The sequence below is a fragment of the Microbacterium sp. LB12 genome (assembly GCF_037150835.1).
Classification (GTDB): domain Bacteria; phylum Actinomycetota; class Actinomycetes; order Actinomycetales; family Microbacteriaceae; genus Microbacterium.
This window is the reverse complement of the sequence record NZ_JBBCPF010000002.1, coordinates 224,695-282,365: the sequence shown is the minus strand read 5'-3', so window position 1 is coordinate 282,365 and position 57,671 is coordinate 224,695. Positions and strand designations below refer to the sequence as shown.

General features: G+C 69.9%; 44 protein-coding genes (2 of these 44 only partly in view). 13 read left to right on the top strand and 31 right to left on the bottom strand.

Going from position 1 to position 57,671, the window contains the following annotated elements; genetic code table 11:
• From WFM69_RS05830 to WFM69_RS05815, 4 genes are all read left to right on the top strand, one after another.
• A protein-coding gene (locus tag WFM69_RS05830; RefSeq protein WP_337002612.1) for a hypothetical protein crosses the window boundary here: on the top strand, positions 1-1,935 show its 3' portion. The gene continues 354 nt to the left of window position 1, outside the view; 1,935 of the gene's 2,289 nt are visible here — the last part of the coding sequence; its start codon lies off the left edge, out of view; it ends in the stop codon at positions 1,933-1,935.
• 2 nt (positions 1,936-1,937) lie between these two features.
• Complete coding sequence (locus WFM69_RS05825; protein WP_337002610.1) at positions 1,938-2,531, top strand: hypothetical protein; 594 nt, start codon at positions 1,938-1,940, stop codon at positions 2,529-2,531.
• On the top strand, positions 2,531-2,812 hold the full coding sequence (locus WFM69_RS05820; protein ID WP_337002608.1) for a hypothetical protein: 282 nt from the start codon (positions 2,531-2,533) through the stop codon (positions 2,810-2,812). The genes WFM69_RS05825 and WFM69_RS05820 overlap by 1 nt, the downstream gene beginning before the upstream one ends.
• A gap of 67 nt (positions 2,813-2,879) precedes the next feature.
• The gene (locus tag WFM69_RS05815; protein WP_337002606.1) at positions 2,880-3,350 is read left to right on the top strand and encodes a recombinase family protein; all 471 of its coding nucleotides are present in this window, start codon (positions 2,880-2,882) and stop codon (positions 3,348-3,350) included.
• Positions 3,351-3,377: 27 nt separating this feature from the next.
• On the opposite strand, the gene WFM69_RS05810 is transcribed toward WFM69_RS05815, so the two are convergent.
• From WFM69_RS05810 to WFM69_RS05740, 15 genes are all read right to left on the bottom strand, one after another.
• Positions 3,378-4,184 (bottom strand): hypothetical protein, encoded by an 807-nt coding sequence (locus WFM69_RS05810; protein ID WP_337002604.1) that lies wholly within the window; start codon positions 4,182-4,184, stop codon positions 3,378-3,380.
• Positions 4,185-4,266: 82 nt separating this feature from the next.
• Entirely contained in the window at positions 4,267-4,563 is a 297-nt protein-coding gene (locus WFM69_RS05805; RefSeq protein WP_337002602.1) for a WXG100 family type VII secretion target, read from the bottom strand.
• 115 nt (positions 4,564-4,678) lie between these two features.
• The gene (locus tag WFM69_RS05800) at positions 4,679-9,154 is read right to left on the bottom strand and encodes an FtsK/SpoIIIE domain-containing protein (protein ID WP_337002600.1); all 4,476 of its coding nucleotides are present in this window, start codon (positions 9,152-9,154) and stop codon (positions 4,679-4,681) included.
• Positions 9,151-9,885: a hypothetical protein gene (locus WFM69_RS05795; RefSeq protein ID WP_442928407.1), complete on the bottom strand. Its 735-nt coding sequence runs from the start codon at positions 9,883-9,885 to the stop codon at positions 9,151-9,153. Before WFM69_RS05795 ends, WFM69_RS05800 begins: the two co-directional genes overlap by 4 nt.
• Positions 9,873-11,546 (bottom strand): serine/threonine-protein kinase, encoded by a 1,674-nt coding sequence (locus WFM69_RS05790; protein WP_337002597.1) that lies wholly within the window; start codon positions 11,544-11,546, stop codon positions 9,873-9,875. Before WFM69_RS05790 ends, WFM69_RS05795 begins: the two co-directional genes overlap by 13 nt.
• Positions 11,543-12,820, bottom strand: coding sequence for an FHA domain-containing protein (locus WFM69_RS05785; RefSeq protein ID WP_337002595.1), 1,278 nt, complete (start codon positions 12,818-12,820; stop codon positions 11,543-11,545). The genes WFM69_RS05790 and WFM69_RS05785 overlap by 4 nt, the downstream gene beginning before the upstream one ends.
• Entirely contained in the window at positions 12,820-13,632 is an 813-nt protein-coding gene (locus WFM69_RS05780) for a PP2C family protein-serine/threonine phosphatase (protein WP_337002593.1), read from the bottom strand. Before WFM69_RS05780 ends, WFM69_RS05785 begins: the two co-directional genes overlap by 1 nt.
• Positions 13,629-14,846 (bottom strand): RDD family protein, encoded by a 1,218-nt coding sequence (locus WFM69_RS05775; RefSeq protein WP_337002591.1) that lies wholly within the window; start codon positions 14,844-14,846, stop codon positions 13,629-13,631. The genes WFM69_RS05780 and WFM69_RS05775 overlap by 4 nt, the downstream gene beginning before the upstream one ends.
• Positions 14,843-17,245 (bottom strand): transglutaminase family protein, encoded by a 2,403-nt coding sequence (locus WFM69_RS05770; protein ID WP_337002589.1) that lies wholly within the window; start codon positions 17,243-17,245, stop codon positions 14,843-14,845. Before WFM69_RS05770 ends, WFM69_RS05775 begins: the two co-directional genes overlap by 4 nt.
• Positions 17,242-18,504: a DUF58 domain-containing protein gene (locus WFM69_RS05765; protein WP_337002587.1), complete on the bottom strand. Its 1,263-nt coding sequence runs from the start codon at positions 18,502-18,504 to the stop codon at positions 17,242-17,244. Before WFM69_RS05765 ends, WFM69_RS05770 begins: the two co-directional genes overlap by 4 nt.
• Positions 18,504-19,475, bottom strand: coding sequence for an AAA family ATPase (locus WFM69_RS05760; protein WP_337002585.1), 972 nt, complete (start codon positions 19,473-19,475; stop codon positions 18,504-18,506). The genes WFM69_RS05765 and WFM69_RS05760 overlap by 1 nt, the downstream gene beginning before the upstream one ends.
• 37 nt (positions 19,476-19,512) lie before the next feature.
• A complete protein-coding gene (locus tag WFM69_RS05755; RefSeq protein WP_337002584.1) occupies positions 19,513-25,563 on the bottom strand; it encodes an Ig-like domain-containing protein in 6,051 nt (2,016 codons plus the stop codon).
• A 147-nt stretch (positions 25,564-25,710) separates the two neighbouring features.
• Positions 25,711-26,280, bottom strand: coding sequence for a DNA-3-methyladenine glycosylase I (locus WFM69_RS05750; protein ID WP_337002582.1), 570 nt, complete (start codon positions 26,278-26,280; stop codon positions 25,711-25,713).
• A 41-nt stretch (positions 26,281-26,321) separates the two neighbouring features.
• Positions 26,322-27,161, bottom strand: a complete 840-nt coding sequence (locus WFM69_RS05745; protein ID WP_337002580.1) for a PfkB family carbohydrate kinase — start codon at positions 27,159-27,161, stop codon at positions 26,322-26,324.
• Between the two features lie 12 nt (positions 27,162-27,173).
• Positions 27,174-27,959 carry a GntR family transcriptional regulator gene (locus tag WFM69_RS05740; RefSeq protein WP_337002578.1) on the bottom strand — a complete coding sequence of 262 codons (786 nt, stop codon included), beginning with the start codon at positions 27,957-27,959 and terminating at the stop codon, positions 27,174-27,176.
• A 140-nt stretch (positions 27,960-28,099) separates the two neighbouring features.
• On the opposite strand from WFM69_RS05740, the gene WFM69_RS05735 reads away from it, so the two are divergent.
• Both WFM69_RS05735 and WFM69_RS05730 read left to right on the top strand, forming a co-directional pair.
• On the top strand, positions 28,100-29,512 hold the full coding sequence (locus tag WFM69_RS05735) for an MFS transporter (RefSeq protein WP_337002576.1): 1,413 nt from the start codon (positions 28,100-28,102) through the stop codon (positions 29,510-29,512).
• 52 nt (positions 29,513-29,564) lie between these two features.
• On the top strand, positions 29,565-30,542 hold the full coding sequence (locus WFM69_RS05730) for a nucleoside hydrolase (RefSeq protein WP_337002574.1): 978 nt from the start codon (positions 29,565-29,567) through the stop codon (positions 30,540-30,542).
• Between the two features lie 112 nt (positions 30,543-30,654).
• Here WFM69_RS05730 and WFM69_RS05725 read toward each other — a convergent pair whose 3' ends face one another.
• The 5 genes from WFM69_RS05725 to recQ all read right to left on the bottom strand — a co-directional run bounded on the left by WFM69_RS05725 (position 30,655) and on the right by recQ (position 41,342).
• A complete protein-coding gene (locus WFM69_RS05725) occupies positions 30,655-32,712 on the bottom strand; it encodes an acyl-CoA dehydrogenase family protein (RefSeq protein WP_337002572.1) in 2,058 nt (685 codons plus the stop codon).
• A 31-nt stretch (positions 32,713-32,743) separates the two neighbouring features.
• The gene (locus tag WFM69_RS05720) at positions 32,744-33,832 is read right to left on the bottom strand and encodes an HTTM domain-containing protein (RefSeq protein WP_337002570.1); all 1,089 of its coding nucleotides are present in this window, start codon (positions 33,830-33,832) and stop codon (positions 32,744-32,746) included.
• Complete coding sequence (locus tag WFM69_RS05715) at positions 33,829-34,638, bottom strand: DUF5819 family protein (protein WP_337002568.1); 810 nt, start codon at positions 34,636-34,638, stop codon at positions 33,829-33,831. Before WFM69_RS05715 ends, WFM69_RS05720 begins: the two co-directional genes overlap by 4 nt.
• An 80-nt stretch (positions 34,639-34,718) precedes the next feature.
• On the bottom strand, positions 34,719-39,056 hold the full coding sequence (locus WFM69_RS05710; RefSeq protein WP_337002566.1) for a choice-of-anchor G family protein: 4,338 nt from the start codon (positions 39,054-39,056) through the stop codon (positions 34,719-34,721).
• Positions 39,057-39,305: 249 nt separating this feature from the next.
• Positions 39,306-41,342 carry a DNA helicase RecQ gene (gene recQ, locus WFM69_RS05705; RefSeq protein ID WP_337002564.1) on the bottom strand — a complete coding sequence of 679 codons (2,037 nt, stop codon included), beginning with the start codon at positions 41,340-41,342 and terminating at the stop codon, positions 39,306-39,308.
• Positions 41,343-41,477: 135 nt separating this feature from the next.
• Here recQ and WFM69_RS05700 point away from each other — a divergent pair, with 135 nt between their 5' ends.
• Entirely contained in the window at positions 41,478-41,822 is a 345-nt protein-coding gene (locus WFM69_RS05700) for a GNAT family N-acetyltransferase (RefSeq protein ID WP_337002562.1), read from the top strand.
• Entirely contained in the window at positions 41,819-42,736 is a 918-nt protein-coding gene (locus tag WFM69_RS05695; protein ID WP_337002560.1) for a pirin family protein, read from the top strand. Before WFM69_RS05700 ends, WFM69_RS05695 begins: the two co-directional genes overlap by 4 nt.
• 11 nt (positions 42,737-42,747) lie before the next feature.
• On the opposite strand, the gene WFM69_RS05690 is transcribed toward WFM69_RS05695, so the two are convergent.
• The 6 genes from WFM69_RS05690 to WFM69_RS05665 are packed head-to-tail and all read right to left on the bottom strand — an operon-like array spanning position 42,748 to position 49,048.
• Entirely contained in the window at positions 42,748-44,205 is a 1,458-nt protein-coding gene (locus WFM69_RS05690) for a sodium/solute symporter (protein WP_337002558.1), read from the bottom strand.
• Positions 44,202-44,576, bottom strand: a complete 375-nt coding sequence (locus WFM69_RS05685; RefSeq protein WP_337002556.1) for a heavy metal transporter — start codon at positions 44,574-44,576, stop codon at positions 44,202-44,204. The genes WFM69_RS05690 and WFM69_RS05685 overlap by 4 nt, the downstream gene beginning before the upstream one ends.
• Positions 44,573-45,292, bottom strand: coding sequence for a LytR/AlgR family response regulator transcription factor (locus WFM69_RS05680; RefSeq protein ID WP_337002554.1), 720 nt, complete (start codon positions 45,290-45,292; stop codon positions 44,573-44,575). Before WFM69_RS05680 ends, WFM69_RS05685 begins: the two co-directional genes overlap by 4 nt.
• A 9-nt stretch (positions 45,293-45,301) precedes the next feature.
• Entirely contained in the window at positions 45,302-46,483 is a 1,182-nt protein-coding gene (locus WFM69_RS05675) for a sensor histidine kinase (RefSeq protein ID WP_337002552.1), read from the bottom strand.
• A 32-nt stretch (positions 46,484-46,515) separates the two neighbouring features.
• A complete protein-coding gene (locus WFM69_RS05670) occupies positions 46,516-46,761 on the bottom strand; it encodes a YbdD/YjiX family protein (protein WP_337002550.1) in 246 nt (81 codons plus the stop codon).
• Position 46,762: 1 nt separating this feature from the next.
• Positions 46,763-49,048, bottom strand: a complete 2,286-nt coding sequence (locus tag WFM69_RS05665) for a carbon starvation CstA family protein (RefSeq protein WP_337002548.1) — start codon at positions 49,046-49,048, stop codon at positions 46,763-46,765.
• Positions 49,049-49,241: 193 nt separating this feature from the next.
• On the opposite strand from WFM69_RS05665, the gene WFM69_RS05660 reads away from it, so the two are divergent.
• From WFM69_RS05660 to WFM69_RS05640, 5 genes are all read left to right on the top strand, one after another.
• Complete coding sequence (locus WFM69_RS05660; protein ID WP_337002547.1) at positions 49,242-49,787, top strand: ECF transporter S component; 546 nt, start codon at positions 49,242-49,244, stop codon at positions 49,785-49,787.
• A gap of 169 nt (positions 49,788-49,956) precedes the next feature.
• Positions 49,957-51,654, top strand: coding sequence for an ABC transporter ATP-binding protein (locus tag WFM69_RS05655; RefSeq protein ID WP_337002545.1), 1,698 nt, complete (start codon positions 49,957-49,959; stop codon positions 51,652-51,654).
• A complete protein-coding gene (locus tag WFM69_RS05650; RefSeq protein WP_442928406.1) occupies positions 51,651-52,469 on the top strand; it encodes an energy-coupling factor transporter transmembrane component T in 819 nt (272 codons plus the stop codon). Before WFM69_RS05655 ends, WFM69_RS05650 begins: the two co-directional genes overlap by 4 nt.
• A 10-nt stretch (positions 52,470-52,479) precedes the next feature.
• Complete coding sequence (locus WFM69_RS05645; RefSeq protein WP_337002543.1) at positions 52,480-53,355, top strand: siderophore-interacting protein; 876 nt, start codon at positions 52,480-52,482, stop codon at positions 53,353-53,355.
• Complete coding sequence (locus WFM69_RS05640; RefSeq protein ID WP_337002541.1) at positions 53,352-53,930, top strand: ECF transporter S component; 579 nt, start codon at positions 53,352-53,354, stop codon at positions 53,928-53,930. Before WFM69_RS05645 ends, WFM69_RS05640 begins: the two co-directional genes overlap by 4 nt.
• A gap of 125 nt (positions 53,931-54,055) precedes the next feature.
• Here the strand turns inward: WFM69_RS05640 and WFM69_RS05635 are convergent, their stop codons facing one another.
• The 5 genes in view from WFM69_RS05635 to WFM69_RS05615 are tightly spaced (at most 47 nt apart) and all read right to left on the bottom strand, a layout consistent with a single transcriptional unit that may run on beyond the window.
• The gene (locus tag WFM69_RS05635; protein WP_337002539.1) at positions 54,056-54,427 is read right to left on the bottom strand and encodes a type II toxin-antitoxin system PemK/MazF family toxin; all 372 of its coding nucleotides are present in this window, start codon (positions 54,425-54,427) and stop codon (positions 54,056-54,058) included.
• Positions 54,424-54,645 carry a ribbon-helix-helix domain-containing protein gene (locus tag WFM69_RS05630; protein ID WP_337002537.1) on the bottom strand — a complete coding sequence of 74 codons (222 nt, stop codon included), beginning with the start codon at positions 54,643-54,645 and terminating at the stop codon, positions 54,424-54,426. Before WFM69_RS05630 ends, WFM69_RS05635 begins: the two co-directional genes overlap by 4 nt.
• A 47-nt stretch (positions 54,646-54,692) precedes the next feature.
• Positions 54,693-55,631, bottom strand: coding sequence for a carbohydrate ABC transporter permease (locus tag WFM69_RS05625; protein WP_337002536.1), 939 nt, complete (start codon positions 55,629-55,631; stop codon positions 54,693-54,695).
• 2 nt (positions 55,632-55,633) lie between these two features.
• Positions 55,634-56,539 (bottom strand): carbohydrate ABC transporter permease, encoded by a 906-nt coding sequence (locus tag WFM69_RS05620; protein ID WP_337002535.1) that lies wholly within the window; start codon positions 56,537-56,539, stop codon positions 55,634-55,636.
• A 29-nt stretch (positions 56,540-56,568) separates the two neighbouring features.
• Positions 56,569-57,671: the 3' portion of an ABC transporter substrate-binding protein gene (locus tag WFM69_RS05615; RefSeq protein WP_337002534.1), read on the bottom strand. 223 nt of this gene lie beyond the right edge of the window; only the last 1,103 of its 1,326 coding nucleotides appear in the window; its start codon lies off the right edge, out of view; it ends in the stop codon at positions 56,569-56,571.

The following is a 57,671-nucleotide window of genomic DNA, read 5'->3' as shown; positions in this document are numbered from 1 at the left end:
AGCCCGTTCCTGCCGTCGACGTTCACCTTCAACGCTCCGAACCCGACCCTGCAGTCGGGCCTCTGGGTGCCGAGCGGCACCGAACCGGGACTCTCCGACATGCGCGCCGCCGCGCAGACGCTGCGCACCCTCGCCACTCAGCGCGAAGCAGCCGACAACGCGCTCGTCGCCGCCCTGCAGCCGCCCGCATCGGCGCGCTGGGACCAGATGCAGTCGGCACTCCGAGCGGCGGGCATCGACGACATCGACGACCTCACCTACGACAACCTGGGCGACGCGTTCGCCAATCTCGCCGATGCGATCGCCGAGGGCGACATCACCGACGAGAACGTGCAGGCCCTGCAGGACTTCTTCGACGTCTGGGGCGACGACACCTTCGTGATGTCGCAGTTCTTCCTCGAAGTCGGCGGCGAGAACACCGTCTCCATGATCGACAACCTCGGCGATGCCGTGATGACGAACGGCTTCGACGGGGCCGCGGCGCTCGCTCTGGCGACCGCGATCCGCGGCGGCCTGTCGACCGGATCCCAGATCTGGCAGCCGTCGACCTCCCGCGACTTCGCGGACAGCATGCTCACGGGTGCCTCGTCGAGCGTGGGCGGCGCGGTCGCCGCGATCGGCTTCCTCTTCTCCGATGAGAAGAACAACCCGCTGGGCGTGAACCTCACGGTCGCGATGGCCGACGAGATCGACCGCATCGAGCGCGACCCGTCGAGCATGCAGTACGGCAACTGGACCGACTTCTCCCCGAACGCGGGCGGCCGCATCCTCGCCTTCCTCGAGGGCGAGACGACCGGCCTCGACGGCAACCGCGTCGACGACCTCGCCGGCCGCATCTTCTCCACGCTCGGCACCTACCCCGACGCGGCACTCGACTGGCTCACCTCGACGGAGAGCGACCCGTTCGGCGATGGCGACCTCGGCGCAGGACGCGTCGAGTACTGGTTCGGCGAGCGCGACTGGAGCGCGAACACCACCGGCGACGGCTTCGAGGGCCCCGGCGCGCTGTGGGCGGGCGCGCAGCAGGCCGCGGGCGGGCCGGCCGACGCGACGCACACCTACAACCCCGAGACGTGGGAGCGCGTGGCGACTCTCACGACGCAGATCGTCGGGGCGCTCACCGGCAACGACTCCTTCCTGCCCGAGAATCTGACGAGCATCGGCCAGGTGCGCGTCGCCGAGGGCATCTCGCTCTCGATGCCGTACTTCTCGGAGGCCATTAGCGAGAGCGACCCTGCTGCCGGCACCCGACCGTTCTTCGAGAACCTGCTAATCGGCACCGACGACCCGCGCGCAATCCCCGACGTCACCCAGCAGCAGCTCGCGCAGCTGCTGGGCACCGCGACCTGGAGCGACGGCGAGACGCCGTCGGCCGGGGCGGAGGTCATCGCACAGTCGGTGCGTCAGTACCAGGACGCGCTCATCGCCGTCGCCGATCTCGCTCCCGACGGCAGCGCTTTCAAGGCCGATGCCCTCGAGCGAGTGGTGGAGCTGCAAGGCTGGCTCGACGGCTCGCCCGCGGGCGCCGCCCTCGGCGCGGCCACGCGTCACGACGAGGCCGTCCAGGCGGCGATCGACGGTGTGAGCACGGTCGTCGGACTCATCCCGATCCCCGCCGTCGGAGACGTGCTGGTGGCGGGCGGCAGCGTCGTGATCGACGTGGCGCAGAGCGCCGTGATCGGCGGGGTCAGCGACTGGGGCTCCGGGCAGGCGACCGCCGCATGGGGCAACTCGCACGAGGCCCTGCTGCAGGAGCAGGCCAACAGTACGAACGGCCGCGAGACCGCGACGATGGAGACGATCGAGCAGATGCTCCAGGATCTCGGCATGACCGAGGGTCTGACTGCGGGCCAGATCGACGACCTGGCCCGCGAGATGTTCGCGGACTACCAGCGCGGCGTCGAAGCCAACACGTCGTGGGCGGAGGGCCACTGATCATGAAGCGCACCGGTGCATCGATTGTCCTGCTTGTCGTCGGAGTGGCTCTCGCGGGCTGCACACCCGCCGCCGTCGCCGCACCCGAGGTGTCGTGGCAGGGAGGGAAGCCCTCGGGCACTCTCGAGTCCGATCCCTGGGTCGAAGCCGTACGGGCATCCGACCTGGCGCTGAACTCGGCCATCGTCACGCGCGACTACACCGGAGATGACCTGCAGACGACGACGTCGACGACCACCATCAAGCGCGTCGCCGCCGCGCAGCGGAGCTCCGCGGAGGGCGACCGCTTCTTCACCTCGCCCGGCCCCACGCCGATGATCCCGCTGTCGGTCGACGAGGAGGGAGACGAGGCCATGGTGACCGTGTGCCAGGCGCAGGACTGGTACCTCGATGCCGACCAGACGTCCGTGCCCGAAGACCTGAAGGGCCAGGTCGCCGAGTTCCGTGTGGTGCTTCGCGACGGCGACCAGCGCCGGTCCGAGGGTGGCGCCGTCCGCGCTGAGGAGTGCGACCTGGCCGGCGTCAGCATCGGCCTGTTCGACCCGCAGCCCGATCCCACCGAGACGTACTCTCCCGACGATGTGAAGGTGCCGTGATGACCGATCTCCAGTTCGACTCCGCCGCCGTCGGTGCGACCGGCAGCACGCTGCAGAGCACCGCGTGGGGCCTCAGCCTCGACGTCGACCTCGTGCTCGGCGCCTGCGGCAGCTCCGCGGTATCCGCCGCCGCCGACACCTGGGCGATGTGGGCCAAGGCATCCCTGCTGCAGCTGCAGAGCATGACGGCGGGTGCGGGCGTCGTCGCCCGAGACTCCGCCACCGCCTTCGAGACGCAGGAAGCCGAGATCACGTCCGCCGCGAACAGCGGCACCCCCTGATCCACATCGACGGGAAGCGCGCTCCATCGTCGCCGGGAACAGGGCACAATGGAGGCGGAGGTGCGCGATGAGCGAAGCGAACGAGACGACGACGGCGGCATCCGTCGATGATGCCCTGACGAGCCCACTGCATCTTCCGCACGCGGCGGCGGAATGCCCCAAGTGCTTCACGGAACTGCAGGAGAACCGCAACTTCTGGCTCGCCCGCCCCGACGGCTCCCGCCTGGTCGGGCTGGTCGTGTCCAGGGACGACATGCCCTCGGTGGTCGAGCAGCGCGCCGACCTCACCCGGTTCGGCGTGCCGATCGAAGGCTTCCGCCACCCCGCACCCGACATCCTGGAGAGCTGGAGTGAGCGACTCACCCGCCTCATCGGCACGCTGCACGCCGGTGACGTGCTGGTCGTGGCGACCATCGCCGCGCTCGGCCGTGACAGCGACGAGGGCGCTCGCACCGTCGCCGAGCTGCGCCGTCACGGCATCATCGTGAAGGTCTTGAACCACAACGCGCGACACCTGGCAGACGCCACCGCACGCTGATCGCGATCGGTACCCCCACGCGAGAGATCACGTCCGCAGCAGGCCCTCGTCCCGCGCCTTGAGGTGCGCTCGTCGAGCGATCACGAGCGCGACCAGCCCAACGACCACGCTCCCGCCGAGCATCCACGGGGCCGCCGCGTCCAGACCGTGAGCGAAGGGCGACGCGTACCACCCGAGCGGGAGCGGTAGATTGGTGCGCCCCTGAGCGTGTGCGGCCGCGAAATCGAACTCCATATCCCACTGAGGCACCTCCTCCTCCGCGCCGCTGTCGGACCGCAAGGTCGCGTTGTAGGCGGGGAAGATGCGCGACACCGCGGGATCATCCGTCTGCACGAACACTCCGGTGATCTGCATCGCCGCCACACGCTCCCCGTCCGGGCTCGTGTCCTCCGGCAGCAGGAGATCGCCCTCGAACTGCACGTAGGGGACGACTTTGTCATAGAGGTGTATCGCCTCACCATCGGCATCGACGCCCTGCCCGCGCACGGTGCGGTTCCGCGGCGGCGCCTCCCCCGGCATGATCATCGCCGACTCGGCATCGATGGGGACACCGTCCGGCACCTGCGCCTGAGTGTCGAGCACATCCAGACGCACGATCTCACCATCGACCAGCGCCTCCCCGTCGAAGGAGGTGAAGAGCCTGGCGCTGCGGCCGTCGTCATCGCTCACGGTGAGGTACTTCGGGACCGTGACCCTGATCCCCTCGGGCGGGATGCGCGGCATTCCCACACCCGCCGTCATGAGCCCGAAACCGATGGCTGCGATAACGCACCCAGCGGCGAGAACACCGGCGACCACCGCCCGACGACGGGAACTCGGAGCACTCTGCGACATAGCCGTCCTTCCTTCCAGATCACTGCCCGTGCACACGAGAAGAGGGGACACCACTCGGCATCCCCTCTTCTCGTGTTCGTGCTTACTGGCGGATCTGCGCGGCCAGCTGCTCGTCCGTCGACTGCAGCGACTGGGCTGCCACGTCGAGGAAGCGGGCCATGCCCTCGATGCCCGCGATGGTCGCGGTCGCACCCTGGTTGAACTGGGCGTAGGACGCGTCGAACGCACCCGAGGCGGACGTGGTCACGAAGCCGCCCGAGACGAGCTGCGAGACGTACGCGCGGAGGTTCTTCAGCTGCGTCTCGATGTCCTGCTGACCCGTGCGGAGACGAGCAGCAGCATCCTGCATATCGGCGTAGCTGACTTTGAGGTTCGTCATGGTGTTGCCTTCCGGTCGCCCCGGCGGGAGCCGGAGGGTGTTCTCGTCCTTCGAGAGTAACGAAGGGGTTCCGGTGCGCCAATGGGGAGAAGTCCCCATCGGCGCCGCCCGCCGTTCAGACGGTCTCCGGGATCACGAGCGGGAACTGCACCCGCACGATCTTGCCGCGCTGCGCGAGCACCGCACGACCCACCGGGAACTCGCCCCGGCCGATGCGCGGCAGCGGCGCCTTGAGCACCAGCTCGCCGTCGATGGTCTCGGGCTGCAGCACCACCCCGCGGCGGGCCTGCTTGATCTCGCCCAGCAGGCCGAAATTGCTCGTCCACTCGCTCGTGTCGCCGGTGAACAGCAGCAGCAGCTCGCCTCGGCCCGCACGCTTGACCAGATCGGACAGCGGGATCTCCAGCAGTGACGACGCGAACTCCGCGACGCCCTCGACCGCCACGACCGGCTTCAGCCCCGCCTCGGCCTTGGCCACGATCTCAGCCACCGCCGCGGTGCCGCTGATGCCGTCGGCCGCCGAGGCCGTCCACGCCACCGCGCTCTTCGCGGGCGACCGCGACGACCCCAGGAACAGCGTCGGCGTACCCGGTCGGGCACGCAGCACCTGCTGGGTGATCGCGGCGAGCGCGTTGCTCTTCCCGCTCGCGGGAGGTCCGGCGATGACGAACGTCCCGGTCGGCTCGATCCCGAACGGGCCGAGATCGGCATCCGAGAGCCCGACGACGAGCTGGTCGCCGATCGCCGCGGGGAGATCGTCCACGCCGTAGCTCACCGGCAGCGCCCGCACGGGCGGAGCCTCCGGAACACCCCGGCGGGACATCGACGACGCCATCCGCTCGATCGCGAGGGACTGCTCCTTCATGCTGCGCGTGCCGCCGATGATCGCGATCTGCGCCTCGTTCTCGCCGACGATCGCCCGACCCGGCACCGAGTCCGGCGTGAGCACGTCCTTCGGCACGTTCAGGATGTTGTACGCATCGGTGTCGGACATGCGCAGCACCACACGACGCTGGATCATCGCGTTCAACGCACTCGGGATGCTCTGGAAACGGTCGGCCGACAGCACCACGTGGATGCCGACCGCACGCCCGTCCGACAGCACCTCCTGCAGTGCGTTGTAGGTGTCGGCGCGTCCGATCACGGCCTCGTAGTCGTTGCGGAACGCCGCGAACCCGTCGATGAGCACGACGATGCGCGGCTCATCCGTCTTGCCCGACAGGGCGCGGTACTCCGTCAGCGTCGCCGCACCCACCGCGGAGTAGGCGTCGCCGCGGCGGTCCAGCTCGGTCCGCAGCGTCGCGAACAGGCGCGCCACCCGCTCGGCGTCATCACCCGCGATGATCGAGCCGACATGCGGCAGCGGCTCCAGCATCCGCAGCGCGCCGGAACCGAAGTCGAGCCCGTACACCTGCACGGGGCCGCCACGAGGGGTGATGCCCGCCGAGACCGCGAGCGTGCGCAGCGCGGCGCTCTTGCCGGCACCACTGGTGCCGTAGATCACCATGTGCCCCTCGGTGTCGGGCAGGAAGTGGAACGGCACCTGCTCCTGGCGCTCGGGCTGATCGACCACACCGAGCAGCAGGGCCGCATCGGTGCGCTGCGGCAGCTTGAGCTGATCGAACGTCGGGGCGAGCTCATCCAGCCACGGCCGCCGCGGAGGCGCGACCTCGGCCGCCTGCGCCGCCAGCACCATCGTGCTCACCAGCCGCTGCTGATCGTTCGGACCGAGGTCCTCATCGATCACGACCGCGTTCTCGTCGATCGGCAGCTCCCACGGCCCCTGATCGGTCGCCCCGAACGCAGTGATCGCCACATCGACCCCCTCGCTCTCGCCGAGGCTCCATCCGCCCGCATAGGCCGACTGGAACAGCGTCATCCGACCCGGTCCGGTCTTCGCGATGCCGCGACCGGGAGTGCCCGGGTCGAACAGCGACGCATCCTTCGTGCCGATCACGTCGTTGCTGTCGGTCTCATCGGCCATCCGCAGCGCGACGCGGAGGTTCGTGTTCGCGCGCAGGTTGTCCTTGATCACACCGGCCGGGCGCTGCGTGGCCATGATCAGGTGGATGCCGAGTGAACGACCGCGCTGGGCGATGTCGATCACACCGTCGACGAACTCCGGCACCTCCTTGGCGAGGGCGGCGAACTCGTCGATCACCAGCACCAGAGCCGGCGGCGCCTGCGGATCGCCCGCACGCTCCAGCTCCAGGATGTCCTTCGCCTTCTTGCGGTTGAACAGGTGCTCCCGGTGGTGCAGCTCCGCCCGGAGGCTCACCAGCACGCGGCGCACCAGATGCTCGTTCAGGTCGGTGACGATGCCGACGCAGTGCGGCAGGCTCGTGCAGTCCGCGAACGCCGAGCCGCCCTTGTAGTCGACGAAAAGGAACGTGAGCCGTTCCGGACTGTACTCGGTGGCCATGCCCAGCACCCACGCCTGCAGGAACTCGCTCTTGCCCGAACCGGTGGTGCCGCCGACGAGGGCATGAGGACCCTGTTGGCGCAGGTCGAGCTGCAGTGCACCGTCTGCCCCCGCGCCGACGAGGGCGCGCAGCTTGGGCTGGTAGCGCCGTGCCGAGCCGGACGCGCGTCGCGAATGGAGCGAATCGTTCTGAGTCCAGCGGTCGACCACGCTCTCCGGCTGCGTCGCCATGTCGCGGCCGAGCAGATGCAGCATCGAGATGGTGCGCGGCACGTCGCTGCGATCGAGCGCGACCTCTCCGGCATCCGTCAGACGGGCGAGCGCCCGGGCGAACACCGCGAACTGCTCACGGGTGAGCTCGTCGACGGTCAGATCCTCGATCACCTCACCCAGTCGCACGAAGTGTGCGCTGTCGGTCGCACCGAGCTCGACGAACGTGCGGCACGACGCCGGGAGCGCCGCCGCATCCTCGGTCAGCCACACCGGGAAGATGCCCCGCTTCGCAGCGCGCTCGGACAACTGGATGAGACGACCGCGGTCGACCGGTGCATCGGGCGCGATCAGCACGACGATCGCGGGCTTGGGCACCGAGTCGTACGTGTTGCGCGACGAGCTCTCGCCGACCTTCGAGCCGCTGTTGGTCGCGGCCTTCTCGGCCTGCAGCGCCCCGAGCTCCACGGCGTCCCCGCCGCGGGTGGAGCGCGTGGTGATCAGCTCCTCCAGGCGGGCGACGATCTGCCCGGCCGAGGTGGGTCCATCGCCGATCGGCTGCACCCCGAGCACGGCCTGCGCCGACCACGCGTGCGGCAGCCACTTCGCATCGGCCAGCTGCGCGCCCCAGCGCGGCCCCCACAGCCCCACCACGCCGACATCGGCCGGCGCGTGGAGTCCGGCGATCTGCGCGAGCAGCGCCCGCGCGTAGCCGGTCGAACGTCCGCCGAGACCTGCGATGCCGAGAGCGCCGACATCGGTCAGATCCTCGAGGATCGGCACCTGCGGCACGATCCTGGTCGCATCGACCACCGCATCCAGCTTCTCCACGTACTCCGGGATCGCGCGATCCCGGCCATTGGAGTCCTTGACCGAGCTGCGCGACGTGGTGTCGCCGATCCCGAGGCGCACATGCAGGAACGACCAGTGCTCGGCCCGACGCGTCCAGATCGTGGGTCCGGCGGCGAGAGCGGCATCGCTGACCTCGCGCAGCAGCGGGACCTCCAAGCGGCGCACGGCGATCTCGCGCTCGCGCTCGCTCTGCAGGCGGGCATCGAGGCGCTCCAGCTGCTCCTCGAAGCGCTTCTTGTCCTCTTCGAGCTCGCGCTTCTGCTGGCTCTTCGTCGTCAGCCAGGTGCCCACCATCAGCAGTGGCGACAGCGCCACGAACATGATCGACAGCAGGCTCTGCGTGAACGCGTACATCGCGCCGCCCATGAGCAGCGGCGCCACGAGCGTGAGCAGCGGGAAGGGCTGCTTGCGCGCGGGGACCGGGAGGTCGGTACCGTCGAGCTCCTCGCCCAGATACCTCTCCTCGACCCGCGGCGAGCGCACGAACTCCACCTGCCGGATCGAGGCGACGGCGGCCGAGGGGGCAGCGGCGTCGGCTTCGACGGTGACCCTGATGGGCGTGTCGCCGATCACGGCGGAGAGCTCGCCGTCGGCGGCGACCAGACGCACGACCGAGGCGCCGTCGACGAGGATCCCGTTCGCGGAGTTCAGGTCGATCAGCTCGACCCGGTCGCCGATCTCGAGTCGTGCATGCCGCTTCGACACCAGCGGATCGTCGATCACGACATCGCTGGACTCGTCGCGACCGAGGATGATCGTGCCGCGGGTCAGGGCGATCGAGCGTGCCCCGGGACCCGCACCGACCTCCATCCGCCCGATCACCGGACGCGGCTGGTAGGTCGCGGGGACGACGCGGATGGTCGCGCCGTGCGCAAGGCCGACATGGGCGAACGTCGACTCGGGCGCGAGCAGATCGCCCGCCCCCGACACGATCGAGCTGTACGCCTCGATCGTGACCGCGGACGGATCCGCCGTCGCGAACGAGGCGAGCGGATCCGCACGGACGATCATCGAGGCGATCTCGCCGATCGTCGCCGTGCTCTCCGCCGTGACCTCGATGTCGCTGGATGCCGCGCCCTGACGCAGCAGGGTCAGCCGTACCTTCACTCGATGTCTCCCTCTGCCTCACTCGGCTGCGGAGCGTCCAGCAGCGGGAGGTCGTCCTTGCTCACCATGCGTGAGGCGATCACATGCTCCACCAGTCGCGCACGTCGATTGGTCGCGAAGCTGCGCTGCCCGCCGCGCATCCCGGGCACACCGATGCGATCGAGCTTGTCGCACACGTTGTCGAGCTTGCGGTTGAACCGCGTGACCGTCCACCCCAGCCGCGCAGCCGCCGTGGCCGAGGAGGGGATCTCGCTCATGCCGGTGCCGTCGCGACGCAGCTGGGGCTCGGCGAGGGCGAGGATGAGCAGCTTCTGACTCGGCGTGAGGGGCACATCGCCGATCGTCGAGGCCCCGCCGTCGTCGTGCTCGCGCTTGGTCGCACGGAACGTCGGCTCCGCGGCGTGCAGGATCAGCTCGTAGGTGGTCGGTCCGGCGCTGAACACGACCGTGGTGGTCTCGAACACCAGCGGCAGCCGCGCCCCCGGGGCGAGCCACGCCTGCACTCCTCCGGCCGAGTCGGTCACGGTCGCGGTGAGCCGGGTGCCGATGTTCGTGAGCCACCAGAGCCCGTCGCCGTCGCTGATCTCGAGGAAGTGACGGTGCAGGAACAGGTTGTCGTCGAGCTCGAGATCGCCCTCGCGGCCGACGACGAACCGCCGTCCGGGCTCGATCGGGAAGTACTCGCCGGCGAACTCGACCGTCACCCCTGCGGCGGCGGTCATTGGACGCATCCCTTGACCGGCTCGGAGGCGCGCCCGTCGCCGCGACGCAGCATCACCTCGATGCACACCTCGCCCGACGATGCCGGCGTGAACGTGACCGTCGCGTCGGGAGCCTGGGAGACCGCGCCGTCGGCGGCGCCGCCCGTCTCGGTCCAGATGTAGCTGTCATCGTCGAGCGGAGTCGGATTCGTCCACGTGAACGTCACCTGATCGCCCGCGCGCGTGCCGACCAGGTCGGTCACCCGGGGCACCGCATCCGACACCGGGTTCTGCGGGTCGACGGTCTGCGCGCTGCTCTCCGGCTTCGGCGTCGGACCCAGTCCCGCGACGAGCGCGTTCAGGCCGATGATGCCGCCGACGACCACCACGACGCCGGCCGCGGCGAGCGTGATCCACAGGCCCCGGCGGCTGCGCGACGGCTGCGCGACCGGATCAGCGGATGCGGGCGCGGCGGGCGGCACCGGCACGAGCGGCGGCGCGGCGACCTGCTCCTGCGCCTGCACGACCTGCGGCGGGCGCACGATCGTCCGGTCGTCCCGGCTGTCCGGTGCCGCAGCGGGCGCGGGCGTCGCGGTCGACGTCGGAGCCGGGCTCCCCGTGTCGCGGCGCTGCGTCTGCTCCACCTCGGCGTCGGAACGCGGCGGCGCCTCGAAGCGCGGAGCAGCCGGGACCACCACCGACGGGCCCTTCGGCTGCGTCGCCGCGGACGGACGCGTGGCGTTCACGATCCCCGGATCGATGCTGACGATCTCCCGCACCCGCGTGAGGCCGTCGCCGTCGTCGTCGAGGTCTTCCGCGGGCGGGTGATCGTCGACGATGTCGATCGGCGTGACGGAGTGGGAGAGCTCGATCTGCACCTTCTGCAGCGCACGGGCGAACGCCACCGCACTGGGGAAGCGATCGTCGGGGTTCTTCGCCATCGCACGGTCGAGCAGCCGCTGCAGGCTCGCCGGCGAATCCGGCCGGGCCAGCGACGGCAGCGCCGCCCGCTCGATGCGCTCGATCAGGTCGGCGCTGGAATTGCGCTCCCCCGGCCGCTCGAACGGCGAGCGACCGGCGAGCAGCGTGTAGAGCGTGGCACCGAGCGCCCAGACATCCGTGCGGGGCCCGCTCTGCGGCGGCTCCGCGAACGACTCGGGCGGCGACCACGGGATCGACATGCCCGAGGATTCGCCCGTCGCACCGGTCGTGGACGCGATGCCGAAGTCGGTGAGTGCCGGACGGTTGTACTCCGTGACGAGGATGTTGGCCGGCTTGATGTCGCGGTGCAGCACACCCGCACGGTGCGCGGTCTCGACGGCGCCCGCCACCTGGATGCCGACGCGCAGGGCCTCGGCGACCGAGAACGGCTCCTTGCGGGAGCGGATCTGCAGGTTCGGCCGCGGGCAGTACTCCATCACCAGGTACGGCCGACCGTCGCCGGCGACGCCCGCCTGGTAGATCGTGACGATCGCCGGGTGCGTCGACAGCATCGCCATCACGTTCGCCTCGTCGGCGAACTCCTGCGCGGCGCCGCTCGAGATGCGGTCGGCGAGCAGCACCTTCACCGCGACCCGACGACGCGGCATCTCCTGCTCGTACAGGAACACATCGGCGAACCCACCCGTGCCCAGCGGTTCCACATACGTGAAGCCGGGCAGGCTGGGCGGTGGTGACGGGCGACGATTCACGGCAGGTCCTCGAAGGCGACGGTCACCCCGTCGCCGAGATCCACCACATCCCCGGAGAGGACCAGCGTCTGCTCGCCGGGGTGCAGCCGCACCGGATCGGCACCCGGACGAAGCAGCGTCGACCCGTTCGTGGTGTGCAGGTCGATCACGACGACCGTGTCGCCCTCCGGACGGATCTCGAGGTGGCTGCGCGAGATGTCCTGCTGCGGGCTCTCGACGGCGATCAGGTGCGGCAGGTTCGCCCCGCTCGCCCTCGTGGAGCGCGGACGACGGCCGATAATGACCGTGCGGTCGAGCGCGACGACCTGGCCGGAGGACACCCGGATGCGTCCCGTCGCGGCGGGAGCGGTCTCGGCCACGGGGATGACCTCGGTCGGGGCGTCGGGCGCATCCGCCGCGGGCTGGCGGATGCTGCGGAGCTCATCGGCCGAGATCGTCGACCCGTCGTGGTCGCCCGCGATGAGGGCGGCGTCGCCGGCAGGGGTCTCCGGCTCCTCGCGCGGACGCACCGCCGCCTCCTCGATGGGGGTGTGCACGGTCTCGCCCCACAGGTGGTCGAACTCGTCCTCCGGCGGAGCGAACGTCGCCTCGCCCGGCACGAGGGTGGCGTCGATGACACCGGCCCCGGGCAGGTCCGGGAGCGTCGGAACGGGAGCGGGAGCGGGAACGGGGACGACCGGCGGGATCGCGGCGGCGACCGGGGCGATGCCCACGGCCAGCGGTGGGACCGGAACGTCGGCGTCCGCGACCGGCGCGGACGGCACCTCGGCGGCCGGTGCCGGCTCGAGCACCGGCGCAGGACCCGCGGAGACCACGACCGCATCGGCGTCGGCCGGTTCGATCTCGGCGCGGACGGAGCCGGCCATCACGATGCCACTCTGGACCGGAAGAGCGGATCCCGGCACTTCCTGACCCACGGTGATCTCGACGTTCGCGACACCGGGGACGAAGCGTTCGCTCCACGTCGTCACATCGGCGCCCGAGAAGGTCTGCGTCGCGGCATCCCCACCCGCCACACGCACCGCGAGGTCGCCGCGCACGGCCACGCGCGCATCGGTCCCCTCCAAGACGGCGGCCGCGAACGACGGCATGTCGGCGAAGGAGCCGCCCGCCTGCGTGGTGAGCACGTCGATAACCGTCGCCAGGCTCCGCTCGCGCGGCAGCCGCTCCCACAGGGCGGTGACCGTCGCACCGGAGACCTCGGGTGGCAGCGCCACCAGAGCGCCAGGAATCACGATCAGGTACCACTGTCCCGGTCGGTAGATCGTCTGCATCAGCGAACCCCTCCTGCTGCCGCTTCTCGCGGGCGTGTATCGGCGTCGATGTCATCGGCGTGGAGCAGCGTGCCGGGCCGCGAGGCCACCGACACGGCATCGACGATCACGACGGTGACGTTGTCCCGGCCCCCCGCCTGCACGGCTTCGTCGACCAGGATGTCCGCCGCCCGCTGCGGGTCCGACTCCGATCCCAGTATCCGCTGGATCCGCGCGTCCGAGACCTCGGTGGTCAGTCCGTCGGAGCAGATCAGCATGCGATCCCCCAGTTCTGCGGGGAACAGCCAGTAGTCCGCGTCGCCGGTGCTGCTCGCACCGATCGCACGCGTGATGATGTTGCGACGGCGATCGGTCGCCGCCTCTGCGGCGGTGAGCTCGCCCGACTCGATGAGCTCCTGCACGACCGAGTGGTCGACGCTGATCTGCTCGAGCGCGCCGTCGGCGAAACGGTAGGTGCGCGAGTCGCCGATGTTCACCGTGAGCCAGTAGCCCATGCCCTCCACCGACGCGACCGCGACACCGCTGAGCGTGGTGCCGGCCCGGCCGTTCCCACCGCCGGACAACGCCTCGACGGCCCGCCGTGCCCGCGACAGCGCGTCGAGCAGATCGTCGAGTTCGACGTCGGCACGCCCGATATACCGGGCGAACTCCTCGATGACGGCGGCGCTCGCGCGTTCGCCCGCCTCGTGTCCTCCCATGCCGTCGGCGACGAGGAACAGGGGCGAGGCCGCCAGATGGGAGTCCTCGTTGAGCGGTCGACGGAGACCGGGATGGGTCGCCGCACCCGTGGCGACGATCAGCGGGAGGGTCATGCGTAGCCTCCGATCATGACGACGCGATCCCCGATCTCGATCACGTCGCCGAGCTTGACCGGCACGCGCTGACCGGCGGGACACGCGATGCGCTGTCCGTCGCGGACGATCGTCATGCCGTTCGTCGAGTGCCGATCGAGGATCCAGCCGCCCGACGTCTCGGCCGCGGCCTCGAAGTGCGTCTTCGACAGGGAGAGGGTTTCGTCGCGCACCGGCACCACGAGAGCGCCCTCCTCGGGCGCGGGGTTGCGGCCGAAGACCGTGCGGCGCGAGACCGGGATACGGGTGCCGTCGTCCCACGTGAAGATGAGCCGGTGGCCGGGGATGCTGATGCGCGTCTCCTCCAGGTCGTCGTCATCGACGGGTCCGGCGGCGGCGTCCGGGACGGGAGGAGCGGGAGCGACGGGCGGCGCTGCGGGCGTCGGGGGTACCACCGGCGCGGACGTGACGGGAGCCGCCGCAGGAAGAGGCGGGACCGGCGGAGCAGGCGGGACCACCGGTGCGGACGGGCGCGGGGGCGGGGCATCCTGCGTCACTCCGGGAACGTACGCGATCATCCCGGAGTCCGATGCGGGAGCCGCGAAGCTGCGAGCCGCAGCCACAGCCGCGGAGACCTCGGGCTGCTCCGGAGACGCGAGTGGTGCCGGTGTCGCCGGAGCGAAGCCAGGCATCGGCGCCGGAGGGAGCCGCTCGAACGAGGGTGCCGGCAGCAGCGGCGGGGCCTCCACGACGGGCGCGGCCTCGACCTCGGGCTCGGGCGTGGGAACGCGGGCATCGAGCATGAGAGCGCCGGCGACCTTGTCGTGCCACCCCTGGAAGCGCCCGGAACCGTCGAACAACGGGCTGAAGTATCCGACGACGATCGCCGCGGCGAGGCCGAAGATGACGTTGCGCAGCAGCGCCCGACCGAAGCCCAGCGCTGCGCCATCGGTCGCCGAGACCAGCCGCAGCCCCTGCGCCCGCATGCCGATCGACCCCGTGCCCGCCTGCATCACCGTGTAGACGATGAACCACGCCAGGAGCACCACACCCACGATGGGGCCGCCGATGAGCAGCATCGTGATCGACGCGGCGAGCCCACCCGAGAGCGACACCGCGACCAGCAGTCCTCCGCCGAGCAGGATGCCCAGACCTCCCGCGATCAGGGCGTCGATGACGTAGGCGACCGCGCGACGGGAGATCGGCGCGATCTGTTCGAGCGCGGGCTGCGTCATGGGGTCTCCCTCTCGGAGGACGGGGGCGTCGTGCCGGGGTTGTTGTCGATGGTGCCAGGTTCGCGGCGCACGCGCGCGGCCGCCGCGTCCTTCAGGTTCTGCAGTCCGTGCGAGATCGCCGTGCCGCCGAGCAGGGAGCGCACGCTGAGGCGCGCCTTGATGCGCTTCCAGAACCCGGCTTCCTTCCCCAGACCGCCGACGATCTCGTCGACCTCGCGCCAGAAGGAATCGACATCCTGCGGCGTCGGCTCGGCGGGACCGAACACGTCGGAGTCGGCGCGCTCGGCGAGCGCGGTCACCTGCGGAACGGCGAGCGCGGATGCCACCACCGCGGCCTCCTCGCTGCGGGTGCCGCCCGTGGGGAGCGGTGCACCGTAGTCGATCGCGCGGTCGGTCAGCTCGTCCCATCCTCCGCTGATCCGGTCGGACGTGCGTGCCGCGGCCCTGCGCGAGCGGCGCCTCCCGGCCTTCCACGCGCCGATCACGATGAACGGCGACGCGAGCAGGGCGATCACGGCGAGCGAGATGCCGCCGACGAGGAGGATCGCACCGATGATTCCGGCGAGGTTGAGGCTCTCGTCCTCGGATTCGCGGTCGTCGGGGAGGGTCGGCGGCAGGTCGACGGGCTCCTGCGGCGGAGGCGGCGGCTGCAGCACCTGCGGCTTCGGGTCGACGCGCGGCTTGGTGTTCTGGTCGTTGGGCACCTGGTCTTCGGGCGGCGTGGGATTGAAGGTGACCCATCCGATGCCCGCGAAGTTCACCTCGACCCACGCATGCACGTTGTCGCCGGTGGCCTCGAACACGGCCTCGCCGGCCTGCTCCTCGTCGGGGTAGTACCCCATGACCACGCGAGCGGGGATGTCGAGCTGTCCGGCCAGCAATGCCATCGCCACCGCGTACTGCTCGTCGTCGCCGACCATCTGGTCCGCCCCCACCAGTGTCGAGATGCGTTCCGCGGTGTGCCCGGCGCGGGACAGCACCTCGCCCTCCAGGCCGTGGCTGAAGAAGCCGCCCTCGGAGAGGAAGTTCTCCAGCGCCCGCACCTGCTCGATCGGCGTCTCGGCACCCGACACGGTCTCGGCCGCGAGCGACGTGAGCTCTTCGGGCACGTTGCTGGGCTTCGGCATCGAGACCCTGCCGAACGGCACCTCGGCGAGCTGCTCGTCGTCCGGAGCGACCGGCATCACGGCGTCGACGGCGTATTCATCGCCCTTGGTCAGTCCCGCCGTCGCCACCGCCGTACCCGTGACGGTGTTCACATAGGTGCCGCGGCGCAGTTGCTCGGCGTCGTCGCCGTCGAAGCGGATCTCGGACAGCGCACCCGCGGTCGGCATCCACACCCCGCGGTAGCCGTCGATCGCGAACTTCAGCGTGACCGGGATGCCCTCGGCATCCGGCGACATGTTCGAGCGCAGGGGGGCGAACGCGCTCGACGACGTGGGACCGCCATCGGTGACGTTGTAGACCATGCCGTCGAACTGGTCCATGACGGCGGTGCGGATGCGTGCTCCCTTGGGCAGTCCCTGCACCGTGAACAGCGTCTCGTCGGCCTCGTCGCGCACGTTCTTGCGGAACGCCTGCAGCGGACTCGGATAGTCGCGGATGTCGAACGGCGGGATGATCACGTCACGGAACACGTGCCGGGGTTCGGCCGGAGCGGCGATCGCACTCGCCGCGACACCCACACCACCGGCGACCGCCAGCACGGCGACACCGGCGAGCAGGCGACGGGTGCGCATGTGCGACGCACGGGACGGATCGACCTCGCTCACCGACACCGCGGTGTTCTGCGGTGCCCACAGCTGCCGCAGGGCCAGCCAGGCCATGCTCACCAGAGCGAACACGAGGCCCTGCACCAGCGGGAACGCGGGCTCGGGCGTGCCCAGCGCGATCACGAGCATCAGCAGCACGCCCGCCGGCAGCAGCGCCCACGCGACGTGTGCGAGACGCAGAGCGAGGGAGGCGGTGATCGTGGTGACCACGAGCGCCAGCAGGAACGGCACCACGAGATGTCCGTCCGCCGCGGCCACCGGGGCGACGGTCGTGAGCAGCTGCTTCCACGCGGTGACCGTGCCGACGGCGAGCTTCTGCAGCGTCTCGAGGGTCGGGATGAATCCGAGGATCGACGTCTGCGGCAGGGCGAGCGCCCCGCCGAAGACGAAGTACGCCGCGACCGTGAGACCGGCGATGATCAGGATGCCCCAGCGCCGCCAGGTCGAGACCGCGGCGATCGCGAGCCCGATCAGGATGCCGCCGACGACCGCGGGAAGGAATGAGGGACCCGCGAACGTCGGCCAGAAGCCGACCAGTGCGGTCGCCACCAGGAGCGTCGTGGCCCCGAGGTCGAGGATCCAGCGGCGTGGGGCGAGGGCGACCGGTGCCGCGGTCGGCGCGGTCATGCGAGCACCTTCTGCAGGGCGAGGGGGAGTTGGTCGAGCGCGCCGACCGTGACGACGTCGGCCTCGCCGATCCGCCGCAGCGTCGGAGCCGTGGCCGTGACGTCGGCGACGACCGCGAGCACACGAGCACCGAACGGCAGCCGCGAGCACGCCAGACGAAGATCATCCGCGCTCACCCGGGGTCCGCACACGAGCACGACCACGCTGGCGAGCGGCATGGTGGCGGCGACGATGCCGGCGAGCTCGGCGATCCCGCCCTCCCTCGCGCGGCTGTTGTCGATGGCCGACAGCGAATCGAGCAGCTGCTTGCCGGTGCCGGCCGGCAGCTCCCGGCCCTGCACACGCACATCGACGCGCTGCGAGTCGCGGATGGCCCTGAGCCCGATGGACCCCGCCGCCGAGATCGCCAGCTCGAAGTCGTCCGCGGCCGCGTATTCGGCACCCGACCGCGACAGGGCGATCACGAAATGGGAGCGTCGCGTCTCCTCGTACTGACGCACCATCATGGTGCCGGTGCGCGCGGTCGAGCGCCAGTGCACGTGTCGCAGGTCGTCGCCCGGCTGGTATTCGAGGAGCGCGTGGAAGGACACGTCGTCACGCGACAGATCGGCGGCGGGAAGACCCTCCAGATCGCGCAGGTAGCCGAGCGACTGCCCGTCGAACAGCACGGTGCGCGGGTGCACGAACAGGTCGACCGGGTCGTCGCGCTGGTGCGCCCGCTCGAAGAGCCCGAGCGGGTCGCCGCGCACCACGCTCACCGGGCCGACCTTGACCACGGCGCGCTTCTGCGTGGGGATCGCGAACAGCTCCTCCGCCTCTTCGCCGGGCGCGAGACGCTGGATGCCGAACTCGCCGCGCCCGGAGCCGACCGGGAGCACCACGCGCGACGGCAGGATCGCCCTGGTGCCGCGGTTGGCGAGGGTCAGAGCGCCCACCGCCCGCTCTCCCACGACCACACGGGTGCGGGCGAGGTCGAGCGCGACGTCGTAGGCGGTGCGGCCGATCAGGAACAGCGCGCACAGGGCGAGGGCGATCGCGATGACGACCGCGGCCACCGTGAACTCCACCCATCCGGCGATCTGCCCCAGCACCCAGAATCCGACGGCCAGGGCCATCAGCACCCAGGCGAGCGGGCGGATCGCGGACGCGATCATCCGGAGACGCTTCAGGATGCGCGCACCCACGACGGCCGCGATGTCACGCCATCCGGCGTCGCGTCCCGTCTGCGGTGTCGACGCCTGAAGGGCCTCCGCGGTCATCAGGCCGCCGCTCGCGCCTGAGGAGCGGGGACGGCGTCGAGCACGCGGGCGATCACCGTGTCGCTGTTCGTGCCGGCGAACTCCGCCTCGGCGTCGAGCAGCAGACGGTGCTGCCACACGGGGCGCGCGAGTGCCTTGATGTCGTCGGGGAGCACGAAGTGGCGCCCCTGCGCGGCCGCCCACACCTTGGCGATGCGGACCATCGCGATCGCCCCGCGCACCGAGACGCCGAGTCGGATCGCGCTGTCCGCACGAGTCGCTTCGGCCAGCTCCGCCACATAGCGGAGCACGGCGGGCTCGACGTGCACGGAGGCGGCGAGGTCGGCCATGTCGGCGACGGCACTCGTCGTGATGATGGCAGCAAGACCCGCGGACGGGTTCCGGTCGGAGGCACCGGCGAGGATGCTCTCGGTGACGGCGAGGTCGGGGTAGCCGATCGACGTCTTGATGAGGAAGCGGTCGAGCTGGGCCTCGGGGAGCTTGTACGTCCCGGCCTGCTCGATCGGGTTCTGGGTCGCGATCACGAGGAAGGGCCGCCCGGTCTCGTGGGTGACGCCGTCGACCGTGACCCGCGACTCCTCCATGACCTCGAGCAGCGCCGACTGCGTCTTCGGAGAGGCACGGTTGATCTCGTCCGCCAGCACGATCGACGCGAAGATCGGTCCCTTGTGGAACTCGAATCGATGCGACTGCTGGTCGTAGATCGTCACACCGGTCACGTCGGAGGGCAGCAGGTCGGGCGTGAACTGGATGCGCGCGCTCGTGCCCTGCACGGTCGCGGCGAGCGCCTTGGCGAGGCTGGTCTTGCCGGTTCCCGGTGCGTCCTCGAGGAGCACGTGTCCCTCGGCGAGCATCGACGCCAGCACGAGGCCGACGATCTCCTGCTTGCCCTGCACGGCCTTGTCGACGTTCGCGACGAGGCGCTGGAACGTGCCCTGGAACCAGGTGGCCTGCTCGGGGGTCATTGTCATGGGGTACTGCTTCCTCTCGGAGGGAAAAGGGGTTCTGCTACCACTGTCGATGCTCGTAGTCGGTGCCGCCGATGGTGACCCACACCTCGTAGCCACGGCCGCCCATGCCGTGGAAGCAGCTGATCTCCACGGCGCCGTTGGACGGGATGCTCCAGGTGCCGCCGCCGGCGAAGCGGGGGCCCGCGCTCGGAGCGTTGCTGTTGCACCACACCTGGTAGTCGCCGCCCGGGAAGTTCGACGTGTTGATCACGAACTTCGCGCACGTGCCGTCGGTGCACTGGCCCGGCCAGTTGCCCGCGGTGCCACGGGTCACCCACGCGCGCGGTGCCGGCGGCGGCCCGGAGCTCGCCGATGCCGAGGCCTCGGACGTCCACTGCCCCGCCGCGTCCTGCGCGCGGACCTTGATGCTGTAGCCCTGGTTGTAGCCGTTGCCGACGTTGCGGGTGCCGGAGATGCCGACGTTCTCCCAGCCGCCGCCGTCGATGCTGATCTGCACGACGCTGATGCTCCGGCCGTTCGGAGATCCACTGGCGTTCCAGTTCAACTCGACCTGTGTCGTCAGCGGGCGCGCGCTCGCGGCCGGCGCCTTCGGGGGCCCGTAGGGGTTGCCGGTCGCGGAGTTCGACACCGCTCCCGAGTAGGTCACCCCATCGACGGTGGCCACTGCTCGGAGTTCGACGGTGTAGTTCTGGCCGTTCGTGAGGCCGCCGATCGTGGTGCCCGACAAGCCCGTCCAGGTACCGCCGTTGAGCCGGTACTGGTAGCTGACCTCACTCGTCTTCGCGCCATTGCGCGAGCCCTCGTTGTAGCTGATCTGCAGTGCGCGGTCGTTCTCCTTCACCACCTTGAGGCTGGTGGGCGCTCCCGGGGCGGTGACACCGCGGCGCGGCGCGGATGCCGGACTCCAGTCACCCCACCCTGCCTTGTTGTGCGCGCGGATGCGGTAGGTGTACGCGGACTCCGAGGTCGGCACCACGACGGCTTGACTCGTCGCCTGGGCGCCCGGGGTGATCGTGCGCACGGTCTGCCCGTTCGAGATGACCTCGAGCTGGTAGCTGTCGATCGCGTCGCCGTTCTTGTCCGGCGCGACCCACTGCACCTGCATCTGCGCCTGGTTGTCGACGGGATCGAGCTGCTGCGTGGTCGGTGCAGCAGCGGCCTTGGGCGGCCCTGCGGGGATCTCGGATGCCGACCAGCCGCTCCAGCTGGAGGGGTCGGGAGCGCGGTTGTGCGCCTGCACCCGCACCTGGTAGTTCGAGCCGTTCTCCAGCCCCTCCCAGGTGAGGGAGTTGCCGGTGACCTCTTTCTGGGTGATGCCCGACGGCGGTGCCGGCGAGATCTCGAGCGTGTAGCGGTCGACGGGCGAGCCCGGCGTGCTCGGGGTCGTCCACGCCACCTGCAGCGACTTGTCGCCGAACTTCAGCGACGGCGGGTTCGGGGTGTCCGGACGCGCATCCGGGCGCGCCGGCTCCGACAGGCTCGACGGCGCGGACTCGCCGACGCGGTTGGTCGCGGTGACCTGGAACGTGTACTCGACGTTGTTGGTGAGGCCGTCGAGCGTGCACGTGGTCGACTGGCACTCCTTGGAGTACGCGTTCCCTCCCACCGACTTCACGGTGTACTTCGTGATCTCCGAGCCGTTGTTCGACGGCGCCGAGTACGACACCACGACCGTGCGGTCCTGCACGCTGGAGATCGTGGGGACGCCCGGTGCGGCCGGCACGTCCTGCACGGTCACCACGATCTGCCCGTTCACCTCGCGGTCAGCGTCTTCCGTCGCATCCTGGATGCGGTAGCGCACGACCAGCGTGCCGACGAAGCCCGCGGCCGGGGTCACGGTGACCTCGTCCTTCGTGAACGACGCCTCGCCGCGGCCCGACTCCGTCACGGCGCCGACGATGGTGAGCGGCGTCTCCGGGAACGGGTTGAAGTCGTTCGCGAGGGCCTTCACCGTGATGCTCTTGCCCGCGTCGGCTTCGGAGACGGTGTCGGTGTTGGCGGTCGGCATGGACCGCGTCGATGCCGTCACGAGCGCGGTGACCGTGCCTTCGACCGGTTCGGTCTCGCCGTCCGAGACCCGGATCGTGAGGGTGGCCGTCGTGCCCTTCTTCGCGCTCGACGATGCCTCGACGAGCAGCTTGTCGCCGTCGACCTTGGCGGAGATGCCCTTGCCGTCGCCGCCGACGAAGGAGTACTTGTGCTTCCCCTTGTCCTCGGGGTCGGGGTCGTCGGTGAGCGCCGCGAGGTCGAGGGAGGTCGCCGCCTCGCCCGGCGCGACGTTGACCTGTCCCTGCACGAACGTCGGCTGCTGGTTCTCCGGCGGCAGCACGTTGATCGGGATGCTGAGGGTGGCCTTGCGCCCCTCGGGGTCGTCGGGTCCGGTGCCGTCGGTCACCTCGAAGGTGAGCGAGTCGGGCCCGAAGTACCCCGCGGCCGAGGTGTACACCAGCGTGTGGCCGTCGATGAGCAGATCGGAGCCGTCGGCGTTGTTCGCGCTGACCTTCGCCTTCTCGGTGATCGTCACCTCGCCGCCGCCGGCCACGGTCACGTACTCCGACAGGGGGAGCTTCTTGGTCTCGCCGCTGACGACCTCGACCGGCTTGGTGGAGGTGAGCGCCGGACGCAGCCCGTCCCGCGAGGGCACGAAGATGAACGCGGACGCCTGCAGCCCGTCGGGATCGGTGAGCGTGTAGCGGATCAGCTGCAGCTCGTCGGTCACGGTGACGCGCACCTTGCCGTTGCCGAGCAGCGTGCCCCCGCTGTCGACCGTGACCTCGAGCTTGTCCTTCGTGCCGTCGGGATCCTCGTCGTTCTTGAGGATCTCGAGATCGGCGGACAGCCCGCCGTCGGTGAGGTCGGACGGCTGCAGCCGATCGTCACGGGCGACCGGCGCCTGCAGCGGCACGTCCTCGTCGACCGTGATCTGGAGAGTCGCCGTCGCCGTGGCACCGCGTGCGTCGCTCACCGTGTACTGCAGAGACGTCTCCATCTCGCGGTTCGGCACCTTCACGATCACGCGGTCGCCCGAGACGCGAGCCTCGAGGTCGTCCGGGACCTCCAGCCCGTCCTTGACGAGGGAGAGCTTGTCGCCTTCCGGGTCGGAGTCGTTGGCGAGCACCGGCACCGCGATCTCGCGGCCGGGACGCACCACCACGGCATCCTTCACCGCATACGGCGGTTGGTTGATCTTCTCGGCCGGGGCGATGCCCACCCGGATCGTGGCGACGCCCTCCTTGCCCAGACGATCGCGCACACGATATGTGAAGGCGTCGACACCGGAGGAGCCCTCCGCGGCCTCGTAGGAGAAGTAGTTCGGCCCGACCGCGGTGATGCGCCCCTTGGCCGGGCTGGAGTCGATGCCGAGCAGTTCGACCGAGTCGCCGTCGGTGTCGATGCCGTCGAGCGGCACGGCGATGTTGACCTCGGTGCCCGCGAGTGCGCGTGCCGTGAGGTCCTGCGGCCGCGGTGCGGCGTTCGTCTCCTCGTCGACCGGCAGGATCTGGATCGTGACGTAACCGGCGGCCTTCTGCATGCGCGAGTCGGCGACCTCGTAGGTGAGGTAGACGGTCTTCGCCTCCGGCCCCGCCTTGAAGCGCACCTCGTCCTGCGAGACGAACGCCTCGCCGTCCTCGGGATCGACGGTCTCGACGAGCTCGGGCTCGACGTGCATGACGTCTTCGCTCGGGTGCGAGTCGTTGTCGAGCACGGGGATCGTCACGACGTCGCCGACCCGCACGGTGGCGGTGTCGGGGTTGGCGATCGGCGGGAGGATCGCGTCGGGCGCGGGGATCGGGATGACGACGACCTCGCCGTCGGCCGACTTCGACCCGTTGGAGATGCGGTATCCGATGCGCACCGGTTCGTCGAGGGCGCCCTGATCGGTGATGCGGAGGGTCTCGTGGTTGAGCACGGAGACCGAGATGCCGCTGCTGGGCTCGACCGTGACCGACTGCACGACGAGGATGCCGCCCGCCGGGTCGGTGTCGTTGTTGAGCACCCCGAGCAGCACATCGCCGCCGGTGGGCAGCAGCGCGACGTCGCGCACCGCGACGGGCGGGAGATCGGTCTCGGACTCGGGCAGCACGTCGATGCGCACCAGCCCCTCGCCGTTCTTGGGCCCCGTCGTCACCTGGTACTGCACGTAGTAGACGCCGGTCTTCTCGGCGGAGAACGTGAACGTCTTGTTCGGCAGGTCGGGGAGGATGGTCGCCCCGGCGGTGTCGAGCACGCGACTGAGGCGCAGCGGCTCACGGCCGGCGCTGGTGTCGTTGGTCAGCGGGGCGACCGTGACCTGCTCGCCCGCGCGCGTGACGACGTGGTCGGCGTTGGTCTTCGGGTTGGTGGATCCCTGCGGGCGCACGTCGAGCGCGATCGTCGCGGTCCCGACCTCTCCCGACGCGTCGGCGACGGTGACCAGCACATCCTTGCGGCCCTGCAGGCTCGCGGTCGCCTTGTACGTGATCTGCCCGTCCTTGCGGAAGTCGACCTCGTCGCCTGGGGCGGGGACCACGTCCTTCAGGTAGATGTCGTCGCCGTCGGGGTCGATCCAGTCCGGGAGGATGTTGTACGAGATCGTGCCGCCGCTCTCGACCGCGAGCGAGGTCTTGCGCTTCGAGGTGGGGGCGGAGTTCTCGTTCCAGTCGTGCACCGTGAGGGTGACGACCGCGGTGTCCTTGCCCTTGCGCCCATCGTCGACCTCATATGTGAAGGTGGCGGTGCCCGAGGCCTTCTCGTCGACCGCGATCTGCAGCGCACCACCGTTGTTGATCGGCTGCACGGTGCCGATCGACGGCTGCGCCTCGGCGAGGGCGGCGACCAGCACGTCGCCGTCGGGGTCGTTGTCGTTGTCGAGCACGGGGAGCAGCGTCGTGGCGCCGGGGCGCACGCCGTACGAGTCGTCCTCGGCGATGGGCGGCGTGTTCTCCTCGCTGCGCTCCGGGAGGGTGGTCTCGACGGTCTCCTCGGTCGAGTCGTCCTGATTCTCGGTCTCGCCCTCGGGCGGCGTCAGGTCGTTCCAGTTGTCGACGCGCTGCAGGCTCTCGTTCGCCATCCACGCGGCGCCGCCGATCGCGTCGTTGAGGATGATGACGTCGCGGTTCACGCGGAACGTCAGACTCGTCGAGTCCTCGGCGCCGTCGATCGGCGCGTTCACGTCGTTCCCGTCGCCGGGGCAGTCGCGGATGAAGGTGGCGGAGCCCGCCCAGGCGCCGTACGTGCAGCCGCGGAGCCAGACCGGGGCGGCCGCAGTACCCGCACTGCCCGCCGAGGTCTGCTCGGGGTCGCTCCCGTCGAGCGGCACGCGCACGAGCGCCGAAGGGGTGGCGATCGCGACGGCGTCGGTCGCGGCGGAGGCCTGCTGCAGCACGGCATCGGCCGCATCCGCGACCTCGGTGCGGAAGCCTCCGGGTGTCGTGACGACCCCGCCGGCCGCATCGAGCACGACCGGGGTGCGTCCGACCGCTGTGATGGTCGGGCGCTTCGACAGGTCGAGCTCGCCGACCGACGCGGTCGACGGGTCACCGGGTGCGCCCTCGTTGTCGACCGGGACGGTCACGACCTCGCCGCGTTCCCCGGAGAGGCCGAACACCGTGCCGTCGTCGCCGACGGTCACGTCCGCGCTGTCACCGAGCTCGGCGGTCGGCTCGGCGGCCTCGATCTCGAACGAGGAGATGCCCTTCACGGGCACCACCCAGAGGTCGCCGGAGTCCTCGTCGAGGATCGCCGCGGTACTGCCGCCCAACGCCACCTTCGCGGATGAAGGGATGACCGTGGAGTCGCCGAGCGACACACGCGCCGGGTCGACGGCGGTCACGGTCGACGCACTGTCGTCGACCACGAGCACGTTGGCGGCAGCCTGGAGGACGTCGTAGTTCTCGCTCGTCGTGCGCAGACCGCCGTCGAGGATCGTGGACTCGTTGTTGAAGTGGCCGACGAGCAGGCTCGAGGTCTTGGTGATCCAGACGCCGCCGTCGTTCAGGTCGACCTTGGTGGTGGGGAATCCCTCATAGGTGAAGGCCATGGTCGTGATGGCGATGACGCCGACCGTGACCCCGGCGGCGGACGCCAGTGTCTTGGGTCGCTCGCGCATCCATGACAACGCCTTCATACCCGGTTCCCCCCAGGGTGACACTCTCAGATTCTCTCGACCGCGGGCCTACCGGCCCACGAAGCACCCGTTCATCCTAACCGCGACGCAGAATACTGCTCGATGGGCAGATTTCCCCATCGCCACGGCTCACGCCCGCCAGCATCCCGCGATGTGATCGTCGACCATGCCCCCCGATTGCATCAGCGCGTACATGGTGGTCGGACCGACGAAGCGGAACCCGCGACGACGCAGCTCCTTGCTCAGTGCCGTCGACTCCGCCGTGACTGCCGGAACATCGGCGAAGGATGCCGGTCGCACCTCGGACGCCGGTGGCGCGAACGACCACATCAGCGCGTCGAACTCTCCCTCGGCCATGCCCCGGACGATGCGGGCGTTGCCGATGGTCGCCTCGATCTTCGCGCGATTGCGGATGATCCCCGCGTCGGCCATCAGACGCTCGACGTCGTCTTCCCCGAACTCGGACACGATCTCGGGCTCGAAGCCCGCGAACACCTCGCGGAAGCGCGGTCGCTTGCGCAGGATCGTGATCCACGAGAGACCGGCCTGGAACCCCTCGAGCGCCATCTTCTCGAACAGGGCACGATCGCCGTGCAACGGTGTTCCCCATTCCTCATCGTGGTAGCGACGGTACTCGTCGTCGTCACCCACCCAGGCGCAGCGGTCGCGGGCGTCGGGGCCCGTGAGAAGAGAGGTCATCCGTTCAGGCTATCCGCGGCGACCGACATCGCCATCGGCGCTCAGCGCGGGAGGTAGGTGTCGTACGCGGAGAGCAACGGCTGCGAGCGCGGGTCGGCCACCGCGGCCGCACCGACGGCGCAGGCGGCGGCGAGCGCGTCCGCCGCGGGCACGCCGGAGGCGAGTCCGATCGTGAGCGCGGCGCAGAACGCGTCTCCCGCTCCGACCGTGTTCTCCACCGTGGTCTTCACCGCCGGGGCGGACGCGACCTCCACACCCGACTCGAACAGCCGGGCTCCCTCCGCACCGTAGGTGACGGCGACGCGCTTCGCCGTGCGCAGGGCGGGGATGAGCGCGTACTCGGTCTCGTTCACGATGATCAGGTCGGCACGCTCGCGCACCACCTCGGGAAGGTCGCGGGCGGGTGCCGCGTTGAGAGCCAGGTATCCGGGAACACGCTCGGCGAGCTCGACCACGAGATCCATCGAGATCTCCAGTTGCGCGAGCACCGCCTCGTCGGCACCGAACGCGACACCGTCGAGGTCGACGTGGCCGTTCGCTCCTTCGCAGACCGCGATCTGGTTCTCGCCTTCGCGGTCGACGACGATCAGGGCCACACCGGTGAGCTCATCGCTGGTCCGGATGCCGGCGGTGTCGACTCCAGCCGCATCGAGCTCCGCTCGCATCCACGCGCCGTCGGCATCGGTGCCGACGGCGCCGATCATGCGCACGCGCGCGCCGAGCCGTGCGGCCGCGGCGGCCTGGTTCGCTCCCTTGCCGCCCGCTTCCCGCACCAGGCGGCCGCCGCCCACGGTCTCACCGGCCTGCGGCAGCCGGTCCGCGCGCGCGGTCAGGTCGACGTTGATGCTGCCCACGACGGTGAGCGGAAGAGGTGTGGTCACGGGGACTCGCAATCAGGAGGTGGTCTGGACGACGGAGAGGTGGCCGACGCGGGAGGAGACGATGCACTTGGCGAGGTACACCGGCCGCCCGCCGCAGGTCACGGTCTGGGTGAGGATGAGCACGGGATCGACCGGCCGGAGACCGAGGAGCGCGCCGCGGGAGGAGCCGACGACGTTGACGGTGATCTCGCACACCGCCGAGTCGAAGGTCGCCCCGGTCTGCTCGCGCAGGGCTGCGAGCACACTCGACGACGATGCCGCCGCCTTGTCGAGCCCGTCGGCGATCTCCTGGCTGATGTCGCTCAGGTAGCGACCGGCGGGAAGGTGCTCCTGCAGGATCGCGACGGGTTCGCCGTGCCGTTCCACGACGGCCTCCCGGAACCAGGTGTTCGCCGCGGGATCGAGCGCCAGCTTGCTCGAGGTGAAGTCGGTGGTGGACTGCAGCTCGAAGTTGATCGGGCGCACGACCACATCGTCGTCGCCGTCGGAGAGCGCCTGCTCGAGAGGACGCAGCTCTTCCAACCCCACCCGCGGCAGATCGTCGGCGACGAACCGGCCGATACCGCGCCGCGTGATGATGAGGCCGTCCTCTTCCAGGAGCATCAGTGCTTCACGCACGACCGTGCGGCTGACGCCCAGCGCGACGCCCAGTTCGGTCTCGCGAGGAAGCGCCGAGCCGAGCTCGAAGACCCCGGAGCGGATGCCGTCGGCGATGCGCGAATAGACCGCGACACGGAGCGGCTGCCCCACGGTGCTCGTCAGGCTGCGACCGAGGAACCGATCGATCTCATTCGCCATATCGCGCTCCTTCCGTGGCCGCTCCGGTCTGAGCACCCTCCGTATTCAAGCACGAGAAGTCACCCGTTGACCATGTATGACCGAAGAGGTATAACATCATACAAGCCTCACCCGAGGGCATCCCTGACGAAGGAGTCTCCGTGCACACCCACGCCCCCACCGCCTCTCCGGGCCCGATCACCCGAGAGCCCGTCCACGGCCCCCGGGCCGTCGCACTCGTGGCGACCCTGATCCTCGGCGTGCTCTCGTACCAGCTCAACGCGAGCATGATCACCCCGGCCCTCCCCGACATCGCGACGCAGCTCGGCGAGGACATCGGCCAGGTGTCGCAGGTGTCGTCGCTGTTCTTCGTCGCCGGCGCGGTCGGCGGAGTGGTGCTGGGGCGCTGGAGCGACTTCATCGGCCGCAAGCGCGCGCTGTTCATCGTGCTCGGCCTGCTGTCGATCGGCACCCTGCTGTGCCTGTTCGCGCCGAACCTGACCGTGCTCCTCATCGGGCGCGTGCTGCAGGGCGCATCGAGCGCCGCCTTCCAGCTCGCCTACGTGATCCTCAGCGAATCGCTGAGCGCCAAGGTCTTCGGAACCACGCTGGGCATCATCACCGCCGTCAACGGCGGCGTCGGCGGGGTCGACGGCTACATCGGCGGACTGCTGAGCGAGACCTTCGGGTTCCGCTCGATCTTCGTCGTCATCTTCCTCGTGGGCATCCTCGCGATCGTGTGCGTCGCCCTGGTCATCCCCTCGTCCTCCGGCGGCGTCTCCCCCGGCCGGATGGACTGGTGGGGAGCAGCCGTGCTCTCGATCGCCCTGATCAGCGTGACCTACTTCGTCTCGTCCGGACCCAGCGCCGGCTGGCTGTCGCCGATCACGATGCTCTACCTCGCGGGCACTATCGTTGCGCTGGTGGCGTTCGGGTTCATCGAGAAGAATCGCGTCACCCCGCTCATCGCCGTCCAGCACCTGCGCTCCCGCCAGGTGTGGCCCGTGCTCGCCACCACCGTGCTGACGCTGTCCAGCGTCTTCGCCGTGATCAACTTCACGGTCGTGCTGCTCAGCCAGGACAGCACCAACGGCTTCGGACTCGACGCCGCCACGGCCGCACTGCTGTTCCTCGCACCGCCCGCTCTCATCGGCGTCTTCGCCGCTCCCCTGTCGGGCTGGCTCGCCGGGCGCAAGGGGTGGATCCCGATCCTGCGCATCGGCATGATCGCCTGCCTCGTCCTGCTGATCGTGATCGCGCTGATGCCGCAGAGCTTCTGGGTCGTGTTCGCCATGATCGCGCTGCTCGGGGTGACCTACAACGGCATCGTGCTCACGACGATCAACGGTCTAGGCGTCGTGCAGTCCCCGGCAGAGGCCCCGGCCGCACTCCCGGGGCTGAACGGCAGCGCCTTCGGGATCGGCGCCGGCCTCGGTATCGGCATCGTCGCGCCGTTCGCCGCGCAGGGCACGCCCGGCGGCTACGTCACGGCGCTGTGGATCTCGGTCGGCATCACCGCGCTCGCCCTCATCACCAGCTTCCTGATCACGCCCCGCACCGCGGTCGCGAACTGAATCCTCGGGCGGCCGCACCCCGCGGCCGCCCTCCCCCACACTGGAGCACGACATGTCCCACACCCCCGCCCGCCCCGTCTACTTCGACTGCGACACCGGCATCGACGACTCGCTCGCCCTCGCCTACCTCCTGGCCTCGCCCGAGATCCAGGTCGTCGGAATCGGCACCGTCAGCGGCAACACCAGCGCGGCCCAGGCGGCCGCGAACACGCTCGGCCTGCTCGCCCTCGCCGGACGCACCGACATCCCGGTCGCCGTCGGCTGCCACGACTTCCTGAGCCACCCCTTCGACGGCGGCGCCCCGCACGTGCACGGCAACAACGGCATCGGCGAGATCGACCTCGCGCCCGCCGAGCGCCTGCCGGAGGACGAGGACGCCGCGCACATGCTGATCCGCCTCTCGCACGAGTACCCGGGAACGCTCGAGGTCATCACGGTGGGCCCGCTGACGAACATCGCCACCGCGCTCGCTCTGGACCCGACGCTCCCGTCGCGCGTCTCGAACCTCACTGCGATGGGCGGCGCCGCGCTCGTGCCGGGGAACATCACCCCCGTGGCCGAGGCCAACATCGGCAACGACCCGGAGGCGGCTGCCGCGACGCTCTCCGCGGCCTGGCCGGTCGTGCTCGTGCCGCTCGACGTCACGATGGAGAACGTGTTCGACGAGGACGACCGCGCAGCCCTCCTGGCGTCGGACATCCCGCTCACCCGGGCCATCGGCGACATGCTCGGCTTCTACTTCGACTTCTACGTCGACACCTACGGCGAGCGCTGCAGCGCCCTGCACGACCCCCTCGCAGCAGCGATCGCCGTCGGCGGGGTCACTCCCACGAATGCCCCGGCGGTCGCCGTGGTGGTCGACACGTCACAGGGACCCGCACGCGGCCAGGTCATCTGCGACCTGCGCGGGCAGCGCCGCGGTCCGCACGATCAGCCTGGCGCGAACGTGCGCGTCGCGCTCGGCACGGATGCGCCGCTCGCGCCGCAACTCGTCGCCCGGTTGACCGGCGCGGAGGTCCTGGTCGCCTGACCCCCGTCGCACTCGCCGCCGTGCACGACCCCTCAAGAAGCTGACCCCGCACGGAGAAAACGGGCGGAATCGTGTGATCCCGCCCGTTTTCTGAGGAGTTGCGTGCGCGGCGTCAGCGCTGCTTCTTCTTGAGCGCCTTCTCCTGGATCGGGGCCTGACCCGACGCGGCGAGGTCGGCGTAATACGCGCGGGCCTCGTCCTGACGCTGCTTCTCCGCACCGCTCGCGATGGGCGCACGCACGTGCTCCGGCTCGTAGCCGAACGCGTTCACGAGGTCGAGCGAGTACGGGCGCAGGCGGGCGCACAGACGGTCGATGTAGCTCGACACGGCCGCGGCGCGCTGCGTCGACAGGCGTCCGTTGATCAGGTGCCAGGCGAGGTGCTTCTCGATGAGCTGAAGACCGAACAGGTCGCGCAGCCACGTGAGCACCTTCTTGGTGTCGGCATCCTCGATCTGATGCACGGCGTCGGTGAACGCCTCCCACTGCAGCAGCTCTCCGTGCGCACGGGCGGCCTCGATGAGCTCGGCCTGGTTCTCGTTGAACAGGCGCGCGCCGAGGGCCTTGTCCTTGGCACCGGGACGCAGTCGGGCGGCGATGTCGGCCACCATCTGCTGCACGCGCCCGGCGAGCAGGTCGTGCTGCTGCTCCTCGCGGAGCCCGCGCTCGACCGAACGGCTCACCTGACCGAAGTCGGAGACGGCCTGGCCGAGCTGGCGGAGCCCGGCGCCGTGGAACACCTTGCCCGCGGTCATCCCGACCGCGAACTTCGCGAGGGCCGCCGCGTCCTTGCCCTGGAACTGCTTGGCGTAGTCGGTCAGCAGTCGCTTGCCGACCAGCTGCAGGAGTACGTTGTTGTCGCCCTCGAACGTGACATAGATGTCGAGGTCGGCGCGAAGCCCGACCAGACGGTTCTCGAACATGAAGCCGGCACCGCCGGTGGCTTCGCGGGCCTCCTGCAACGTGTCGAGCGCATGCCAGGTCGACAGCGGCTTGAGCGCGGCGGCAAGGGTCTCGAGGTCTTCACGATCGGCCGGAGTGTCGGTGCGGCCCGAGAAGACGCCGTCGAACTTCTGCAGGAACTCGTCGTGCGCGAAGATCTGCGCGTACGTGGTGGCCAGACGAGGAAGCAGGCGGCGCTGGTGCTTGCCGTAGTCCATGAGTACGACTTCCTGCCCGTCCGCGCCGTCGAACTGGCGACGCTGGGTGGCGTAGGTGATCGCGATGTGCAGACCGAGCGCGGACGCCCAGGATGCCGCGCCGTCGAGGGACACGCGCCCCTGCACCAGGGTGCCGAGCATCGTGAAGAAGCGGCGGCCGGGGCTGTCGATCGCGCTGGAGTAGGTGCCGTCGGCAGCGACGTCGCCGTAGCGGTTGAGCAGGTTGGTGCGGGGGATGCGCACGTGGTCGAACGAGAGGCGGCCGTTGTCGATGCCGTTGAGACCGCCCTTGAGACCGTCGTCCTCACGGCCGATCCCGGGAAGGTCGACGCCGTCCTCGCCGCGCAGCGGCACATAGAAGCAGTGCACGCCGTGGTTGACACCGTTGGTGATCAGCTGTGCGAAGACGGTCGCCGCCACGCCGTGCAGCGCCGCGTTGCCGAGGTACTCCTTCGTCGCCCCGCGGAACGGGGTGTTGATGACGAACTCCTCCGTCTCCGGGTCGTACGTGGCTGTGGTGCCGACGGCGGCGACGTCGGAGCCGTGACCGATCTCGGTCATCGCGAAGGCGCCGGGGATCGACAGGTCCATCACGCCGGGCAGCCACTTCTCGTGGTGCTCCTTCGTCCCCAGCTGCAGGATCGCCGAGCCGAACAGTCCCCACTGCACGCCCGACTTGATCTGCAGGCTCGGGTCGGCGACGACGAGCTCCTCGAAGCCCGCGATGTTCGCACCGTTGTTCTCCTCACCGCCGAGCGACTTCGGGAACGCGCGGTGCACCGCCTTGTTCTCGACCAGCAGGTGCAGCTGGCTCAGCACACGTTCGCGGTGCTCGTCCTTGCCGAGCTCGTCCTTGCGCCAGAACGCGGAGTCCTTGATCATCTCGCGGGCCTGGCGGCGGACGTCGCCCCAGGTCCCCATCAGGAGTTCGTTGACACGCGCGACGTCGATGGCGGGAGTGGCCGACTCGGCGATCGGGGTCTTCGTGGGGCGAACGGCAGCGTCGACCATGAACGTTCCTCTCAGAGAAGGTGGAATGCTCTCATGGTAGGACTCCGACAACTTCCGGCGAAGTCGGCTGTACCTCCTCTCCAATTGGCCCACGGGGCGTGCCATCGTCTGGTTGTCGAGTGCTCACAGTCCCGCGCCGGCGCAGGGTCCGACGCCGTACGACACGCGTGTGCACCCACAGTTGCGCGCGCCTCCAGGTGACATCGCGGACGAAGATCATGTCGCTGAAGATCATCACCAGCGAGAAGAACGGCAGCGACATCAGGATGCCGATGCTCGCGTGCATCCCCGTGATCGCGATGAGCCCGGCGATGCGCGTCCACCGATTGAGGAGGGTGAACGGGAACAGCAGTTGCACGTAGACGCTCAGCCAGGAGGCCACGAAGATCGCGGGCGTCACGTGCCAGGCGATCTCGTTGAGCCACGGGATGAGGATGAACTGCTCCAGACGAAGCGGGTAGTAGGCGGCGATGCCGTCGGTCCACATCGACCCCTGCAGCTTCCACAGCGCACTCGTGATGTAGACGATGCACAGCTGCGCGCCGATCAGGATCACGGCGATGTTGTTCGACAGCACGGGCACCCAGCGCGGCAACGCGTGTCCGCGGATCGCGAGCGGCCGCTCTCCCCCGCTGAGCCGACGTCGACGGGCATCGAGCGACCAGCGACGGGATGTGTCGGCCAGCAGCAGGAACAGGAGCATGACCCGGAAGGTCTGGTAGTGCCCGGTGTTCAGCACCAGCGGGTTCGTCGAGGCGTAGCCGAGCCACAACACGACGAACAGGGGCGAGATGACGCGCATCCGCCAGCCCAGCAGGTACGCCACCGCGACCGCCACCAGCACCGCGAGCTTGAGGAAGGTCAGCCAGTCGGGATCGCCGCGCGAGAACAGGATCGAGATCGGCCACAGATAGGAGTTCACGCCGCTGGGACGGTAGAGGGACTCCCCCCACCGCGAACCCTCTCCGAACGTGTAGGAGTAGTCCGGCAGGTAGAGGAGGATGCTGACGATCGTGAGCCCAGCGAAGCCGATGCGCATCACGGCCAGACCGTAGGTGGCGTGACGACGGTCGAGCAACCAGTGCAGCAGGCTGTCCCACAGGCGGGCGACGGCGATCATCCGGCGTCCTCGTCGTCGGTGAGCGACCCGGTGACCCCCGCCGCATCGGCCCAGTGCAGGAACGTGCGCGCGAAGGCGTCCTCGCTCTGCTGCGACCACTCCAGCACGGGACGCCACCCGAGCCTCGTATAGGAGGAGCTCGGGCGCACGGCATCGGGGTCGTTCCGGTCCTCCCACCGGACCACGGGACTGTACACCGACCGGGTCTGCACGGCGATGATCTCGCCGTCATCCGCCCACAGCGCGCGCGCCGCCTGCGTCGCATAAGAAGTGGTGTAGTTCGTCGCCCGGATGAACGCGCGCACGTCGTTCGCATTCGCGCCGTCAACCGCGAGCAGCGCCTCGTTCAGCGCGGCCAGATCGCCCGTATCGTGGAAGTTCCTCTCGGCGATCGCTTTCTGCGCCTCCGAGAGCTTGCCGTAGGACGTCATCAGCTGTTCGGCACCGATCACCGTGAGCTGCTTGCGCAGGACGCGCCGATACGGTTCCGCGAGCTCGATCGCCGTGACGTCCACCCACTTCGTCTCGACGCGTTCCCCGTTCGATTTCTCGACCCACGCGCGCACCCACAGATCGCGGTCCGCGCTCGCGGGGTCCGGTGCGAAGATCCGATAGTCCTGCACGAAGTACGGACGGATGTAGGCATCCGCCGCGGCCCCCGGCAGGGCGGTGTATTTCACTTCGGTGGACGGGACGTTGAAGACCGCAGTGAGGAAGATGTGCGTCGCGGCCACCACGAGGGCCACCGCACTGACGACCTTCGCCGCCGTCGGAATCGATGACGGCTTCGTCGACGTCTGGGTCATGTGCGTCCTCTGCTCGCGGTGATGAGGAGACGTTGGCGGCGCCCGAGCCTGGGGACCTCGGGCGCCGCCGATGATGTCGGTCACGTCTTGGACGCGACCTCCACCAGCCTTCGTCGCGCACCCGCGGCGAGGATTGCACCGGCCAACAGGGCGAGGGCGCCCCAGGCCAGGAATGGTCCGGACTCACCACCGGTCGTCGCGAGACCCGCGGCCACCACCCGGAACTGGATGGACACCGCCCCGGACTCCGCTCCGGTGAGCGTGACCGTGTGCGTGCCGAGATCCTGCGTCGACCCGATCGTCCAGGTGAAGGTGACCTGACCGGCCGCGTTCGCGGTCTGCGTGCCGAGGTTCACCGGGTCGGACTGCACGACACCCGTGACCTGCTCGCCCGGTTCGAACCCGGTTCCCGTGGCCGACTGGACCTGTCCGCGCTCACGCACGGGGTAGGCGATCGTGATCCCGAGCTGCGCACCCGGATCCGTTCCGGTGTCCGTGCCGGTGTCGGTTCCGGTGTCCGTCGCGGTATCCGTTCCGGTGTCGGTGTCCGTCCCCGGATCCGTGTCCGTCCCGGATCCCGGGTCGGCACTCGTGTCTGTACCGGTGTCCGTGTCGGTCGCTGTGTCCGTGTCGGTCCCGGTGTCCGTGTCAGTCGCCGTGTCCGTGTCCGTACCGGTGTCGGTCGCCGTGTCGGTGTCGGTTCCGGTGTCGGTGTCGGTTCCCGTGTCCGTGTCCGTGTCCGTCGCCGTGTCCGTGTCGGTCCCGGTATCCGTGTCGGTCCCGGTATCGGTTCCCGTGTCCGTGTCCGTCCCGGGGTCGGTTCCGGTGTCCGTCGACGGATCGGTGTCCGTCCCGGTATCCGTGTCCGTACCGGTGTCCGTGTCGGTCCCAGTATCCGTGTCGGTCCCGGTATCCGTGTCGGTCCCGGTGTCCGTGTCGGTCCCGGTGTCCGTGTCCGTCCCGGTGTCCGTGTCCGTCCCGGTATCCGTGTCCGTGCCCGTGTCGGTGTCCGTACCCGTGTCGGTGTCCGTCCCGGTGTCGGTGTCCGTCCCGGTGTCGGTGTCGGTCCCGGGGTCGGTTCCGGTGTCCGTCGACGGATCGGTGTCAGTCCCGGTATCCGTGTCAGTCCCGGTGTCCGTGTCCGTCCCGGTGTCCGTCCCGGTGTCGGTGTCCGTACCCGTGTCGGTGCCAGGGTCCGTACCCGTGTCGGTGTCGGTCCCGGGGTCCGTCACCGGATCGGTGTCGGTGGCCACGGCCTCGACCACGAGCGGGGCATCGGCGGTGTTGCCGTTCTCGTCCTCGCCGACCACCGTGTAGTCGCCCGGCGCTGCCGAGCCCGGAACCGTGAGGGTCGTCCCCGCGGGCACGGCGCCGTTCGCGTCCGTCGTCACGGTGACCGGAGTGCCGACCGTGGTGCCGCCTGCGTTCTCGATCCGCAGCGTGACCACCGCGAGCGGAGGCCATCCGTCCGAGGTCACCGTGGTGGTGTCTCCCGGAGCGACCGGGCTGGTCGCGGCGAGCGTCGGCGTCCACGCGGCAACCGTGAGGTCGCCCTCTCCAGTGTTGCCGTCCGGATCCGTCCCGACGACCGTGTAGTCGCCGGGAGGAGCATCTGCCGGCACCGTCACCGTCGTTCCCGGCGGCACATCGCCGTTCCCATCGGTCGTCACGGTGACGGGATCGCCGACGGGGTCGCCGTTGTCGTCCTCCAGCTGGAACGTGACCTCCGTGTTCGGCGGCCACCCACCCGACGTGACCGTCGTGGTCTGCCCCGGCTTCACCGGCCCCGACGCCGTGACCGTCGGCGCCCAGGGCTCCACCGAAACGGTGCCTTCGCCCGTGTTCCCGTTCACGTCGGTTCCGACGACGTCATACGTCCCGATGTCCGTTCCTGCGGGCACCGTCAGCACCGTGCCCGCCGGCACGTTGCCCTCGGCATCCGTCGTCACCGTCACCGGAGCACCGATCGGATCACCCGACGCGTTCTGCAGCTGGAACGTGACCGACGTGTTCGGCGGCCACCCACCCGACGTGATCGTCGTCGTCTGCCCCGGCTTCACCGGCCCCGTGGCCGTCACGGTCGGCGCCCACGGCTCCACGACCAGGGGTCCCTGGGCGGTCTCGCCGTCGCCGACACCGACCACCACGTAGTCGCCGGGCACCGCAGTGACCGGGACCGTGAGCGTCGTTCCCGCCGGGATCGCCCCGTCGCCATCGGTCGTGACCGTCACGGGGTCACCGACGGTCGTGCCGCCGGGGGTCTCGATGTGGAGCGTCACCGACACTCCGCTCGGCCACCCACCCGAGGCGACCGTCGTCGTCTGGCCCGGCTTCACGGGTCCCGACGCGGTGAGCACGGGTGTTCCCGGAACAGCCAGGACCGTCAGCGATCCCTCGGCCGTGGTGCCGAACTCATCCTCGCCGCGCACCGTGTACTCGCCGATCGGCGATCCGGCGGGCACGGTCAGCGTCGTTCCGGCCGGGATCACCCCGGAGTCGTTCGTCGTCACCGTGACCGGTGAGCCGACCGCGTTGCCCGCAGGATCCTCGAGCTGGAACGTCACCTCGGCGAGACCCGGCCAGCCGCTCGACGTGAGCGTGGTCGCCTCACCGACCGTGACCGGCCCGCTCGCCGTGACCGTGGGCGTGTAGGGCTCGACCACCAGCGGGGCCTCCACCGTCACGCCACCTGCCGTCGCCGCGACCGTGTAGTCGCCCGCGGGGGCCGTGGGCGGAACTGTGAGCACCTGCCCCGGTGGGAACGCGCCATCCCCGTCGGTCGTCACCGTCACCGGGTTGCCGACCGCCATGCCGCCGGAGTTGCGGAGCTGCACGGTGACCGCGGTGTTCGCGGGCCAGCCGCTGGACGTGAGATCGGTCGAGAGTCCGGGCTTGACCGGGCTCGTCACCGAGATCACCGGTCCGAGAGCGTTGGGCCCGGCTTGCGCATGGGCGATCACGAGTGTTCCCACTCCGCCGCCACCCGCGATCGCACCGACCGTGAGGACGAAAGCGTCCTGGCTGTACACCGGGCCGTTGCTGGCCTGCACGTTGCCCCGCAGCGAGACCACACCGTTGAGCAGGCTCACCGCCGGAGCGATCGCCGTGATGATGTTGTTCACGGCAGTGGTGACCGTCGGCACGACCGTGTTCACGACACCGCCCGGTCCGAGCAGCACGTTGTTGATCGGCGTGGCGAGGGCGGCGAGCAGGGTGCTCACCGTGATCGGCACCGCGAGTCCGGCCGCCTTCACCGAGATCGTCGCCGTCGCGGTGCCTTCGACGACGCTCTGCAGCGTCTGGTTCGGCACCGAGACCGTGATGCCCGTGCCGATGTCGACCACGGGCGTGGTGCAGGTGGGCCCGGTCCCGACGAGGCAGATCGCCGCGCCGATGTTCAGCGTGGCGGCGTTGAGGGTGCTCCGAAGGGTGGTCTGCACGAGCGTCGGCACGGTGTTCAGCAGCGTGCCGACGCGGTTGATCAGGCCGGTGAGGACCGGCGCGGACAGCACTTCCTCGTTCACGCCGAGGTTGTTCAGCCCGTGTCCCTCGACGTTCGTGAGCAGCGCGTCGAGATTCGCCGACACCACCCCCGTGCGCAGGTTCACGGTCACCACACCGTCGGTCAGCGGCGTATCGAGGATGTTGTTGATCGCCTGGTTCACCGTGGTGGTGATCGTGATGTTGAGACCCGGGTTGCCCAGCAACGGGGCCAAGGCGCTGTTGAGCCCGGCGAGGGCCCCGGCGAGCAGGCCGTTCGGGCCGGTCAGCGTGTTCACCGCCGCGTCGACCGTCGAGACCACACCGCCGGTGCCGGTCAGCGTGTTCGTCAGCCCGGTGATGGCAGGAAGCTGGAGCGTCACGTTTCCGCCGGCCACGTTGTAGTCGCGGGTGACCGCACCGTCGCCGGCGAGCGCTACCTCCGCGCTGATGGCGTTGAGCGACACGTCCAGGTCGGCGACGACGGAGGTCACCGTGCTGCCGAGGAGTCCCTGCAGGTTGATCGCGGCGTTGGACGGGTAGGCACCTCCGCCCGTGGTGTCGATCACGCCGTTGTCGGCGACGGCCCCCGCGGCGGCGCGCGAGGTTCCGCCGTTGCTCGACTGCGAGTACTGGTTCACCGCCCCGAGGGAGATGAAGTTCGACAGCGGCACGCTGAGGCCGCTGGGGATGCTGAGGCTGAGGGCGTTGAGCGCGCCGAGGTTCAGGGCACCGGTCGAGGTGTTGGGCGCCGTGCTCGATCCATCGTGGGAGGTCTGCACCCCCTGCAGCGCCACGACATCATCGAGGGATATGCCCCCGAGCAGCAGGCTTCCCGACAGGAAGCGGGAACTGGAGGCAGACTCGTCTCCCGGAGCTGCGGACGCCGCTGTCGGCGCCATCACACCTCCGACGACCACTGCACTGATCGCCGCCACTGCAAGGATTCTGCGCTTGCGCAGAGTCCTCCTGTTGCCACTGAACATCGACTGCCCTCCTGCTAATCCGGACCGAAGTCCGACTCATCAGGCCCCCCCAGGAACCGGCAACATCGCCGGTCAGGCGCAAGTACGAATTTTCTACGACACCTCCGACGGAATATCTACCCTTTTCTTGAATTCCATTTCAGGAATATGCGGGCACGCCAGTGAAACCGCACCGGGACCGGGGCGGGGAGGCGGGGAGGCTCACCCTGCGGAGATGACCGCGAGCACGCCCTCGCCGTAGTCCTGCCGCTTCTTCTCACCGATGCCGGTGATGCCGTCGAGGGCGGCGAGCGACGACGGACGATGCTCGGCGAGCGCACGGAGCGTGGCATCGCCGAACACCATGTAGGCCGGCTTGCCCTGCTCGCGGGCTGTCGCCGCCCGCCACGCGCGCAGCGCCTCGAACAGGTCGCGATCACCCGCATCGAGCGCATCGGCGGCACTCGCCTTGCGTGCGCGGGGCGACGACGTCGGGCGCCCGATCGTGTCCTTGCGCAGCGGTACCGCGGTCTCCCCCCGGAGCACGCCGGCCGCCTGCTCGCCCGGCGCGAGTGTGCCGTAGTCGCCCTGGGCGATCAGGATGCCGCGGGCGAGGAGCTGCCGCACGACACTGCGCCAGTCCTGGTCGGAGAGGTCGTTGCCGATGCCGTACGTGGCGAGGCTGTCGTGGCCCTGCTGCCGGATGCGCTCGGTCGATGCTCCACGGAGGATGTCGATCAGATGCCCGGCGCCGAACGCCTGATTGCGTTCGCGCTTGAGCCGCACGATCGTCGAGAGCAGCTTCTGCGCCGGCACCAGGCCGTCGAAGGTCTCGGTGTCGTCGAGGCAGGTGTCGCAGTTGCCGCAGGGCTCGGACTCCTGACCGAAGTACCCGAGCAGGTTCTGCCGACGGCACTCCACCGTCTCGCACAGGGCGAGCATCGCGTCGAGGTGCTGCCCCATCCGCATCTTGAACGTGCGGTCGCCGGGGCTCTGGTCGATCAGCCGACGCTGCTGCACGACGTCGCCGAGCCCGTACGCCATCCAGGCCACGGCCGGCTCGCCATCGCGCCCGGCGCGACCGGTCTCCTGGTAGTAGCCCTCGACCGACTTCGGCAGGTCGATGTGCGCCACGAAGCGCACATCGGGCTTGTCGATGCCCATGCCGAATGCGATGGTCGCGACCATGACGACCCCGTCGTCGCGCAGGAAGCGCGACTGGTGGGCCGCACGAACCTCGGCGGGAAGGCCCGCGTGGTACGGCAGGGCGTCGAGCCCCTGGGCGGCGAGGTACGTCGCCGTCTGCTCGACCGACTTGCGGCTGAGCGCGTACACGATGCCCGCGGCACCCTCGGGCTGGGAGCGGATGAAAGCCACGAGCTGCTTGCGCGGATCGACCTTGGGCACGATGCGGTACTGGATGTTCGGACGGTCGAAGCTCGCCACGAAGTGCTTCGCTGCTGCCCGCCCCGCAGAACCATCGAGGTGCAGCCGCTCGGTGATCTCCTTGTGCGTGGCCCGGGTCGCCGTGGCCGTGAGCGCCATGCGCGGCACGCCCGGGAACCGCTCGCCCAGGTCGCCCAGCGCGAGGTAGTCGGGGCGGAAGTCGTGGCCCCACTGCGACACGCAATGCGCCTCGTCGATCGCGATCACGCTCAGCGTGCCGCGCTGCAGCAGGGCCGTGGTGGCGGCGTTCGACAGGCGCTCGGGGGCGACGTAGATCAGGTCGAGCTCGCCGGCCAGATACGCCCGCTCGACCTCGCGCCGTTCATCGATCGCCTGCGTGGAGTTGAGGTACGCGGCGTTCACACCGTTGGCGCGCAGCGCGTCGACCTGGTCGTGCATCAGAGCGATGAGCGGACTGATCACGAGCCCGGTGCCCTCGCGCACGAGCGCCGGCACCTGGTAGGTGATGCTCTTACCCCCGCCTGTCGGCATGAGCACGACGGCGTCGCCGCCCGCGATGACCTGCTCGACGATCGCGGCCTGGTCGCCGCGGAACTCGTCGTAGCCGAACACCGAATGCAGGGCCTCGCGTGCGCTCGGGAAGCGGCTGGGTGTCGCGCGCCGCACCGTGGACGACGGCGTCGATGCCACCGGGGTGATGGGCCCCTGCCCCCAATCGAGCGGTGGTTCGAATCCCGCCCCCTGCGGCTCCCAGTCCATGGGTTCCGGCGGAACGGACTCCTCCCACCCGTCGTCGTAGGGCTCGTCGGTGTACGGCAGATCCGCATAGGGGTCACGAGGAGTCTGCGGCATTCCTCCAGCGTAACGACCCCCGCCGACGCGGGAGGCGCCTCCTTCCATCGCCATCCCGTGCCGGGTGCGCTGAACCGCCCGGCGTTGCGCACGCGGGCGTAGGTTGGACGGAGACCCTGCCCGAAGGAGTATCCGTTGACCGACATCACCGTGACCCGGAACGACGCCGCCTCGCGCTACGAGATCCGCTCCGACGACGTGCTGGCCGGCTTCGCCGAGTTCGACCTGCGCCCCGGCTCCATTCGCTTCCTCCACACCGAGGTCGACCCGGCGTTCCAGGGACAGGGACTCGCCGGAAAGCTGGCATCCGCCGCACTGACCGATGCGGTCGCGCACGGCGAGGCGATCGTCCCCCTGTGCCCGTACATCGCGAAGTACCTCGAGACGCACGAGATCGCGGGCGCCGAGATCCGCTGGCCGAAGTCTTCGCCGCACCACGTCGCTTCCGCAGGCGCAGACCCGTCGGGCCGCGCGGAATGATCGGCCAGCGCCGTCTCATCCTCGAACCGCGCGAGGTGCCGCTCGGCGGTGTCCGCGGCATGAACGTGCTGCGGGCGCTGCCGCATCGCAACCTGCCGACCATCGGCGCCTGGTGCTTCCTCGACCGGTTCGGTCCCGCCGACACCAAGATGCGCGTGGAGCCGCACCCGCACATCGGACTGCAGACCGTGACCTGGCCGCTCGTCGGCGAGATCCGCCACCGCGACTCGCTCGGCAGCGACGCCGACCTGCGCCGCGGACAGCTGAACCTGATGACGGCGGGTGATGGCATCTCGCACTCGGAGTACTCGATCGGCGAGGGCCCGGTGCCGCTCGACGCCCTGCAGTTCTGGGTGGTGCTCCCTGAGGCCACGCGCCACGGCGCCCCCGACTTCGAACGTCACACCGAGCTCCCGGGCGTGGTGCTGCCGGCCGACGAGGGGTCGGATGCCGAGGCGACGGTCGTGCTGGGCGAGTTCGCCGGAACGACCTCGCCCGCGACCGTGCACACCCCGATCGTCGGGGCCGAGATCGTGCTCGCCCCCGGCGCCCGCGTGCACCTGCCGCTGCGGACCGAGTGGGAGCACGCGCTCATGCTCGTCGACGGCGACGCGGTGGTGGCGGAGCATCCGCTCGACCGCAACGGCCTGCTCTACCTCGGCGACTCGCGCGACACGGTCGAGGTGTCGAGCGACGAGGGCGCCCTGCTGTTCCTGCTCGGCGGCGAGCCGTTCGAGGACGACATCGTGATGTGGTGGAACTTCGCCGGCCGCACGCACGACGAGATCGTCGCCGCGCGAGAAGCCTGGGAGGCGGAGTCCGACCGCTTCGGGGTGGTCGCCGGCCACGACGTGCGCATCCCCGCCCCTCCGCTCCCGCCCGTGCGGCTCATGCCCCGCAGCCGCAGGATCTGACGCGCGCTGCCTCAGCCGCGCTCGGGGGTGTGCACCCGCGCGAGGAAGCGCTCCGTACGCGGCGAGGGTCCGCGGGGGTCGAGCAGCGACACCACCACCGTGACGGCCGTCGCGAGCGGGATCGTCCACGCGGCCGGCTGGGCGAGATAGGGGGCGGCGACCCCGACGCCGTCGACCGCCGCATGCACGAGAAGGGCGAGTCCAGCCGCGATCCCGCCCGACAGCATCCCGGCCACGGCACCGCGCGCCGTCAGCCCGCGCCACCACACGCCCAGCAGCACCACTGGCGACAGCGTCGATGCGGCCACCACGAACACCACGCCGACGCTCGAGCCCAAGCCCGCCGGGGCGGTCAACAGCGCCACGGCGAGCGGCACCAGCGCACACAGCACGGCTGAGAGGCGGAACGAGCGCACCGAACCCGAGAACACATCCTGGCTGATCACCCCCGCCAGCGAGACGACCAGCCCGGCCGACGTCGCCAGGAACGCCGCGAACGCTCCCGCCACGATCAGCGCCGTCAGCAGCTCCCCGAACACTCCGGGGAAGACCCGCGACGGCAGCAGCAGCACCACCGTGTCGGCCACGCCCGGCACCGCGAGATCCGGAGCGGCGATGCGCGCCAGCAAACCCATCGTGCTCGACACGGCGTAGAACGCACTGACCATGCCGATCACGATCACCGTCGTCCGTCGCGCCGAGACACCCGTGGGGCTCGTGTAGAACCGCACCAGCACGTGGGGCAGCCCCATGGTGCCCAGCAGCAGCGCCAGCAGCAGTGACGCCGTCTCGTAGGCGTCGAACCCCGACGGGCCGGCCTCGACGGGGAAGACGAGAGCGGGATCGAAGTCGTGCGGCCCGCCGCTGAGGGCGAACGCGATGAAGACCACCGGCACGAGCAGGGCCGTGAGCTTGAGCCAGTATTGGAACGCCTGCACGTACGTGATCGCCCGCATGCCACCGGCGGCCACCGCCGCAGCCACCAGCACCGCGACCGTCACCGCACCCACCCATTCCGGCAGCCCGGCGACCACGAGCAGCGTGATCCCGGCACCGTGCAGCTGCGGCACGATGTAGAGCCACCCGATCACCAGCACCGCGATGCTGGTCACCCGGCGGGCAGAGGTCGACTCCAGTCGGGTCTCGATGAAGTCGGGGATCGTGTACGCACCGCTGCGGCGGAGCGGGGCGGCGACGAAGGCGAGCACCAGCAGGTACCCCGCCGCGTAGCCGATCGGGAACCAGAAACCGCGGGCACCGTCGAGCAGCACCAGCCCCGAGAGCCCGAGGAACGTGCCCGCCGAAAGGTATTCACCGCTGATCGCCGAGGCATTCCACACCGGCCGCACCGTGCGCGACGCGACGAAGAAGTCGCTCGTCGTGCGCGAGATTCTCAAGCCGTAGATGCCGATGAGCAGGGTCGCCACCACGACGAGCGCGACGCCGACGAGGTCCATGACGGCGTTCATTCGCGGTCCCGGAGCGCACGGTACCGCCGTTCGTTGCGGGCCGCGGTACGCACGTACAGCACGGCGAAGACCACGATGATCGGATAGAACGCGTACGCCTGCAGGAGCCACGACAGCGGGAGGCCCCACACCAGCAGCTGTCCGATCTCGGGGATGAGCGCGATCGTCAGCGTCAGCGCGATGACGACCACCACGAACCCGGCGACCGTCCCCAGCGCGAGACGGAGCTGGCTGCGCATGAGCGCGCGGGCATAGACCGCATCCGCCTCATCCACCGGCGCACCCGGCAGCGCGATGCCGCGCGTCAGGGCGCTCGGGCGTCGGTCGGGCAGGTCAGCCGTCACCCGCACGCGCTTCGGGGGCTCGGTCATCCGCTCACCTCCCCGCGCACGAGCGCCTCCCGCACCGCCGGCACCAGTCGGCGGCTGACCGGAAGCACCAGCGAGCCGATCGACACGGCGGGCTCCCCACCGGAGAGGCGGGCCTCGGTCACCGCCGTCATCCGCACGAGCGAGGAGCGGTGGATACGGAGGAACCCGGCCCCGGCCCAGCGGGTCTCGAGCTCGGAGATGGGGATGCGCACCAGGTGTCCGGTGCCGTCGCCGGTGTGCAGCCGCGAGTAGTCGCCCTGCGCCTGCACCCAATGGACATCGCTGCGGCGCACGAACCGTACAGTGGACCCGACGGTCACCGGCAGCAGCTCGTCGTCGCCCGACGCGGCGGTATCGCCGAGCTCGACCACTCGATCGATCGCCTGACGCAGTCGCTCCCGACGCACCGGCTTGAGCAGGTAGTCGACGGCGCGGAGCTCGAACGCCTCGACGGCCCTGGCATCGTCGGCCGTGACGAACACGACAGACGGCGGCTCGGCGAGGGTCAGCAGCGCCCGCGCCAACTCCGTGCCGAGCAGGCCGGGCATGTGGATATCGAGGAATGCGATCCGGACCGCCCGCTCCGACAGCTGCCGCAGGGCATCGGCTCCGCTTGTCGCCGTTCTCACGTCGCCGATCCGCGGATCCGCGCGCAGCAGGTGCACGAGCTCATCCAGCGCCGGCTGCTCGTCATCGGCGACGAGGACGTCGATCATGCGCGCACCTCAGTCGTCGTCCGGATCGTGCTGGGGCTGCGACTTCGGGACTCGCATGCGCACCAGGGTACCCGCGCCCGTGTTCGTTTCGACGACCAGGCCGCCGCCGCCGCCGTAGACCTGACGCAGGCGCGTGTCGACGTTGCGGAGCCCCACGTGGCCGCCGTCCTCGCCGGACGTGAGCAGGCTGCGCAGTCCCTCCGGATCCATCCCGATGCCGTCGTCCTCGACCATGATCTCGGTGTGGGTGCCGTCGTCGCGGGAGGTGATGCGGATCTCGCCGCCGCCCTCGCCCGGCTCCAGCCCATGCCGCACCGCGTTCTCGACGAGCGGCTGCACCGACAGGAACGGGATGACCGTGGCGAGGGTCTCCGGTGCGATCTGCAGCGTGACCCGCAGCCGTTCCCCGAACCGCGCGCGTTCCAGCTCGAGATAGGAGTGGATGCTGCCCAGCTCCTCGGCGAGCGTGGTGAACTCGCCCTGACGGCGGAAGGAGTAGCGGGTGAAGTCCGCGAACTCCAGCACCAGGTCGCGCGCCCGATCGGGGTCGGTCGTGATGAACGAGGCGATCGCGGTGAGGGCGTTGTAGATGAAATGCGGCGAGATCTGCGCGCGCAGAGATCGCAGTTCCGCCTCCGCGAGCTGTGTGCGGGAAGCGTCGAGACCGCCCAGCTCGACCTGTGCCGCGCACCAGTCGGCCACCTCCTCGGCCGCACGCACGAGCGCCGCGCGCACCGGGCTCGCGAACGCGACGACCACACCGATCGTGCGACCCTCGACGCGGATCGGCGCACCGACGGCCTCCAGGTCGTCGGACTTCGTCGGGGCGGGGAACACCTGACGTCGGCCCGACGAGCGCACCTGCGCAGCGATCCGCAGGGCTGCCGACTCCAACCCCTCGGATGCGCCGTCGAACGAGACCGTGCCTTCGGCGCTCACGATCGCGACGGCCGCGCTGCCCAGCAGCACCCGCAGGTGCCGCGCAGCCGTGACCACGTCGGGTGCGGCGAGTCCGCCACGGAGGTGCGGCGCGGCGAGACTCGCCTGATGCAGGGCATGCAGCGCTCCCTGCTCCGCATCGCTGCCGAGATCGGCGGCCCCACGCGCGAACCGCCGGGCGAGCAGCAGCATCACCGTGAGGGCGATGCCGCCGAGCACGCCCAGCACCGCGGCGAGGACGACGTCGTTCATGTGTTCAGCCTAGGGATCGGGGCCAGCGCACCTCAGCAGCAGCGGGCGCCGGGATTGCGGTCCTGGTCATCCATGCGCTGGCGCCAGAACTGCCGCTCGGTGAGCGGCTCGTCGTCCGGGTGATGACGGCCGTGATGGGCGACATACGTGGCGTACGCGGTGTCGCCCATCAGCGTGGTCATGTACCAGCGGATGCCGCGACCGACCCGGCCGACCGCGCCGAAGAGTGCGCGCAGCGGGCTGATCACGGCATCCGTCCGATTCACGATGTCGGCCATCTCAGTGGGTCGAGGCCCTGCGCTCGTCGGCGAGGATCGGCTCCCACTGCTTCTCGAGCGCGCGCTCGTCGGCGTCGGGCAGGAAGCCGGCCGGCGCGAACCTGCGCGAAGCCACCGGGGTGTCCTCCGTGTTCTCGCCTCCCCCGTTGCGGATCGCCTTGATCGTGACGATCACCGCCGTGACCATCACGATGATGGCGAGGGTGACGAAGATGATCGACAGGGTTCCCTGCACGGCCGTGTTGCGGATGACCGCGTCGAGCACCTCGGGCGCGCCGAGCGCGTCGTCTCCGCTGTCGCGCGCGGCGACGTAGCGGAAGTGGTTCGCCCAGTATCCGATCGCCGGCACCGGCGAGAAGATCTTGTAGAGCGATGCCGTGATGGTCACGACCGCGGTGAACGCGAGCGGCAGGCCGATGATCCACAGCCACTTGACGTAGCTGGGGCCGCGCTTTGCGGCGATGGCCAGCACCACGGCGAGCGCGATCGCGGCGAGCAGCTGATTGGCGATGCCGAACAGCGGGAAGAACGTGTTGATGCCACCGAGCGGATCGGTGACGCCGAGGATGAGGATCGCTCCCCAGCCGGCCACCATGATCGCGGTGCAGATCCACACGCCGGGACGCCAGGAGACGTCGCGGAACTTGGGGAACCAGGCACCGATCGAGTCCTGCAGCATGAAGCGGGCGACGCGGGTGCCCGCATCCACGGCGGTGAGGATGAACAGCGCCTCGAACATGATCGCGAAGTGGTACCAGAACGCCATGAGCGCCTGCCCGCCGAGCGCCTGCTGCATGATGTGCGCGAGGCCGAGGGCGAGCGTGGGGGCGCCGCCGGTGCGGGACACGATCGACTCCTCGCCGACCAGGGTGGCCGTGCCCGTCAGCATCTCGGGTGTCAGGTTCACCCCCGTCAGGCCCAGCGAGTTGACGAAGGCCACGGCCCCTTCGACCGTACCCCCTGTGGCCGCGGTCGGGGCGTTCATGGCGAAGTAGATGCCCTGGTCGATCGAGATCGCGGCGACGAGGGCCATGATCGCGACGAACGACTCCATGAGCATGCCGCCGTAGCCGATGAAGCGGGTCTGGCGCTCCTTCTCGATGAGCTTGGGGGTGGTACCGGAGGCGATCAGCGCGTGGAAGCCCGACAGCGCACCGCAGGCGATCGTGACGAACAGGAACGGGAACAGCGGTCCTGCGAACACCGGGCCCATGCCGTTCTCGCCGAAGATGCTGACCGCGGGAACCGAGATCTCCGGCCGCACCAGCACGATGGCACCCGCGAGCATCACGATCACGCCGATCTTCATGAAGGTGGAGAGGTAGTCGCGGGGAGCGAGCAGCAGCCACACCGGGAGCACCGCGGCGATGAAGCCGTAGATGATGATGCCCCAGGCGATCGTGGTGCGGTCGAGGTGGAAGATCGCCTGACCCCAGTCGGTGCCCGCGACCCAGCCGCCCGCGATGATCGCGGCCATGAGCAGCACGAACCCGATGATCGACACCTCGGTGACCTTGCCGGGCCGCAGATAGCGCAGGTAGACGCCCATGAACAGCGCGATCGGGATGGTCATCGCCACGGAGAAGACGCCCCAGGGGCTCTCGCCGAGGGCGTTGACGACGACGAGCGCGAGGATCGCGACGATGATCAGCATGATGAGCAGCGACGCGACGATGGCGGCCGTGCCGCCGATCTTCCCGAGCTCCTGGCGGGCCATCTGTCCGATGGTGCGACCGCCACGGCGCATCGAGAAGAAGAGGACGGTGTAGTCCTGCACGGCTCCGGCGAGCACGACGCCGACGATGATCCAGATCGTGCCGGGGAGGTAGCCCATCTGCGCGGCGAGCACGGGGCCGACGAGCGGTCCGGCGCCGGCGATCGCGGCGAAGTGGTGGCCGTAGAGCACGCGGCGGTCAGTGGGGACGTAGTCCTTGCCGTCCTGCTTGACCTCGGCGGGCGTCGCGCGGCGGTCGTCGGGGCGCGTGATGTAGCGCTCGATGACCTTGGAGTAGAAGCGGTAGCCGATCAGGTACGTGCACACCGCGGCGAACACGAACCAGATCGCGTTCACGGTCTCGCCGCGGACGACGGCGAGCATCACCCAGGCGACACCGCCCAGCAGGGCGATCGCGGTCCAGATCAGGATCTTCGGCAGGGTCCAGCGCCGGCTCTTCGCCTCATGCTCGGCGGAGAGGGCGACGGGTGGGAGGTTCGGGTCGGTCACGATGACGGGCTCGTCGTCGACGGTCCCGGCGCCGTCGCGGCGGCGCGACGAAGGTGCGGTCATGGGGCTCTCCTCGGTGGACGCATCGTTGCGTCTTCTCACGCTAGGAACGCGTGCGCGATCGTGAGCGTCGGATCGCGGGATGCTGCGACGAGCGGTGCCGCCGGCGCGACGAACGGACCGCGAGGCCGCGCCCGCCCGGTTTTGCCCGGTCTCCGCGGCGTCAGGACACGGCTCGCAGAAGTAGGCTGGAGCCGTGGCCCGAACCTCCGTCCTGTCGACCAGAGTGCTGCTCGTGTGCGCGGCGATCGGCGTCGCCACCGGCATCCTCGCCGGCATCGCCGGATGGGTCACCCCCGTGCTGCTGGCCAGCCCCCTGCTGTTCCTCTACGGACTCGTGCTCGGGTCGCATGTGCTGCCGGGCATCATCGCGCAGGAGGTGCTGCGACTGCCGCTGGTCGCGCTCATCACGCACGTGTTCGCGGCCCTGATCGCGAGCGCCTTCAACCCGGCGTGGGCGCTCCGTTTCCTCGGCACGGCCCTGCTGTTCGGCCTCATCCAGGAGGGTGTCGCCGCCCTCACCCGCTACCGATCCTGGGGAGCCTGGCGCTTCTTCATCTCGGCGGCGGTGATCGGCGTGGTCGTCGCGGTCGTGGTGTTCTTCGCCGCGCACCTGGGCGTCATGCCCCTGTGGGCGCAGATCCTGTACCTCGCGATCTCGGTGCTCGGTCCGATCGCCTGGACCGCGGTCGGACTCGCCATCGGCTCCGCCCTCCGCAAGGCCGGCGTCGCCAAGCGCTGACGCGTCCTCTCTGTCCCGCGCGCCCGGCGGGATCAATACCGAGCTCCGCGGGGCGTCCGGGGGAGCGTTGTCGATCCGCGAGGGCCGCGCACGGACGAGCGGCTGGTGTGTTCAGGTAAGGCTCAGCTAAGTTAGAGGAGTACGATCCGCCGAAACCCGGGACTCCGCCGTGCGCCCATCCGCGCCCCTGCTCCGCGTGCGCGAGCTCTCGCTCACCCACGCCGATGCCGCGCACCCCTCCCCGCGCGACGTGAGTTTCGACATCCTGCCCGGTGAGGTGGTCCTGCTGCTCGGCCCCTCGGGCTCGGGCAAGTCGACGCTCACCCTCGCGCTCAACGGCCTGATCCCCCACGCCCTGTCCGCGAGCATGGTCGGCACGGTCGAGGCGGGCGGCATCGACACCGCGACCGCCCAGACCGCGGCATTGAGCACGCACGTGGCGATGGTGTTCCAGGATCCGGACGCGCAGATCGTGACCGGCACCGTCTACGACGAGGTCGCCTTCGGCCCGGAGAACCTGCTGCTCCCGCTCGACGTCGTACAGGACAGGGTCGAGCAGGCGCTGCGCCGGGTGGGGCTCTGGGAGCGTCGCGACGAGAACCCGGACCACCTCTCCGGCGGCGGCCGACAGCGCCTTGCGATCGCGTGCGCCCTCGCGATGGGTTCACCGCTGATCGTGCTGGACGAGCCGACCGCCAACCTCGACCCGCAGGGCATCGACGACGTGTATGCCGCGCTGGCGGACGTGGTCGCGGCGGGCGATCGGGCCATCCTGCTCGTCGAGCACAACCTCGACGCCGCGATGGACTTCGTCACCCGGACGATCGTGCTCGACCGCGAGGGGCGCGTCGCCTTCGACGGCCCGGCGTCCGACATCATCCGCGAGCATGCCGACGAGCTGGTGCGGATGGGCGTGTGGCTCCCCGCCGCGACGCTCGCCGCGCTCCGATTGCGCACGCACGGTGCGACGCTGGAACCGTTGCCGCTGACGCCGGGCGAGCTCGCCGAGGCGCTCGAACGCGATGGCGTCGCCGGGCGGTCGGCGCCCTCCGCGGACGAGGAGACGCAGCCGTCGAGCGACGAGAGCGAGTCGGCACCGGACGGCACCGCGATCATCCGCGCCCGCGGGCTGACCGTGCGGCGCCGGCGCACCGAGATCCTCCATGGCATCGACCTCGACCTGGAGCCGGGCAGCCTCACGGCCATCGTCGGTGCGAACGGCGCCGGCAAGACCACCCTGATCCAGGCGCTGGCCGGCGTCGTGCCCCCTCCGCGCGGGCAGGTCAGCATCGACGGCATCGACCCGGGCACCGCGTCTCCGCGCGACCTGGCGGAGCGCATCGGCTTCGTGTTCCAGAACCCCGAGCACCAGTTCATCGCGCACACCGTGTTCGACGAGCTCGCGCACGGGCTCCGGCTGCGGCACGTCCCCGAGGCCGAGATCACCACGCGCGTGGACGAGATGCTCGCCCGATTCGGGCTCGAGCACAAGGCCGTGGTGCACCCGTTCCTGTTGTCCGGGGGCGAGAAGCGGCGGCTGTCGGTCGGCACGGCGCTGATCACCCGACCGCGCGTGCTCGCCCTGGACGAGCCGACCTTCGGGCAGGATCGCGCCCGCGCCGCAGAGCTGCTCGACCTGCTGCAGAGTCTGCGCGCCGAGGGCACCACGATCGTGATCGTCACGCACGACCTCCAGCTCGTCGCCGAGCACACCACCCACGTCGTGATCCTGGCCGACGGGCGGGTGGGGGCTTCCGGTCGCACATCCGCGCTGTTCCAGGATGCGCAGGTGTTCGCGGATGCCGGGCTGCGCCTGCCGGCGCTGCAGCGAGTGCTGGCTTCGGCGAGATTCGGGGCGACCCCGTGACCGCGACCGCATTCGACCCCTATGCCCGAATGGTGGCGACCTCGCGCCGCCAGTTCCTCTATGGCCTGAACCCGCTCGCCAAGGTGGCCGGGTTCGCGCCGTCAATGCTGCTGCTCGTGTTCGTGCGGGATCTGGCGACGCCCGCTGCCTTCCTCGTGCTCGCCTACATCCTGATCCTGGTGGGCGCCCGGCTCACCGGCAGGCTCCTGGCCCTGCTGCTGCTCGGGCTCCCGGCGGGGATGCTGCTGATCGGTATCGGATTCTCGCTGTGGATCGACACGGCCCTGGTCTCCGGCAGCACGCCCGTCGTGCGGATCGGCGACTGGACGCTGTACAGCGGGGCACTCCTGCTCGGTTTCGCGACGGCACTGCGCCTCGGATCGATCATCGCCCTCGCCCTCGTCGGCGGGCTCACCACGAGCGGACCCGATCTGGTGCGGGCGAGCGTTCAGCAGCTGCGGGTGCCGTATCGCATCGGCTACACGGCCCTCGCGGCCTTCCGCTTCGTGCCGCGGTTCGGACACGAGCTGGCTGTGATCCGCGCCGCCCACCGCGTCCGCGGCTATCACGGCGGACGCGGCCCCTTCGCCCGGATCGCCCGCGGCTGGGGCTACATCGTGCCGCTCCTCGCCGGCGCCATCCGTCATGCCGAACGGGTGGCACTGGCGATGGACTCGCGGGCGTTCGGGGCCCACCCGACGCGCACCGAGCGGCACCTCGTCCCGTTCCGCACGCGGGACACCGTCTTCACGATCGCGATGCTGCTGGTGTCGGCCGCGATCTTCGTCGTGTTCTTCCCCTGGCAGCTTCCCTGAAAGGCGCCCCATGGCATTCAGCAAGATGGTCAAGCCCGCATCGTCCGAGCTCCTCCACCTGACGGTGCTGCGCACGGAGCGATTGTCGGCGCACTGGATCCGGGTCACACTCGGCGGCGGCGAGATCGCCCGGTTCCAGCCGATGGGCTTCGACCAGTGGTTCCGGCTGTTCCTGCCGATCGGCGGCGATGCCGGCCTCGATCGGGTGCCGGCGAAGGCGAACAAGATGTTCGGGTATCTGAAGTTCCTGCGCATCCCCGACGGCGATCGCCCCGTGATGCGCAACTACAGCGTGCGAGCCCATCGACCGGCCGACGGCGATCGCGGCGCCGAGATCGATGTGGACTTCGTGCTGCACGGTTCAGCGGCCGACGGCACGGCCGGTCCGGCATCGCGCTGGGCGGAGACCTGCGAGCCGGGCGAGCACGTGCTGATCATCGACGAAGGGCTCACCTTCAACCCCGAGCGTGGCACCGACCGGGTGGTGCTGGTGGGCGACGAGACCGCGCTGCCGGCGATCGCCTCGATCAGCGCCTCGCTGCCCGAGGGTGCGGTCGGTAATGCGATCGTCGAGGTGCCGAGCCAGGAGGATGCGCTGGATTTCCCGCATCCGGCCGGGGTCGATGTCGTCTGGATCGTGCGGCCGCATGATGTCGCGCCCGGCACACTCGCGCTCGAGACCCTGGGGAGCACCGATCTGCCGGAGGCCCCGTTCCATGCGTATGCCGCGGGCGAGCAGGCTCTCGCCTCGGGCGCTCGCAAGCACCTCGTGGGCGAACGAGGCGTCGACAAGAACGCGGTGAGCTTCTGCGGGTACTGGAAGATCGGTGCGGCCTCTCCGGCGTCGAAAGCCGCGCGTGAGGCTGCCGCGGAGCCGCTCGCATGACGGGGACGGAGGCCGCCGCACCCGAGCCTCGGACCCGTCGCCGGTTCCGCTTCCCGACCGCGATCCTGCTGACCTGCGCCGCACTCGGTGTCGCGGGTGGTCTGCTGCTGGCCCCGGCGAACTGGGTGTCGACGATCCTCTTCCCCGGCCTGCCTTTCGTGAGCGTCGGCCTGGCCGGACTCTGGCTGCTGCCGTCGGTGATCGCCCTCCGACTGCTGCGGCGGCCGCTGGTCGGCCTGTTGGTGGGGCTGCTCGCCGGACTCGTGATCGTGCCGTTCTCGGGCTACGGCTTCGCGAGCGTGGCGACCAACCTCTGGTGGGCGGCCTTCACCGAGCTGCCGTTCCTGTTCGTGCTCTGGCGCTACTGGGGAACGGGGATGCACTACGTCGGTGCGGCGGTCGTCGGCGTCGTGTACCCGGTACTGGCGTGGGCGTCGTTCAACCTCGGAGACTTCACCCTCGGGGTGCAGGTGCTGTTCTTCGCCATCACACTGGCGAGTTGCCTGGGCGGCACCGCCCTCGGCATCCTGGTCGCCGATCGCCTGCGGAAGGCCGGTGTCGGCGGACGCCGCTGAGTCCGGTCTCTCGCGGCGCTCGTACCGCTCCTGGCGCACCCGGCGGGATCGAAAAGGCGCCTCCCGGGCCTCCTGGACGGGCGTTTTCGATCCCGCCGGGCGCCGATATGGGGCGATGGGCGCGTTCAGAGCGCGAGGTGCAGCCGGAGAGCCTCATCGATCGCGCCCATCAGCTCGGCAGGCACCCAGCCGACCGGGCGCACGACGCGCGCGACGGCGATCGTACGCACTTGCTCGGCCTGAGCCTTGGAGTCTCGGTCGAGTCCCGACGCCGTTGCCGGAAGCAGCACCTGAAACGGCCAGATGCGCTCCGTGTTCGACGTCACCGGAACCACCGTCACGGTCGCGCGACTGTGCCGAATCGCGGCGGCGTTCGCGGTGTTGTTACTCACCACCACTGCCGGCCGGGTCTTGCGAACCTCCGTGCCCACGCCGGGACCGAACGACGCGAGAACGATCTGCCCTCTCCGCAGGAGGGCAACGGTCTGATCGCTCATGCCGACGCCAGACCATCGTCGACCGCAGTGTCCCACTCCTCGTCGTAGCCCTCGCCGTAGGCCTCGGCGTACGCATCCGCAAGCCGACTCTCCCGCAACAGCCGCACGGCATCCTGCACCGCGGCCGACCGTGAGGAGTACCTGCCGGCGAGGGATTCCGCGTCGAGGAAAGCAAGATCGCTTGCGCTAAGGCTGAGGCTGACTTTTGCCGCGGACATTCCTCGATACTACTCCGGTAGTACCGGTGGTGCTACCTTCCTCGACGTTACTTCACACTCCCCTGCGTCAGACCGCCGACGAGCCACTTCTGCAGGAACAGCGCGAGCAGGTAGATCGGGATGAGGCCGGAAAGGCTGGCGGCGGCCATCTGCCCGAACATCACCTCACGACCGCCCTGCATCAGGGCGATGCCGACGGGGAGCGTCTGGGAATCGACGCTCTGCGTGAGCAGCAGCGGGATCAGGAAGTCGTTGTACGCGAGGATGAAGACGATGATCGACACCGCGACGATGCCCGGCGCCGTCAGCGGCAGGATCACCGACCACAGCGTGCGCAGCGGCCCGCACCCGTCGATCTGCGCCGCCTCGTCGATCTCGAACGGGATCGCCCGGAAGAAGCCGTCGAGCAGCCAGACCGCGACCGGGGTGAGCAGCAGCCCCTCCACGATCCCGAGCCCGAGCACCGAGTCCATGAGTCCCGCCGTGCGCACCAGCACGAACAGCGGGATGATCGCCACGACCGGCGGCGCGACGTAAGCCGAGACGATCAGCCCGAGGGTCTGCTTGCCACCGGCCCGCAGGCGCGCCATCGCGTAGTTGGCGGGGATCGCCACGAGCAGCGACACCAGCACGGCGACGATCGCCGCGCCGAACGAGTTGCGCAGATACGTGAGGATGGGCCAGTTCTCGAACGCGGAGGTCCAGTTCTCGAACGCGAGGCGCGAGGGCAGGATGCGTGTGGAGAGGATGTCGTCCGCGCTCTTGAACGACATGCCCACCATGTACAGCACGGGCAGCAGCGCCAGCGTGATCGCGACGGCGATCACCACCCACTTGACGACGGTGACCGCGACCGACGGCCGCCCCGGCCGCGACGTGCTGGAGGTGCGGACCTTCGCGCGGCGCCGACGGCGGGCGTCGGGGACGATGAGCGTCTCGGTCGCGCTCTCCTCGGTGCGGGCGGATGCGCGGAGTGTGAGCGACATGGTCAGCTCTCCTTCTGCAGACGCTGCCGCACGGCGTTGAGCGGCAGGATGACGATGGTGACCAGCACGAGGAACGCGATGGTCTGCGCCGCAGCCGCTCCCACGTCGAAGGTCTGGAGTCCGGTGCGGTAGATCTCGAAGCTGCTGACCGTGGTGTCGAAGCCGGGGCCACCGCTGGTCATGATGAACACGAGGTCGAACACCTTGAACGAGACGACCAGCTTCAACAGCAGCACGGTGACCAGGCTCGGCAGCACCAGCGGGAACGTGATGCGCCAGAACGTCTGCCAGATGCCGGCGCCGTCGACCTGCGACGCCTCGTACACCTCGGCCGGGAGCGTCTGCAGCGCGGCGAACACGAGCAGCACGCAGAACGGCGTCCACTGCCAGGCGTCCACGACGACGAGCGAGATCATGGCGGCCGGGCTCGACCCGAGGAAGAGGAAGGGCTCGGACCCTGGGGCGAGCGTCTGGCCGATGTTGTTGAGCAGGCCGCCGGTCGGGGCCAGCATGAGCTTCCAGATCACCCCCGCCATGACCGGCGGGGTCATCAGCGGCAGCAGGAGCAGCACGCGGATGATGCGCCCACCCTTGACTGCGGCATCCAGCGACAGCGCCACCACGAGACCGGCGACGAGTGCGATGAGGGCCGAGGGGACCGCGAACAGGAGCGACCTGCCGAGGGACGGGAGGGTGATCCCGTCCCCCAGCAGTGCCGCGAAGTTGTCGAACCCGACCCACTCGGAGAACGGCCGCCCCAGCGACGACTCCGAGAAGGAGGCGGCGATGATGTAGCCGAGCGGGTAGATCGCGATGATCACGATCGCGAGGATCGCGGGGGCGAGCAGGGCGCGTCCCGTCCACGACCCACGGCGGGTGCGGCGTCGGGCGACGACGGGGTTCGACATGAGCGATCCTTTCGGGTTCGACGCGAGGGTCAGTCGGCGAGGGACTGCCAGGAGTCCCAGGTCTTCTGCATCGCCTCTTCGGCGGTCAGGCTGCCCTGCAGCATGAGCGCGAGGTTGTCGCTGAGCGCCTGGATCATCTCCGGCGCCTGCGGTGACGTCGGCCAGGACTGCGCGTTGGGCAGCACCTGTGCGGCGACGGCAGACACCTCGGGGGCGAACTCGATGTACGCAGGGCTCTCCAGGGTGGAGGTGCGGGTCGGGTCGACGCCGGAGCCGGTCGTGGTGATGAGCTTCTCGTTGGTCTCCTTCGACGACGCGAACGCGACGAACTCCTTGGCGAGGTCCTCATCGCTGGCGTTCGGGCTGATGCCCATCGCCCACCCGGCGTTCAGCGCGCCGGAGACCTTGCCCTCGGGTCCCACCGGAAGCGGGGCGACGCCCCACCCGTCGACGATCTTCGACTGCTCCGGATCCTGCGCGAACACGCCCAGGTCGGTCCAGAACTCGATCATGCCGACCGAGCCGGACAGGAACTGCGGCAGCGCCTGCTCGAACCCGATCTCCAGCGGGCTGGGCAGCGCCGAGGGCGCGGCGTCCAGCATCGCCTGCGCGGCCGCGACCGCATACTCGGTGTTCAGCTGCGGCATCTGCGGGTCGATCGGGTCGGGCGACATGGTGGCCAGACGGTTGAAGAACGTCGAGCCGATGTTGAACGCGCTCTTCGATCCGAGCAGCGCGTTGCCGTACACGCCGTTCGACTTCTCGGCGTCGGTGATCTTCTTCGAGACCTCGACGTACTCGTCCCACGTGGTCGGGACCTCGACGCCGTTCCGCTCGAAGATGGCCTTGTTGTAGAAGAGCACGTGCGTGTCGCCGTCGATCGGCAGCCCGTAGGTCGCGCCCTCGTACTGCGTGTACGGCCCGAAGATCGCATCGATGAAGTCGGACGAGTCGATGTCCTTGTCCGATTCCACCCAGTCGGTGATGTCGGCGAGCGCACCGGCATCCGCGAGCGCGCCGACCGACGTGTACCAGTACTGGATGACGTCGTAGTTGTTCGTGCCGGACTGGGCGTCGAGGATCGCCTTGGTCTGGATCTGGTCGTACGGCACGACCTCGACCTCGACCTTGA

Excerpts from the sequence above, each read along its gene's own strand:
- WFM69_RS05825 (WP_337002610.1), top strand. The coding sequence starts at position 1,938 with ATGAAGCGCACCGGTGCATCGATTGTCCTGCTTGTCGTCGGAGTGGCT.
- WFM69_RS05820 (WP_337002608.1), top strand. The coding sequence starts at position 2,531 with ATGACCGATCTCCAGTTCGACTCCGCCGCCGTCGGTGCGACCGGCAGC.
- WFM69_RS05815 (WP_337002606.1), top strand. The coding sequence starts at position 2,880 with ATGAGCGAAGCGAACGAGACGACGACGGCGGCATCCGTCGATGATGCC.
- WFM69_RS05810 (WP_337002604.1), bottom strand. The coding sequence starts at position 4,184 with ATGTCGCAGAGTGCTCCGAGTTCCCGTCGTCGGGCGGTGGTCGCCGGT.
- WFM69_RS05805 (WP_337002602.1), bottom strand. The coding sequence starts at position 4,563 with ATGACGAACCTCAAAGTCAGCTACGCCGATATGCAGGATGCTGCTGCT.
- WFM69_RS05795 (WP_442928407.1), bottom strand. The coding sequence starts at position 9,885 with ATGCGTCCAATGACCGCCGCCGCAGGGGTGACGGTCGAGTTCGCCGGC.
- WFM69_RS05785 (WP_337002595.1), bottom strand. The coding sequence starts at position 12,820 with ATGCAGACGATCTACCGACCGGGACAGTGGTACCTGATCGTGATTCCT.
- WFM69_RS05780 (WP_337002593.1), bottom strand. The coding sequence starts at position 13,632 with ATGACCCTCCCGCTGATCGTCGCCACGGGTGCGGCGACCCATCCCGGT.
- WFM69_RS05775 (WP_337002591.1), bottom strand. The coding sequence starts at position 14,846 with ATGACGCAGCCCGCGCTCGAACAGATCGCGCCGATCTCCCGTCGCGCG.
- WFM69_RS05770 (WP_337002589.1), bottom strand. The coding sequence starts at position 17,245 with ATGACCGCGCCGACCGCGGCACCGGTCGCCCTCGCCCCACGCCGCTGG.
- WFM69_RS05765 (WP_337002587.1), bottom strand. The coding sequence starts at position 18,504 with ATGACCGCGGAGGCCCTTCAGGCGTCGACACCGCAGACGGGACGCGAC.
- WFM69_RS05760 (WP_337002585.1), bottom strand. The coding sequence starts at position 19,475 with ATGACAATGACCCCCGAGCAGGCCACCTGGTTCCAGGGCACGTTCCAG.
- WFM69_RS05755 (WP_337002584.1), bottom strand. The coding sequence starts at position 25,563 with ATGCGCGAGCGACCCAAGACACTGGCGTCCGCCGCCGGGGTCACGGTC.
- WFM69_RS05750 (WP_337002582.1), bottom strand. The coding sequence starts at position 26,280 with ATGACCTCTCTTCTCACGGGCCCCGACGCCCGCGACCGCTGCGCCTGG.
- WFM69_RS05740 (WP_337002578.1), bottom strand. The coding sequence starts at position 27,959 with ATGGCGAATGAGATCGATCGGTTCCTCGGTCGCAGCCTGACGAGCACC.
- WFM69_RS05730 (WP_337002574.1), top strand. The coding sequence starts at position 29,565 with ATGTCCCACACCCCCGCCCGCCCCGTCTACTTCGACTGCGACACCGGC.
- WFM69_RS05725 (WP_337002572.1), bottom strand. The coding sequence starts at position 32,712 with ATGGTCGACGCTGCCGTTCGCCCCACGAAGACCCCGATCGCCGAGTCG.
- WFM69_RS05720 (WP_337002570.1), bottom strand. The coding sequence starts at position 33,832 with ATGATCGCCGTCGCCCGCCTGTGGGACAGCCTGCTGCACTGGTTGCTC.
- WFM69_RS05715 (WP_337002568.1), bottom strand. The coding sequence starts at position 34,638 with ATGACCCAGACGTCGACGAAGCCGTCATCGATTCCGACGGCGGCGAAG.
- recQ (WP_337002564.1), bottom strand. The coding sequence starts at position 41,342 with ATGCCGCAGACTCCTCGTGACCCCTATGCGGATCTGCCGTACACCGAC.
- WFM69_RS05695 (WP_337002560.1), top strand. The coding sequence starts at position 41,819 with ATGATCGGCCAGCGCCGTCTCATCCTCGAACCGCGCGAGGTGCCGCTC.
- WFM69_RS05690 (WP_337002558.1), bottom strand. The coding sequence starts at position 44,205 with ATGAACGCCGTCATGGACCTCGTCGGCGTCGCGCTCGTCGTGGTGGCG.
- WFM69_RS05685 (WP_337002556.1), bottom strand. The coding sequence starts at position 44,576 with ATGACCGAGCCCCCGAAGCGCGTGCGGGTGACGGCTGACCTGCCCGAC.
- WFM69_RS05680 (WP_337002554.1), bottom strand. The coding sequence starts at position 45,292 with ATGATCGACGTCCTCGTCGCCGATGACGAGCAGCCGGCGCTGGATGAG.
- WFM69_RS05675 (WP_337002552.1), bottom strand. The coding sequence starts at position 46,483 with ATGAACGACGTCGTCCTCGCCGCGGTGCTGGGCGTGCTCGGCGGCATC.
- WFM69_RS05670 (WP_337002550.1), bottom strand. The coding sequence starts at position 46,761 with ATGGCCGACATCGTGAATCGGACGGATGCCGTGATCAGCCCGCTGCGC.
- WFM69_RS05665 (WP_337002548.1), bottom strand. The coding sequence starts at position 49,048 with ATGACCGCACCTTCGTCGCGCCGCCGCGACGGCGCCGGGACCGTCGAC.
- WFM69_RS05645 (WP_337002543.1), top strand. The coding sequence starts at position 52,480 with ATGGCATTCAGCAAGATGGTCAAGCCCGCATCGTCCGAGCTCCTCCAC.
- WFM69_RS05640 (WP_337002541.1), top strand. The coding sequence starts at position 53,352 with ATGACGGGGACGGAGGCCGCCGCACCCGAGCCTCGGACCCGTCGCCGG.
- WFM69_RS05635 (WP_337002539.1), bottom strand. The coding sequence starts at position 54,427 with ATGAGCGATCAGACCGTTGCCCTCCTGCGGAGAGGGCAGATCGTTCTC.
- WFM69_RS05630 (WP_337002537.1), bottom strand. The coding sequence starts at position 54,645 with ATGTCCGCGGCAAAAGTCAGCCTCAGCCTTAGCGCAAGCGATCTTGCT.
- WFM69_RS05625 (WP_337002536.1), bottom strand. The coding sequence starts at position 55,631 with ATGTCGCTCACACTCCGCGCATCCGCCCGCACCGAGGAGAGCGCGACC.
- WFM69_RS05620 (WP_337002535.1), bottom strand. The coding sequence starts at position 56,539 with ATGTCGAACCCCGTCGTCGCCCGACGCCGCACCCGCCGTGGGTCGTGG.